This window comes from Caldithrix sp., assembly GCF_056497305.1.
This window is the reverse complement of record NZ_JBSMDE010000067.1, coordinates 57,672-98,171: the sequence shown is the minus strand read 5'-3', so window position 1 is coordinate 98,171 and position 40,500 is coordinate 57,672. Positions and strand designations below refer to the sequence as shown.

General features: G+C 46.5%; 31 protein-coding genes (1 of these 31 cut by a window edge). 27 read left to right on the top strand and 4 right to left on the bottom strand.

Annotated features, from left to right (window positions below; genetic code table 11):
* Positions 1-478: 478 nt before the first annotated feature.
* The 12 genes from ACWB0I_RS05750 (at position 479) to hemL (ending at position 13,946) form a co-directional block, all read left to right on the top strand.
* Positions 479-1,465: a CsgG/HfaB family protein gene (locus ACWB0I_RS05750; RefSeq protein WP_479387085.1), complete on the top strand. Its 987-nt coding sequence runs from the start codon at positions 479-481 to the stop codon at positions 1,463-1,465.
* A gap of 85 nt (positions 1,466-1,550) precedes the next feature.
* Positions 1,551-2,285 (top strand): class I SAM-dependent DNA methyltransferase, encoded by a 735-nt coding sequence (locus ACWB0I_RS05745; protein WP_479387084.1) that lies wholly within the window; start codon positions 1,551-1,553, stop codon positions 2,283-2,285.
* 557 nt (positions 2,286-2,842) lie between these two features.
* Complete coding sequence (locus tag ACWB0I_RS05740) at positions 2,843-3,667, top strand: cytochrome C assembly family protein (RefSeq protein WP_479387083.1); 825 nt, start codon at positions 2,843-2,845, stop codon at positions 3,665-3,667.
* A 14-nt stretch (positions 3,668-3,681) separates the two neighbouring features.
* Positions 3,682-4,959: a glutamyl-tRNA reductase gene (gene hemA, locus ACWB0I_RS05735; RefSeq protein WP_479387082.1), complete on the top strand. Its 1,278-nt coding sequence runs from the start codon at positions 3,682-3,684 to the stop codon at positions 4,957-4,959.
* Positions 4,960-4,968: 9 nt separating this feature from the next.
* Entirely contained in the window at positions 4,969-5,910 is a 942-nt protein-coding gene (gene hemC / locus ACWB0I_RS05730) for a hydroxymethylbilane synthase (protein WP_479387081.1), read from the top strand.
* Positions 5,894-6,679, top strand: coding sequence for a uroporphyrinogen-III synthase (locus tag ACWB0I_RS05725; protein ID WP_479387080.1), 786 nt, complete (start codon positions 5,894-5,896; stop codon positions 6,677-6,679). The genes hemC and ACWB0I_RS05725 overlap by 17 nt, the downstream gene beginning before the upstream one ends.
* Positions 6,666-7,715: a uroporphyrinogen decarboxylase gene (gene hemE, locus ACWB0I_RS05720; RefSeq protein WP_479387087.1), complete on the top strand. Its 1,050-nt coding sequence runs from the start codon at positions 6,666-6,668 to the stop codon at positions 7,713-7,715. Before ACWB0I_RS05725 ends, hemE begins: the two co-directional genes overlap by 14 nt.
* Positions 7,716-7,820: 105 nt before the next feature.
* Positions 7,821-9,215, top strand: a complete 1,395-nt coding sequence (hemN, locus tag ACWB0I_RS05715; RefSeq protein ID WP_479387079.1) for an oxygen-independent coproporphyrinogen III oxidase — start codon at positions 7,821-7,823, stop codon at positions 9,213-9,215.
* Between the two features lie 17 nt (positions 9,216-9,232).
* Positions 9,233-10,207, top strand: a complete 975-nt coding sequence (gene hemH / locus ACWB0I_RS05710) for a ferrochelatase (RefSeq protein WP_479387078.1) — start codon at positions 9,233-9,235, stop codon at positions 10,205-10,207.
* A 77-nt stretch (positions 10,208-10,284) separates the two neighbouring features.
* Complete coding sequence (hemG, locus tag ACWB0I_RS05705) at positions 10,285-11,646, top strand: protoporphyrinogen oxidase (RefSeq protein ID WP_479387077.1); 1,362 nt, start codon at positions 10,285-10,287, stop codon at positions 11,644-11,646.
* Positions 11,647-11,655: 9 nt separating this feature from the next.
* Positions 11,656-12,633, top strand: a complete 978-nt coding sequence (gene hemB, locus ACWB0I_RS05700; RefSeq protein WP_479387076.1) for a porphobilinogen synthase — start codon at positions 11,656-11,658, stop codon at positions 12,631-12,633.
* Positions 12,634-12,662: 29 nt separating this feature from the next.
* Positions 12,663-13,946, top strand: coding sequence for a glutamate-1-semialdehyde 2,1-aminomutase (gene hemL, locus ACWB0I_RS05695; RefSeq protein ID WP_479387075.1), 1,284 nt, complete (start codon positions 12,663-12,665; stop codon positions 13,944-13,946).
* A 54-nt stretch (positions 13,947-14,000) separates the two neighbouring features.
* Here the strand turns inward: hemL and ACWB0I_RS05690 are convergent, their stop codons facing one another.
* The 3 genes from ACWB0I_RS05690 to ACWB0I_RS05680 form a co-directional block, all read right to left on the bottom strand.
* Positions 14,001-14,420, bottom strand: a complete 420-nt coding sequence (locus ACWB0I_RS05690) for a secondary thiamine-phosphate synthase enzyme YjbQ (protein WP_479387074.1) — start codon at positions 14,418-14,420, stop codon at positions 14,001-14,003.
* 10 nt (positions 14,421-14,430) lie between these two features.
* Entirely contained in the window at positions 14,431-16,788 is a 2,358-nt protein-coding gene (locus ACWB0I_RS05685; RefSeq protein WP_479387073.1) for a glucosamine-6-phosphate deaminase, read from the bottom strand.
* 595 nt (positions 16,789-17,383) lie between these two features.
* Complete coding sequence (locus ACWB0I_RS05680) at positions 17,384-17,527, bottom strand: hypothetical protein (RefSeq protein ID WP_479387072.1); 144 nt, start codon at positions 17,525-17,527, stop codon at positions 17,384-17,386.
* 436 nt (positions 17,528-17,963) lie between these two features.
* Between ACWB0I_RS05680 and ACWB0I_RS05675 the strand changes: the two genes are divergently transcribed.
* The 11 genes from ACWB0I_RS05675 (at position 17,964) to ACWB0I_RS05625 (ending at position 33,788) form a co-directional block, all read left to right on the top strand.
* On the top strand, positions 17,964-18,233 hold the full coding sequence (locus ACWB0I_RS05675; RefSeq protein ID WP_479387071.1) for an HU family DNA-binding protein: 270 nt from the start codon (positions 17,964-17,966) through the stop codon (positions 18,231-18,233).
* A 93-nt stretch (positions 18,234-18,326) separates the two neighbouring features.
* The gene (gene dacB / locus ACWB0I_RS05670) at positions 18,327-19,808 is read left to right on the top strand and encodes a D-alanyl-D-alanine carboxypeptidase/D-alanyl-D-alanine endopeptidase (RefSeq protein WP_479387070.1); all 1,482 of its coding nucleotides are present in this window, start codon (positions 18,327-18,329) and stop codon (positions 19,806-19,808) included.
* Positions 19,809-20,141: 333 nt separating this feature from the next.
* Complete coding sequence (locus tag ACWB0I_RS05665) at positions 20,142-20,744, top strand: TetR/AcrR family transcriptional regulator (protein ID WP_479387069.1); 603 nt, start codon at positions 20,142-20,144, stop codon at positions 20,742-20,744.
* A 226-nt stretch (positions 20,745-20,970) separates the two neighbouring features.
* Positions 20,971-22,308 carry a TolC family protein gene (locus tag ACWB0I_RS05660; protein WP_479387068.1) on the top strand — a complete coding sequence of 446 codons (1,338 nt, stop codon included), beginning with the start codon at positions 20,971-20,973 and terminating at the stop codon, positions 22,306-22,308.
* 27 nt (positions 22,309-22,335) lie between these two features.
* Positions 22,336-23,445, top strand: a complete 1,110-nt coding sequence (locus tag ACWB0I_RS05655) for an efflux RND transporter periplasmic adaptor subunit (RefSeq protein ID WP_479387067.1) — start codon at positions 22,336-22,338, stop codon at positions 23,443-23,445.
* Between the two features lie 84 nt (positions 23,446-23,529).
* Entirely contained in the window at positions 23,530-26,619 is a 3,090-nt protein-coding gene (locus tag ACWB0I_RS05650) for an efflux RND transporter permease subunit (protein WP_479387066.1), read from the top strand.
* Positions 26,620-27,093: 474 nt separating this feature from the next.
* On the top strand, positions 27,094-27,723 hold the full coding sequence (locus ACWB0I_RS05645; protein WP_479387065.1) for a TetR/AcrR family transcriptional regulator: 630 nt from the start codon (positions 27,094-27,096) through the stop codon (positions 27,721-27,723).
* A gap of 60 nt (positions 27,724-27,783) precedes the next feature.
* Complete coding sequence (locus tag ACWB0I_RS05640; RefSeq protein ID WP_479387064.1) at positions 27,784-29,136, top strand: TolC family protein; 1,353 nt, start codon at positions 27,784-27,786, stop codon at positions 29,134-29,136.
* Positions 29,137-29,259: 123 nt separating this feature from the next.
* Complete coding sequence (locus tag ACWB0I_RS05635) at positions 29,260-30,315, top strand: efflux RND transporter periplasmic adaptor subunit (RefSeq protein WP_479387063.1); 1,056 nt, start codon at positions 29,260-29,262, stop codon at positions 30,313-30,315.
* Between the two features lie 12 nt (positions 30,316-30,327).
* Positions 30,328-33,435 carry an efflux RND transporter permease subunit gene (locus ACWB0I_RS05630; protein WP_479387062.1) on the top strand — a complete coding sequence of 1,036 codons (3,108 nt, stop codon included), beginning with the start codon at positions 30,328-30,330 and terminating at the stop codon, positions 33,433-33,435.
* Positions 33,436-33,494: 59 nt separating this feature from the next.
* Positions 33,495-33,788, top strand: a complete 294-nt coding sequence (locus ACWB0I_RS05625; protein WP_479387061.1) for a PG0541 family transporter-associated protein — start codon at positions 33,495-33,497, stop codon at positions 33,786-33,788.
* Positions 33,789-34,090: 302 nt separating this feature from the next.
* On the opposite strand, the gene ligA is transcribed toward ACWB0I_RS05625, so the two are convergent.
* The gene (gene ligA / locus ACWB0I_RS05620; RefSeq protein ID WP_479387060.1) at positions 34,091-36,097 is read right to left on the bottom strand and encodes an NAD-dependent DNA ligase LigA; all 2,007 of its coding nucleotides are present in this window, start codon (positions 36,095-36,097) and stop codon (positions 34,091-34,093) included.
* A 216-nt stretch (positions 36,098-36,313) separates the two neighbouring features.
* Here ligA and ACWB0I_RS05615 point away from each other — a divergent pair, with 216 nt between their 5' ends.
* The 4 genes in view from ACWB0I_RS05615 to ACWB0I_RS05600 are tightly spaced (at most 21 nt apart) and all read left to right on the top strand, a layout consistent with a single transcriptional unit that may run on beyond the window.
* Positions 36,314-36,973, top strand: coding sequence for a hypothetical protein (locus ACWB0I_RS05615; RefSeq protein ID WP_479387059.1), 660 nt, complete (start codon positions 36,314-36,316; stop codon positions 36,971-36,973).
* Positions 36,974-36,975: 2 nt separating this feature from the next.
* Entirely contained in the window at positions 36,976-37,521 is a 546-nt protein-coding gene (locus ACWB0I_RS05610) for a hypothetical protein (RefSeq protein WP_479387058.1), read from the top strand.
* 21 nt (positions 37,522-37,542) lie between these two features.
* Entirely contained in the window at positions 37,543-38,253 is a 711-nt protein-coding gene (locus ACWB0I_RS05605) for a pyridoxine 5'-phosphate synthase (RefSeq protein WP_479387057.1), read from the top strand.
* Positions 38,254-38,268: 15 nt separating this feature from the next.
* Positions 38,269-40,500, top strand: the 5' portion of a protein-coding gene (locus ACWB0I_RS05600; RefSeq protein WP_479387056.1) for a glycoside hydrolase family 2 TIM barrel-domain containing protein. 285 nt of this gene lie beyond the right edge of the window; only the first 2,232 of its 2,517 coding nucleotides appear in the window; its start codon is at positions 38,269-38,271; its stop codon lies beyond the right edge, outside the window.

Sequence of the window (40,500 nt, the reverse complement as noted above, 5' to 3'; positions counted from 1 at the left end):
CTGCAATGGCGGGACAAAACGGAGAAATCGTTGTTAGGCGTAAGGGCGAAGCATTTTCCTGAAGGTTGTTCCAATTAGCGCAACCTCTTTGTGTAAAAGTTAAAATCGCTCTTAAGAAAGACTTTTCAAAAAATGCTTCGCCCTTACAAATATCTCGAGCTGAAGCTCGAGTTACGAAAGAAGAGGGATTCAGGATCACAGGCCAGCACAGGCCCTCACAGCCTGGGCACCACTTGCCTTTTCACACAATAATTCATCACTCGTAATTCGTAATTTTTAATAAAAACTGTTCTTTTGAGCAGCCGTAGTTCTGCTTTATTTTCTGCGCTTAATTAGGTGTTACGGCTATTCTGCCTTTCCATTTTTCGGTACCTTTTTTTGCCACTAAAATTACTTGAAACAAACTTTTGGGTTTAATTAGATTTTGGTTGTAAATTCAAAAAGAAACCATCGTTTGAAACGCACAAGGAGAATTAATATGTGCATTAGTCATCGTATTCTTTCCTTCCTGGCATTTTTCATGTTATTACTGTATGTGACGGCCTGTGGTACCAAATCGGTTATGATGAAGGTGATGCGTCCGGCGGAGATTAACCTGAAACAATATGCCAAAATTGCTTTAGGCGATTTTGTTAACGCTGATGGAAAAATCGATCAGCATGCCCGTGACTTACGCGATCTGTTTACCGAACAGCTCATGGCCACCGGGCGATTCGAAGTAATTGATCGCCAGAGCCTGGGAAAAATTCTTGAAGAACAAAAACTGGCCATTTCCGGACTGGTTGACGAGCAAAGCGCTCCCCGAATCGGTAAATTGTTGGGCGTTTCTGCCTTTATTTTTGGGCGCATAACCACAGACCGCTTCAAACAGACATTGGTGCATGATGAGCCGTACAAAGACAAAAAAGGCAAGCGACATCAGTGGCATCGGCGTAAGGGCCGCTATGACCTAAACGTGTTCATTAAAATCATCGATGTACAAACCGGGAAGATCATTGCTTCCAGAGAGCTTCGCGCAAGCCAAAGCGCTAAAAAATCTGGTCTGGATAAAATTCCGCCGTCCATTGACCGCAATGCCTTGTACCGCAAGTGCTTAACGGACATTGCCAACCAATTCAGGCGCATGATCGCCCCTTTTGAAGTGACCGTAAAGGCTCAGTTCCTGGTCGATGACAAAGTGCCCGAAACCGGCCAGGCCGTGGCCATGTTTAAATCGGGAGAATGGGAAAGCGGTTTGCAATTATTGAAACAGGCCGGAGAAAAGCCGCTACCCAAGGAACAAAAGGCCAAGGTGCTTTACGATCTGGGACTGGCTCAGATGTATCTGGGACAACATGACCAGGCTATTGAAAATTTACGAAAAGCTGTGGCCTTAAAGCCCGGTGAAAAACGGTATCAGAAAGCTCTGGTAACAGCCAAAGAAGAGAAAAAAAAGGCGGAAGAATTGAAAAAACAACTGCCATAGCCGGGTAGAGGCTTCAGAAGGTGCGAAAGTCTGATTTGTAAATGATCTGCGTTGTGGTTATTTTGCCATAAAACAGAGGAAGCCCATGTACCAGCAGTTTGCCCAATATTATGACCTCATTTTTCCATTTAGAGAAAATACATTTCAGTTTTTAAGAAGCTGGTTAAACAAGCCGCCAGGCGCCATTCTTGATCTGGGCTGCGGCACAGGCAGTTATCTTGCCCGTCTGGCGCAAGAAGGATATGAAGTGGTGGGTGTTGATCTGAATGAGGCCATGCTTGAAAAGGCGCGCCAAAAATGTCCACATGGAAAATGGCTGGCCCTTGATTTAATCCATCTGGAGAAACTTAACCCATTATTAAAGAAGGAACACATGCCCGGATTTGATCTGATATTTTGCATTGGGAATGTGTTGTCTTATTTAGCGCCAGAGGAACTGAACGGCTTATTGAGTCAGGTCTTTGATTTGCTCAGGCCCGGAGGCCATTGGATTTTTCAACTGGTTAACTGGCAAAACATTTTAAAACAGAAGCATTTTCAGTTTCCGGTAACGGAAAATGCAACGCACAACATTCGCTTTTTTCGCCAGTATCTGGAACTGAACCTGGCCGGCGCCCTGTTCAAAACCAAATTAGTGAAAGAAGAGGAAACGCTGTTCGAGGAGCAGCAACGACTTTTTGCGCATACCAGCCACTCCATTAAGACCTGGCATGAACAAACCTCGTTTGAGCCGGTTGCTTTGTTTGGCGATTTTAAAAGAAACCCGTTTGTTGAGGAGCAATCGGGCGCATTAATTGGCGTGTTTAAAAAAGGGGAATAAAATCAGGGGGTCAATAACGCCCATGTAAGGGATTCTCAGCATGACATGCCGGCACGGGCCCTCCCTGATTGTCATTTCGACCGATTCGTGGAGCAAAAGCGACGTGCAGAGAGGAGAAATCATATGGCGGAATATCTTCCCCGAACGTGTCATTCCGGCCGAGCACAAGCGAGAGCCGGAATCTCTTTAATCATGTAAGGGATTCTTCTCACAAGCCCTCACCCTCTTAATACCTCTCTTCCGAAAATCGAGAGAGGGTGAAACAAAGCCCATATAAGGGATTCTCAGAATGACATGCCGGCACGGGCTTTAAGTCATAGGCACCACTTGCGCTTTCAAAAAATAATTCGTCATTCGTAATTTTTAATTAAAATATGAAGAGTTGTACGACCCGTTCTCTTTTGTGTATTGGTAACTCTGTTATGTTCTTTGTAGTCCTTTAATGAATTCCTGTTGAAATATTAGCTACCGTACATGTTCCATGCAATCGGATTTTGTTTTGAGGCATTTTCTTTTTAACTTAAAAGTTAAAATTAACGATGATTAGGGAAGTCTTTATGCGGACTTTAAGCCAGATTCTAAGTTATTTGCTGCCTGTTTTTTATTTAATTGTTTTAGGTGTGTATTACAGCATCTATTTTGGCAATGAAAGAAAATACGAAGACAAAACCCGGATCATTTTACTCGGTCTAATCATTATTCATGGCATTGAGATAGTTGTTCGCCAGATATTTCTGAAAGCCATGCCCATGTCTTCTGCCTTTGATGCCCTGTCGTTTTTAGGATTTGCCATCTTACTGGTCTATTACATTATTGAAAATACGTTTGAAAATCGGGCTTCGGGTTTTTTTATTCTGTCGTTTGCCTTTTTCCCGGTTCTCATTTCCGCATTTCAGCATGACTGGCAGGCTGAATCAAATCCCTTACTCAGCGATCCAACCTTTACGATCCACGCTTCATTGAATATCATCGGTTACACGGCTCTGGCGATTAGCGCGATTTATGCTTTACTTTATCTCATTCAGTATCGTAATATCAAGAAAAAGCGGTTCAACAAAATATTCGAACAGCTTCCTCCGCTTTCCTATCTTGAAAATATGAGCAAGCGCGCTGTGTTAATAGGCATCATCCTGATGGGCATCGGTATTTTTTTAGGACACGTCCAGACCAGACGTGCCTTTGGACAATTTTTCTATTCCGATCCTAAAGTGATCATCACCGATTTAATCTGGCTGTCTTATTTGATTATTTACCTGGCAGCACATTTCAGAAAATGGTCTGCCCGCGTTATGGCCTATTTGTCCATCACCGGCTTCATCGTGTTGTTGGCGGGGATGGCTTTTGTGCTCACGGTGGGAAGATCGTTTCATGAATTTTATTAAAATTGAAAGCAAGGATGAATACACAGATACCCTTAAGTTTAATCGGCATTTCCCATAAAACAGCAAAGGTCGAGATTCGGGAAGAATTGGCCTTTTCCAGAGAAGAACAGCAAGCGCTGCTCGAAGTCTTACCCGCAAAATTTGATTTGCGTGGTCTGATTGTACTTTCCACCTGCAACCGTACGGAAATTTACCTGAGCGGCGCGTATCACGATCAGCAACTGACCGAAATACGACGCTTTTTAAATACCTTCAAAAAAGGCGATTACTTTACCAGTGATGACTACATCTACGTTCTTAAGGGCAAAGAAGCTGTCTTTCATTTTTTCAGAGTCATTTCCAGCCTGGATTCTCAGATTTTGGGTGAACCGCAAATTACCGGTCAGGTTAAAGAGGCCTACTATTTCTCCTATGACCTCAATAAAACCGACGCTTTGTTAAATAAATTGGTCAATTACGGATTGCAGGCTGAAAAAAAGGTCAGGAGCGAAACCTTCCTTTCAGAAGGCGCAGTGTCCGTAAGCTATGCCGGCGTAGAACTGGCCCGCAAAATTTTTACCAATTTATCCGATAAAACGGCTTTGTTAATTGGCGCAGGTGAAACGGCTGAGCTGGCTGCTCAGCATTTTCTGGAAAAGGGCGTAGGGAAAATATTGATCGCCAATCGAACATTTGAAAAAGCTCAGGAACTGGCCAAACGCTTTGCCGGTGAAGCCTATGGTTTGAAAGACCTACCCGAAATCGTGCAACAGGCCGATATCGTTATCTCCGCCACCTCCAGCACCGATTTTGTGCTGACAACCGAAATGGTAGCGCCCATCCAGAGACAACGGGCCAACCGTCCTCTGTTTCTGATCGATCTGGCCATTCCGCGAGACATCGATCCGGAACTGGATGAGCTCGATTCGGTGTACCTCTACAATCTGGATGATCTCAATGAGGTGGTGCAGAGTAATTTAAACCGGAGAAAAAAGGAAATTCCAAGGGCAGAGAAGATCGTTCTCTATTATGTGCATGAATTCGTGGAATGGTTGTCGACCCATGCCTCTTCTCAAATAATTGGTAAACTTAAAAACTATTTTGAAACATTACGCAAAAGTGAGTTGCAACGTTTGAAATCCCGGCTTCCTAACGACGGTTTTGAAAATGTGGAATACTTAACCGAAAGTATTCTCAATAAAATTTTACATCAACACATTAAATTATTGAAAGCCAATCTTTCCGATGCCCAAAAATATGAGCAATATCTTGAATTTTTAGAAGCGCTTTATGAATTTGAAAAAAAATCGTAAAGGAGTACAATGCTAAATAAAGTACGCATCGGCACAAGAGGAAGTGCCCTGGCCCTATGGCAGGCCGGATTTGTAGAATCTGAGTTATGCAAACATTACCCACAGCTCGAGGTTGAGCGCGTCATCATTAAGACCCAGGGCGATCGCGATCAAAAATCATCATTGACGCGGATTGGCGGACAGGGCGTCTTTACCAAGACCATTGAAGAGGCGTTATTGCGCCATGAGATCGATGTCGCTGTGCACAGTTTAAAAGATTTACCTTCGGATATGTCTGCGGACCTGGAACTGGCGGCCATCCCGCAACGCGGTGCGGTGGAAGATGTATTGATCACCCGCGATGGCCGGACACTGGCTCAGTTGCCGCCTGGGGCCCGGATTGCCACCGGCAGCATTCGACGCCGCTGCCAGTTATTGCAAATGCGCCCGGATCTTAAAATGGAAGATTTACGGGGCAACATTGATACCCGTTTAAAAAAGTTGCAAAAACAAAATTTAGACGGTATCATCATGGCTCTGGCTGCTATTAAACGGTTGAACATTGAAGGTTTGCACATGCACATTTTTCAAAGCGAAGAAATGATCCCGGCCATCGGACAGGGCGCCATTGGCATCCAGATGCGTACAGGCGATGCAAACTTAAAAACCATGTTGCAGGCATTGAATCATCCTCCCACCTATTTTAGCGCTCTGGCCGAGCGAAGTCTGTTGAAGACCCTGGATACGGGTTGCCAGTTTCCGGTAGGGGGGTATGGACAGGTAAACCATGGCCAATTGACATTATTGGGTTTTGTGGGGAGTGAGGATGGGAAAAGCTTGATCAGAGATCGCGTTTCCGGTCCAGTGGAACAGGCGCAAGAACTTGGCGTACAATTGGCTGAACAATTGTTGCAAAAGGGCGCCAGAAAACTCCTGCAAACGTTTAGAAGTGAGAATGAGATTAAAAAATAAGCGTATTGTCGTTACACGGCAGGCGCAACAGGCACGAACATTCATTCAGGTGATTGAAAAAGAAGGCGCTCAAGCCCTGCTGTTTCCAGCCATTGCAACGGTCGCTGCCGACTCGAATGCCGCGGAGCAGGAACGCGTACTCTCAGAGCTGGATCAGTTTGACTGGTTGATTTTTACCAGTGAAAACGCGGTTAAATTCTTCATGAAACAACTGAAGAACAAAGGCTTGCAGTTGCCGGAGGTTCGAGTGGCGGCCATAGGCACAAGGACGGCGCAAATTCTTGAAGCCCGGGGGATTGCCATCCATTTGCTGCCTGATGATTTTTCGGCCAGGGGATTGCTGGATGCCTTTTCCACCCATGATTTACGGGAAGTGCGCATACTGCTGCCCACTTCTAATCTGGCACGTGAAGAGTTGGCCACTGGATTGAAACTGCATGGCGCGCGAGTTGAAAAAGTTGCCTTTTACAAAACGGTGCCCAATCCGGATTTTGACAAGGAGCAATTCCGATCTCTGCTGGCCGATAAGGCCATCGATGTCATCACCTTTTTTAGTCCGTCGGCTGTAAATTTTCTGCTGGAAATTTTAGGGGATGAAGGGTTGAATTTGTTGCAAACGAGTGAAACGCATTTAGCGGCGATTGGGCCCACAACCGCCAGAGCGATCAACATGCGCGGATTAAAAGTACACATTCGCTCCACTGTTAGTACCTCCAGGGGGATGTTGGACGCCATTGTTAATTATTACAAGGGAAATGGAAATGAGTGAAGACAATCTGTTTTTAAAAGCCATACACAAAAAAGCGGTTGAACGGACGCCTATCTGGATCATGCGTCAGGCCGGCCGCTATTTGCCAGAATATCGCGCTATTCGTGAGAAATACGATTTTTTAACGGTCTGTAAAACCCCGGAACTGGCCGCCCGGGTAACGTTGCAACCCATCGAACGGTTTGATCTGGACGCTGCCATTCTCTTTTCTGACATTCTGGTTATTCCGGAAGCCATGGGGCAGAAACTGGAATTTTTAGCAGATCACGGGCCCAAACTTTTGCCCCCTGTACGCAGCAAAGAACAGGTTGACCAGCTATTCCCTGATGGAATTGAAGAAGGCCTGCACTATGTAGCCGATGCCGTGAAGATGATCCGACAGGAGTTGCAGCCCGACAAAGCGCTCATCGGTTTTAGCGGATCGCCCTTTACTCTGGCGGTGTACATGATCGAAGGGAAAACAACCAGACATTTTAAATACATTAAGGGGCTGATGTACCGCGAGCCGGAGCTGCTGCACGCTCTTCTGGAAAAGCTGAGCGAGGCGGTGACGCGCTATCTGACCATGCAAATGGAAGCCGGCGCCCAGGCCGTTCAGATTTTTGATACCTGGGGCAGTATTTTGCCTCTGCATCTGTTTGATGAATTTTCGGCCAACTATCTTAAAAAGATCAGCCAGAATCTGACAAAACTGGGCAAGCCGGTCATCCTGTTCAGTCTGGGGGGGATGGATCACCTGGCCCATTTGTCCGGTAGTCTGGCGCAGGCTCTGGGAGTCGACTGGCAAACAGACCTGGAGCAGGCCAAGATTTTAATGCATCCGGAATATGCCTTACAGGGCAATCTAGATCCGACAGTGCTCTATGGCAGCAAGTCCGTCATCACGCGGGAAGTGGAACGCATCCTCAAAATCTTCGGCAAAGATAGCGGGCATATTTTTAATTTAGGCCACGGCATTCACCCGGACGTACCCATCGAAAACGTGGAACACCTGGTGCAGGAAGTTCGGCGGATCAGTCAGGAAATAAGGAAGTGAGGAAAAATAGAGTGCAGTCCGTTCACCAGATGAAAGCAAAGGTTGGAAAAGACCATAATGAACCATTCAACCAATTAACCTTTCAACCATTCCAGGAATCACACCATGCGTAATAAACATCAAATAAACGTCGATATCAGCCTTCTGAAGAAGTATGATCAACCGGGGCCGCGGTACACCAGCTACCCGACAGCCCCCTATTTTCAGGAAGGCCTTGAACAGGAGACCTACATTCAGCACATCAAACGCGACGATCAGGTGCGGCACGGTGAGCCGATTTCCCTGTACTTTCATCTGCCGTTCTGCGATACCCTGTGTTACTTTTGTGGCTGCAATATGATGGTTACCCACAATCGACAGAAGATTGAAACCTATGTCGATTATCTCATTAAAGAGATGGAACTACTGCGACCGCTCATTCATGCCGACCGCAAAGTCATGCAATTGCACTGGGGAGGCGGAACGCCAACCTATCTGAGCCCGGAGCAAATACGCCGTCTGGGGCAGGCCATTCACCATTTTTTTGAATTTGAAAAGCGGGCAGAGATCAGTGTAGAAATCGATCCTCGTGAATTGACCAGAGATCATATGGTGGCGCTGAAAGAGGTTGGATTTAATCGTTGTAGTATGGGCGTGCAGGATTTTAATCCACAGGTGCAAAAAACGGTTAATCGCATTCAGCCCGAAGACATTACGCGTCAAACCGTTGACTGGGCGCGTGAACTTGGCTTTCAGAGCGTCAACATTGACCTGATGTACGGCTTGCCTTTCCAGAATGTGGCCTCGTTTGAAAAGACACTGGACATTATTCTGGATATCGACCCCGATCGCCTGGCTGTGTTTAATTACGCCCATTTGCCCTCCATGATCAAGCATCAGCGGTTAATTAAAGACGAATGGCTACCCAAACCACAGGAAAAACTGGAATTACTCAAACTCAGCATCGAAAAATTAACTTCATCCGGTTACGTGTACATTGGCATGGATCATTTTGCCAAACCGGACGATGAGCTAACTCTGGCCATGAACGAGGGCACCCTCTATCGTAATTTTCAGGGCTATTCCACCCACGCCGGATTAAATCTGTTTGCCATCGGCATTACCAGCATTAGCATGCTCAGCGATCTGTATGTTCAGAATGTCAAAAAGCTGGAGCCCTACTACAACAGTCTGGATGAGGGACGTTTACCTGTTTACAAAGGCGTGGAATTGACCGAAGACGACCGGTTAAGAAGGGAAGTCATTACAGAGCTGATGTGCAATTTTCGCCTGCAAAAAGAGAAAATAGAACAAAAATACGATATCGATTTTGATGACTATTTTGCCGATGCGTTGCAGCGTTTAATTCCCATGCAGGAAGATGGCTTAATCGAATTACAGGAAAAGCGCCTGCAGGTTACCACCATGGGGCGCCTGTTAATTCGCAATATTGCCATGCAGTTCGATTACTATTTAGCGAAGCAGGAAGGCCGGAAGCCTCAGTTCTCGCGAACCGTTTAATCAAGGATGAAACGTTTATGAAGATAGCCATTCTTTTAGCCAATATGGGCGGGCCGGATTCGCTGGAGGCAGTAGAACCGTACTTATTCGAAATTTTTAAGGACCCGGATATTATTGATATCCCTTTACCGAATTTTTTACGTATCCCGCTGGTTCGTTTTTTCGCAAAAAAACGTGCCCCGGAGAGCACGGAAATTTACAAAAAATTGGGTGGAAAAACGCCTTTGCTAGAAATTACCCAGGCCCAGGCCCGCGCCTTAAAACAGCTGTTAAACGAAGAACAGCAGGCGCGCTTTGAAGTGCTGCCGGCTATGCGCTACTGGCATCCCTTTATGGAAGAGGCATGGCAAACCGCGCTGCAGGGCGGGTTCGATAAAATCGTGATTCTGAGCATGTACCCTTTTTACTCGTCCACGACCAGCGGCTCTCTGATCAATGAGACCAAACGTTTGATGAAAAAATACAACATGGATCAGAGCAGGGTGGTAATCGTCGATCGCTTTGGGCATCACCCTCTGTTTATTGAGAGCATGTTGGAACAGCTGCGTAAGTATCTTTCACAAAATGGTGAACAGGAGGAAACCCATCTGCTATTTAGCGCACACAGCATTCCCATGAAACGCATTCATGCCGGAGATCCCTATTTTGAAGAAATCAATAAGGCAGTGAAGCGCATTTGCCAGTATTTCCCGGAAGATCGCTTTAAATTCCATCTGGCTTTTCAAAGCAAGTTAGGGCCCATTCGCTGGCTGTCGCCTGCCACATCAGATAAGATTGAAGAGCTGGCCCTGCAGGGCGTAAAACGCCTTTTTGTCTTTCCCCTGGGATTTGTGGCCGATAATTCAGAAACCGTTTTCGAAATCGGTATGTTGTACAAAGACCTTGCCCTGCAAAAAGGTATCGAATCGTATGTTCGTATTGAAGCCTTAAACACTCAGCCCCTGTTCATCAAGGCTTTACAGCAAATTGTACTGGAAAAAATTGGGTTTTAGCACTCAATAAATTACCAAAAGGTAATAAGAAGGGAAAAGATGAGCAGAGGAGTCAAAAGCAAAAAGGAGAAGAAACCATGCGTGTTGCCATCATTGGCGCTGGCATTTCCGGACTTACAACGGCTTATTTCTTAAAACAAAAAGGACTGGACGTGCAGGTCTTTGACAAAAATGACTACATCGGCGGCTCAATGATTACCGAAAAACAGGATGGATTTTTAATAGACCTGGGGCCCAACAGTACCCTGGAAACTTCAGAAGTTTTACGCAATCTGATCGATCAGGTCGGTTTGTCCTCGCAAAAAGTTTATGCCAACGAATTGAGCAATAATCGTTATGTGGTGCGCGATGGCGCTCTGCACGTTTTGCCTCTTTCTCCTCCGGCTTTTCTAAAGACGCACCTTTTTTCCTGGAAGGCCAAGTTGCAACTTCTCAAAGAACCGTTTTTACCAAAGGTGCAGGCGGACGATATCTCCCTGGCTGATTATGTACGATACCGCCTGGGCGAAGAGTTTCTGGATTACGCCATTAATCCCTTTGTGGCCGGCGTTTATGCCGGTGATCCTGAGCAATTAAGCGCTCCGGCCGGTTTTCCGAAATTGTACAACCTGGAACAGAAATATGGTTCGTTTATTAAAGGCGCTATCAAAGGGAAAAAAGAGCGTAAAAAGCGTCAGGAGGTCGCCAAAGACCGGGCCAAAATGTTTTCCTTTTTAGACGGCATGCAGGTTTTCCCTCAGGCACTGGCCCGGCAATTGGGGGAGGCGATCCATTTGAATTGTGCTGTGCAGGAAGTGGTGCCTCAGGAAAAAGGGTTTAAACTGATCGTTCAGGAAGCATCGGCTCAGAAAGAGTACGTTTTTGATCAGGTGGTGATTTCGGTGCCCACTTACGCCCAGGCCCAAATGTTAAAACCTGTGTTGAAAGAGCGGGCCCGGTTGCTGGAAGAGGTGCTGTACCCGCCGGTTTCGGTTGTGTTTATGGGCTTTGAGCGTGATGCGGTGACTCATCCCCTGGACGGGTTTGGCTTTTTGCTGCCTGCCAGAGAACAAAAGCAGATTCTTGGTTCCATTTTCAGTTCCACCATTTTCCCCGGCCGTGCTCCGCAAGGCAAGGTGGCCCTTACCACCTTTGTCGGAGGAACGCGAAGTCCGGAAAACGCTTTGAAGGATGACCAGGAACTGACAGAAATGGTTCTAAAAGATCTGGATGCCTTACTTGGCCTGAAAGGGCAGCCGGTGTTAACCCGGATTGGCCGCTGGCCCCGGGCCATCCCTCAGTACACCCTGGGATACAAAAACGTTCAGGCACTGTTCGATGAAACAGAAGCGCAATTTTCCGGCCTCTTTTTTGCCGGAAACTTCCGGCGCGGAATCAGTGTTGGCGATAGCGTTCTTAGCGCGTTTGAAACATCAGAAAAAATGTTAAAAGAAAAATAAGGAGAGCGTATGTTTACCCCATACTATCGTCCCAGAAGATTAAGAAGAAATGAAAACATCCGCCGCATGGTACGGGAAACGCATCTTCGGGTTGATGATTTGATTTACCCGCTGTTTGTTACCGAAGGTCAGAACGTTAAAAATCCCATCCAATCCATGCCGGGCAATTTTCAATGGTCCATCGACTTGCTGGTAAAAGAAGTAAAAGAGGTGCAAAAGCTGGGCATTCCGGCCATTATTCTGTTCGGCATTCCGGAACACAAAGATCCTGTGGGCAGTGATGCTATGAATGACGAGGGAATCATTCAGCGCGCCGTGAAGGCTATTAAGGACGCTGTACCGGAAATGTACGTGATTACCGACGTTTGTTTCTGTGAATACACCGATCATGGCCATTGCGGCGCCGTGGTGGATGGAGATGTGGACAACGACGCCACGCTGGAAATGCTTGGCAATCAGGTTCTGACCCATGCCAGAGCCGGAGCCGACATGGTGGCACCTTCCGGAATGATGGATGGCATGGTCGGCGCCATTCGTCAGGCCCTGGATGACAACGGCTTTGAGAAAATTCCGATCATGAGTTATGCTGCCAAATACGCTTCCGCTTTTTACGGTCCGTTTCGTGATGCGGCTGAGTCGGCTCCCCAGTTTGGCGATCGGCGGACCTACCAGATGGATCCGGCTAATGGTCGGGAAGCGCTTTACGAGGTTGATCTGGACGTCAATGAGGGGGCTGACATCATCATGGTTAAGCCTGCGCTGGCATACCTGGACATCATTCGTCGTGTGCGCGATCGTATCGATTTACCGGTGGCCGCTTACAACGTAAGCGGCGAATTTTCTATGGTAAAGGCAGCGGCTCAGCAGGGCTGGATCGATGAACAACGTGTTACCCTGGAAATTTTGACGTCCATTAAACGCGCCGGCGCCGATCTGATATTAACCTACCACGCTAAAGACGCCGCCAGATGGCTGAGTGAACTTTAAAGGACAGTAACCAATTGGGAGTAATGACGATGACACGCAGTTCAGAATTGTTTCGTAAAGCGCAGGAATACTTGCCCGGCGGCGTGAATTCACCGGTTCGGGCCTTTAAAAGTGTCCATCGGGAACCATTGTTTATCGTTTCCGGGGAAGGCAGCAAAATACACGATGTCGATGGAAACGAATATATCGATTACGTAGGTTCATGGGGGCCGTTAATCCTGGGACATGCCCATCCGGAAGTGGTGGAGTACCTGCAGGCCGTGACCGAGGCCGGAACCAGTTTTGGCGCCCCTACCGAATTGGAGATTTTGATCGCTGAAAAGATTGTACAAATGGTGCCCTCGGTTGAAATGGTACGCATGGTAAATTCCGGAACCGAGGCGACCATGAGCGCCATTCGTCTGGCGCGGGGCTTTACAGGTCGTGACAAGATCATCAAATTTGAAGGTTGTTACCATGGCCATGGCGACAGTTTTTTAATCAAGGCCGGTTCCGGAGCCCTGACCTTCGGCGAACCCAATAGCCCCGGTGTACCGGCGGCTCTGGCTCAGGAGACCCTTACGGCGCGCTTCAACGATCTGGATTCGGTGGAGCAATTGTTCTCTGCCTTTAAAAACCAGATTGCCGCTGTGATTGTTGAACCCATTGCCGGAAACATGGGCGTTATTCCTCCGGCTGATGGCTTTTTACAGGGATTACGCGATCTGTGCACCCGGCATGGAGCCCTGTTGATTTTTGATGAGGTGATGACCGGTTTTCGCGTCCATCCCGGAGGGGCGCAAAGTTTGTACAATGTGCAACCCGATTTAACAACTTTAGGAAAGGTCATCGGAGGGGGCTTACCGGCCGCGGCTTACGGCGGGAAAAAGGAAATCATGCAAATGGTTTCGCCGGCCGGCCCAGTTTATCAGGCGGGTACGCTCTCCGGTAATCCGTTGGCCATGGCCGCAGGGTTGAAAACCCTCGAAATTATTTCCAGACCTGGATTCTTTGAAACGTTGAATAAACAGGCCAACTGGTTCTTTTCAGAACTGGAACACTTTATTCAAAACAAAAATTTGCCCTTAAGTCTGAACCACGTAAATTCCATGGGCTGCCTCTTTTTCAAGGAAGGCGGTGTCTCTAATTTTGATGAGGCCACACAATCGGATACGGAACTGTTTGCGCGTTATTTTGGCCAGATGCTGGATAAAGGCATCTACCTGGCCCCTTCTCAGTTTGAAGCCATGTTTATTTCAGCAGCCCATTCTGCCCAAGATTTACAAAACACCTTGCATGCCGGGCGCGAGGTACTGGAAGACCTGTTTAATTAATACGCCGTTCCTCTTCCGTCTGCAAACGGCTTAGATTGCATTGGGGAGTAAGGTTTACTCCCCAATTATCTTTACCAGGACGCGCTTGCGGCGACGCCCGTCAAATTCGCCATAAAAAATCTGTTCCCAGGGGCCAAAGTCGAGCTTTCCGTCGGTGATAGCGACTACGACTTCCCGGCCCATGATCTGTCGCTTCAGGTGAGCGTCGCCATTGTCTTCGCCGGTGCGGTTATGCCGGTAATGAGAAATCGGTTCATGTGGCGCCAGTTTTTCCAACCAGTCGTCGTAATCCTGCAGCAGGCCCGATTCGTCGTCATTAATGTACACGCTGGCCGTGATGTGCATGGCGTTCACCAGACATAGTCCTTCTTTAATACCGGATTCTCTGACACAAGCTTCCACCTGTGGTGTGATATTAATGTAAGCACGGCGCTGCGGAGTATTAAACCACAATTCTTTTCTGTACGATTTCATGATCAACTCCTTAAATATTTTCAGTGGTCTTTCTTAACTCTCTGGCGTGTTGATGGAACTCGTCGAGGGTCATGATTTTCAGGTACACAAAACCGCGTGTGGAACGGATGCGTGAATCTTCGTTTTGATAAAAGAAGTCACGCCCCAACAACGTTTTCATGTACTGATATTGTTCAACCTGGATTTTTTGCGCCAGTCCGGAAAAGGGTCCGTCGTATTCGTAGCTGGGGAACGAGGCATCTTTTTGAGAGCCAAAGGCGTTCAAAAAGGCGTGATCTAAAATGGCCCGCGTATTGTGAGTGACAGGTACGTACAGATTGGCTTCGCTGGGGTGGAACCGGTACCAGACGTTGCGATAGCCCCAAACTTTAATATCCGTTCGGCCGCTTTCCTGGGTGTACATTTTCAAAGCTTCCGAAACCGCCTGCAACACCTTGTAGTGCGTGTCGGGCCCGCTTCCTTCAGGGTCAAAGGCAACCGTCACCACGGTCGGTTTGATTCTTCTTAAATTTTCAAGAATCGGCGTCACGTCACGTTCAATGGTTGGTTCTTCGGTAAAGATATCCCCTTTGTAAAATCCCAGCCTGGAGTGAATGACCGATTCACAGGTAAAGCCAAAATAGCCCCACAGGATATCCGCTTCCCATTCTCTGACCATGCCTTTCAGTTGCTGAATATAGGACAGATCCTTTTTACCCGGGTACTGGGTACGGAAATAGTTGGCCAGTTCGTTGATTCGGTTTTTCAGATTATCGATAGAATCTTCTTCAAAAATTTCTACCAGATCGCGTAAAAGGCGGCGGGCAGTTCCTTCGTTCATGGCGTCCTGATCGTTGGCGGCCAGGCCATCGAGGTATTGAAAAACGTCACGGTTGCGGAATTCCATATTGCCTGGGTCGAAGTAATTTTCCTGAAACAATACCTGAAATTCCGGCCGATGGAAGAACGATTGTGTGGTTTCTAAAAGATTAAGCATATAACGATTGGTGACGGCGTTGAATCCACTGGTCAGGTAATTGAAGTAGTGCGTATTGGTCGATTCCCGCATCAGGCGCACCACATAGGGCAGGTAGCCTAACATGATGTCGTCATGATGGGGTGCCGTGTGTAAAATCACCTGATTTTTTGGAATTTGTAGAGCCTGATTAATAAATTTCCGGTAATCTGCTTCGATCATGGCCGGGAACTGAAGAGCCCGCTCTGCAAAGCGCTCCAGAAGTAATTTGGAAGACCGAATTGACTGAAAATCGCGTTTGTTCAAATCCTGTAACTTTTTTTGTTTGGCCAGAGCCAGGTCGGTAATGATCTGGTAGATGTTTTGTTTGTTTATTTCTTTAGCCTCTTTTAACTCCAGGTACCGGCGTTCGGTCAGTAATTTGGCCGCGCCTCTGGTTAAATAGAAACGGGCGTTTGGTAAATCGTGCAGGGCAGAGGCCGGTACCAGATTGGACTTTTCGGATTGAATGGCATCTTTAACCACTTTGGCTTTGGCTTCGCCGGCGGCAATGATGATGGCTGTGGTGTTGGGATTGTAGGTAATGGTTTGCAGGCCAATGGTAATAACCAGACGGTTGCGCGAAATTTCGATGCCTCCCAAATCCGAGGCTGCGGCAGCCTGGGTTTCATAATTGGTGCTGGTCAGGCGCGTGGTGGAATAGTGATTCGATCCCCGAACATTAAAACCGATGTGCCCATCAGGGCCAATGCCGCCTAAAAAGAAACCAATGCCGCCCAATTCTCGGATTTTCGATTCATAATCTGTACAAAATTGATCCACGGCCCGCAAAACTTCTTGTTGCCTCTTCTGCAGGGCATCTTTGGGATAAGAGAATCGCAGACTTAAATCCACGATATGATTGGGCCAGATCTCGTCCAGTGTTTCATGGGCTTTCAGGCCAATGGCATTGGGATTAATGAGCAGCGCCTTTTGCGGATCGAGGCCGAAACCGCGAATGTAAAACTTATTAACGTAGTAGTAAAAGCTATTGTGTTGCGTGGAATTGATGGGATAAAATTCGTCGATCTGAATGAAATAGAAGCTGCGCATGTCCGGTTTATGAGCCGGATCGAGACCATTATCGCCGAGGATTTTCTGTACGTTTTTATTGTTCCAGTTATTCAGCAGATATTGAACCCATTTGATGAAGTGTTCCGGTGTTTTGCCGGTAGGCAAAGAAATGGTAGAGCCTTCATTGTTCTGGGCCCATTCGATAAAACGCAGGGCGGTGAAGCGTCCTAATTCCGGGAAATTGTCCACCACAATGGTGCCAATTTTTTCGATCGGAGAATAAACTAACTTCCGTTGCGTTTTTTGCAACATCAATTCTTCAACACGCGACCTGGAGACGATTTTTTGTTTTTTAGCCATATTTAAAATACCCCTTGGTTTTTCTTGAATAATTAAATGGCAAATCTAATAAATATTTCAAAAATTTACAATTTTATTCAGGGGCACAAAAAAGTAGAACTGGAGTGGGCAGGAAAGAGGGTTTAAACCCGATCGAGCTGCCTATGGGCTAACGATTTAGAAAGGTGTTTTTGGCTTTGCTGAGCGTGGAAAATAGCAAACTACCTAAGGCAGCACAGCCGCAACCTTTTAAAAAAAACTGCAGAGGGCGCCCGTCATGCTGCCGGGCAGGCCCGTCTGGCCACCGGTTGGAATCCCGATTTTCGGGGACAGGCAAAAGAGCAATTTTAATTAAAAATTTAAAATTACGAATTACGAATTATTTTGTGAAAGGGCGAATTGTGCCCAGGCGCTGAAGGCCTGTGCCGACATGTCAATCTGAAAATCCCTTACATGGGCTTTGTTTCCCCCTATCCCGATTTTCGGAAGAGGGGATTATGGGGATGAATGCTTGTGAGAAGAATCCCTTACGTGATTGAAGAGATTCCGGCTCTCGCTTGTGCTCGGCTGGAATGACACCTTTGGGGAAGATACCTGGCCATAAGATTCTTCCACTCTACAAGTCGCTTTCGCTCCGCGTATCGGTCGAAATGACAATCAGTGAGGCTTCGTGCAGAGCGTCATTCCAAATACCGATCTTTGGGGACAGGCCCGTCTGGACGGCTATCCAGCCGGACAGGCCATTTAACAAATCAACCATTTAACCATTCAACGTTTTTAGTTCCTCAAACAGATTAAAAATTTTCGCATCCCGCTGTGGCGGAATTATTTCTTTTGAGGTAAGTATTCTAAAAAAACCGGAAAAGGTAATGAGTCCATGAGGTAGAAAGTACAAAGGCTTTTATTACGTGGAAGAGTCTTTGAAGCCGTTTATTTTTTAAGGTGGAGGACCGGGTTAAAATTATTTCATTTCCTATTTCTTTAAAAATAATATTAAATTAGCTAACCAGTCATGTTAACAAACAGGGCATGTTAATGGTGGACATTGAAAAATGAGGGCTAAAACCGCTAAAAATCCGGATTAAGTGAAGAGAAAAAATTAAAAAAGACTTGATTTTATTGAATAATCTATGGAAATTAGCATACAATTAAAGAGAACCTGTATCAAGTTTTAATTTAGTAGGAGGACTAAGAATATGAACAAACAAGAACTCGTTACCAAAATTGCACAGGATGCTAACCTGACCAAAAGACAGGCTGAGGATGCTGTAAATGCATTTGTTAATGCTGTAAAAGAGAGTTTAGCAAATGGGGAAGCTGTTTCTTTAGTCGGCTTCGGTACTTTTGCTGTATCCGAAAGAGCTGCCCGTAAAGGCCGTAATCCACAGACCGGTGCTGAAATCCAAATTCCGGCACGTAAGGTTCCTGTATTCCGCGCTGGCAAAGGTTTGAAAGAAGCTCTGTAATTTTCTTTACAACAGACATTTAAAAAAGGCGAAAACTCAGGTTTTCGCCTTTTTTTTGTACCACGTTTAATCGTAAAAGAAAAGGAATGGTAAATGCGCACATGGATGATCCTTTCTGTTTTATGGTTTACTTTTTTCTTAACTCATTGCACCCCGAGTGTCCTGCGTTCCCATCGCGCTAAACAAATTCCACAGTTAAAAGAACAAATCCAGTACTTGCTGGATGATCCCACTCTTAAGAATGCTCATATCGGGCTCTATGTGGCCTCACTAAAGAATGATCAAGTGCTATACGCTCAAAACGCTTTTAAATTGATGATTCCTGCTTCGAACATGAAATTGTTTACCACCGCTACTGCTCTGGTGAAATTAGGCCCTGAATTTCGGTTTAAAACTACGGTAGCCTATTCCGGCTCTATTGAGGACAGTACCTTGCATGGCGATCTGGTGATCAAAGGCTCAGGCGATCCGTCTTTCTCCGGACGCTTTTACGAGGGAGACCGCTTGGCCGTTTTTAAACAATGGGCCGATTCCCTGAAGGCCAAAGGAATTAAAAATATTGCAGGTCGACTGATTGGCGATGAACATTTTTTTAAAGATCCTAAATTAGGCGAGGGCTGGAACTGGGATGATGAACCATTCTGGTATTCGGCAAAGATTTCTGCTTTAGCTCTCAATGATAATTGTGTGGATGTGGCTGTCAGTCCGGATTCGCTGGCTGGAAATCCGGTACATGTAACCCTGTGGCCGGCTTACGAAAAAATGGAAATTTTGAATAGAGCCACCACGGTCGATTCTCCGGGTGTTTCAGAATTGAACATTTCCCGTCTGCAAGGTCGAAACATTATGGTTGTCGAAGGCAGGCTCTCCAGAGACGCAGACACGGTGTGGGAGTCGATTACGGTTGAAAATCCCGGACAATTTTTTCTGGATGTATTGCAGCAGACTTTAAAAGATCAGGGGATTACGATTTCCACTCCGACCTGTCTGCTTTCCTCAAAAGAAAGACTTCCTGCTGACTCATTGAAACCATTGTTTACCTTTCTGTCGGCCCCGCTTTCGGAGCTGATAAAAGTGGTAAACAAACCCAGTCACAATTTTTACGCGGAACAATTGCTCAAAACCTTAGGCGGATTATTTAAGAATGAAGGCTCGTTTGAAGCGGGCGCGCAGGTGGTCCGGGAATTTTTAAATTCGATCGGGGTAGCTAATGAACACTTTCTCAATGTGGATGGATCCGGGCTTTCCCGGAAAAATTTTGTGGCGCCCATAGCCACGGCTACCTTACTGCGTTACATGTACCACCATCCCTATTTTAAATACTTTTTAGACTCGTTGCCCATTGCTGGTGTGGATGGTACCTTAAAGAACAGGATGGTTGGAACTCCGGCTCAGGGCAGGGTTTTTGCTAAAACCGGCTATGTTCGGCACATGCGCGCTTTGTCGGGTTACACAGGTCTTGATGGCGGAAATCCGCTCCTTTTTGTAATGATGTTTAATAACTATTCTGTCCCAACGGCAAAGGTGAATTTAATTCAGGACAGAATCGCTGTTCTACTCAGTTCACTCCATTAGTAAAAATGCCAAAGGATGCTCCACAGAAGACCAGACAATTCCCGTGGAGCATCTTTCTTTTGCTGTAATAGAATCCTAGCACTTTGGGGCTGTAAAAAAAATAATTCAGTTTTACCCTGAGTACGCATATTCCCCTTTACCTTATTCCGAATAAGAAAAATTTCTTGCAAATAATGAATTAAAAGCCTGAAACCCTCTTAGAGGCATTACAAAGATTCTTTGATGAGTCAGGTAAGGTATTCCGAAATTATTAAAAAAATTTGCAGAGAGAGAAGAATGTGTTTATATTTACCTACCGGTAGGTATAAAAGTAAAAGTTTAAAAGGAGAATCTGTGTCTAAACGTGGAACCGACACCAAAGGGCGCATATTTCAGGCTGCTGCTGAGTTGTTCGCCCAATATGGCTTCGAACGCGTTTCCATCCGCCAAATTTGCGAAGCCGTGGGGGTTCAAAAGCCGACGCTCTATTACTATTTTAAAGATAAAGAGACATTGATTCTGGAAATGGTACGCTATGCCCATGAACTGATTGTTAAGCATCGGAAAATGTTTATTGATCCCCACGAAAATTTTCTGGACAAAATGTGGGGCTTGCTTTTAGGACGCAAATATTTTGTAGAGCATTATCCTCACTATTTCCGATTTAATGCTATGATCCATCTGTTTTCGACTCCTGAAAGAGTTAAACAGGAAATGCTGAATTTAATGTTACCCTTGCTGGCAGATTTTAACGATTGGTTAATCTTAGGTCAACAGCAGGGTTACATTGCAGAAGATGAAGACCTCGAAGTGCTCATGCAGACCATTTTAGGCACACTGAACCAATTGAGTATTCGCCGATTCTTCTTTCTGGATGAGCAGGCTTTTTCTGAGGGAAATTTAAAACGCCTATTTGACTTCTGGAAAAAACATTTATTTGTTGTTCCTGAAAGTTGAAAAATACTTGACACAAATGTCTCAAAGGCGGGTACTTAAACTTAATTTGTTGAAGCCTCTCATAAATGTTTTGAGCGGATAGGAAACCAACCGAGTGAGGAGGGGCATCTGAAATGGAGTAGAGAGGGAGTTCGACTTTCACGTGGATGATTTTTTCAATCAGTGATTTAAAAGCCTTAAGCGTTTAATGAACAGGCTATGTAGCGGTTAAGGCAGGAGGTAAAACATGAAGAGGACATTAATATTTTTTTTAATGCTGTCTATGATCAGCGTTCCGGGTAAGGCCGGGGAAATCATCACCCTAAGCTGGGATCAGGTGCTGGAATTAGGGATTAAGCAGAATCTGGAGTTGAAAATTCTGAAACAGGATTTGAAAAATCAGAAAGTGAATGTTTACAAAGCGTTTAGCGATTTTTTGCCAACGATTAACTACAGTTTTCAGGCAATTAATAATGTGGAATTGCCTGTACTGGTTTTCATGGGCAATCGTTTCCGCATTGGAACGAAATACAATTTTTCTCATGTTCTACAGTTGCAATATCCTCTTTTTTTAGGAGGCGCCAGGCTGGCCAATGTCAGCATCCAGCGTCATGCCCAAAAATCATTATTACAATTGTTGAAAGGGAAAGAAGAGGCCGTGGTTTTGCAGGCCATTGAGAGTTATTATCAAATCATGCTGTCCAGAGACCTTTTAGAGGTCAACGAACGGGCCAGGCAGGCGGCTCAGGCCAATTTTGAACAGGTGGAAAAATTTTACCAGGCTGGAACGGCTTCCGAGCTGGACTATTTAAGGGCCAAAGCCCGCCTCTCCCAAACCATTCCTTCGGTAACCTCGGCGCGTAATGCTTTAAAAATGAGTCAGGAGAATCTGAAATTTATTTTGAATCTGGCGGATGATGATTCCATTGTTGTTCTGGACAGTCTGCTGATTCGCGATTTTTTAGGAGATTTGAAAGAGAAGACGGTGGAGGAATTACAGGCTCTGGCTTTGTCTAACCGGGCCGATCTCAAACAATTGGAGCATCAGAAACAAATTGAACAAAAGCAAAAATGGCTTGCCGGATCCCGTTTTGTGCCGCAAGTCGTTTTGACGGCCAATCTTCAACATCAGGCTTTTCTGGAAGATGTCCATGTTACAGCAAAAGATTACACGCGTTCCAAATCTGCCGGGGTGGCTTTACAATGGCCATTGTTTGAAGGGGCAAAGAGAGTACTGGAGCTTCAGCAGGCCTATATTCAAACAAAAAAAATAGAATTGCAGCAAGAGCAGCTCAAGCGAGCCATTTTGCTGGATGTCAGGAATAGCCTGGACCGATTTTGGGAAGCCAGGCAAAACTTGCAAAGTTTGGAAGCCGCCTATCAGGAGGCCAGAGAGACATTACGCCTGGCAAATTTAACCTACCGGGAGGGCGTGAGCACACAGGTGGAAGTATTAAATGCCCAGACGGCATTTACCAATGCAGAAGCCCGCTACAGAAAAGGCGTTTTTGATTACAATGTTTCACAGCTCAATTTGCTTAAAGCGCTGGGCAAACTCAATACTTTATGGGCTAAACAAAGGTAAAAAAGAATAAACTTAGGAGATAGAGCAATGCGCATTTTGCGGTTTATTTTATTGTTAAGCTTACTACTTGGTATGGCCTGCCAGAAAGGGGAGGTTCAGCAGGAAGAACGCTCCATTCCGGTCAACGTTTTAGTTCTAAAACCAAATTCAATTCAATCCACGGTGGAGATTACCGGCAATCTTGAAGCGCTGAACGATGCTTTAGTGATTAGTAAAGTAAGTGAAGAGTTAAAACAAATTGTCAGGCCGGTTGGCAGTGCGGTTAAGACGGGAGAGGTTATTGTCAAATTGGATGATAGTATGTTGTTACAGGCTAAAAAGCAGGCCCAGGCCGCTCTCAGTTCAGCCCGGGCGCGTTATCAAAATGTTAAACAAGATTTTGAACGGTATCAGCGGCTTTACGAACAAAAAGCCATCAGTTTGCAGCAATGGCAAAAAATGAAAACGAACATGCAGGAAGTTCAGGCCGCTCTGGATCAGGCACAAGCCGCTGTGGCCCAGGCTAACGAGCAGTTTGAGAACAGCCGGATTAAAGCCCCATTTGATGGCGTAGTAGGCAGTATTTTTTTTGATGTGGGACAACTGGTTCCTGTGGGCCAGCCGGTGGTAAAAATCATTAATCCCAAATTGATGAAAGCCAAACTCTACGTGCCGGACCAATATTTTCAAAAGATTCAAAAAGGGCAAAGCGTACTGGCCCGTTTTCCGGCTTTAGGTAGTCGTGAGTTTTCCGGTCGTATTGTAAAAATAGACCCGGCCATCGATCCTATGAGCCGTACCTTTACCGTAGAGGTTCAGATTCCCAATGAGGAGCAGCTACTAACGTCAGGATTGTATGGCTTGTTCAAAATTATTCTTGCGGTGCATGAAAACGTGGTGGTCATTCCGGACAACGCGGTTATTTCCCAGACCAGGGTGCAAGTGGATCCGGAAAGCGGGAAACCCAGCGCCAGGCGTCAGTATTTTGCCTTTGTCATCGATCAGGGGCGGGCCAAATTGACCAAAATTGAACAGGGGCTGAGCAGCGGCGATTTTCTGGAAATAACTCAGGGGTTGAGTTTTGGCGATTCTCTAATTGTAGTAGGCCAGAGATTGTTAAAAGAGGGCCAAAAGGTGAAAGTCGTAGAGGCTTACTAAATTGGTGGTGAAAGTCATAGGCGCTTCGGGCCTTTTGCGGTGTGAAGGCAAAAACAGTTTTTCAACATTTAGGGCGAGGTAAAAATGAAGTTAGTTGAATTCTCTATTCGTAAACGCGTCACCTTGAGCATGATCTATTTGATCATTGTGGGATTTGCCTTGTTTTCATTTTCTCAGTTAAAAATAGATTTGTTTCCAGATATCGATTTTCCGGTGGTGGGCATTATTACACAATATTCTGGCGTGGGGCCAGAAGACATGGAAAATCTGGTTGCCCGTCCCATTGAAGAGGCGGTTTCGGCAACAAAAAATGTAAAAAAGGTGACATCGCAGGTGAGCCAGGGGGTGTGCATTACCCTGCTCGAATTTGACTGGGGTACCGACATTGATCAGGCGGAAAACGATGTACGCAAGCGGATTGATCTGGTGCGTGATTATTTACCGGATGAAGCCAGCGAGCCGTTGACCTTTGCTTTTGATCCTTCCATGATGCCGATTAATTTTATTCTGATTAATTCGCCCACCATGGGCCCGGCCGAGCTCCGACAGTTAGGCGAAGATCGGATTGAACCGTTGTTGGAACGTGTGGAAGGCGTGGCCTCGGTTGAAACGCAAGGTGGATTGCAGCGACAAATCAATATTAAGCTGGATCCCGTCCGATTGGCTGCCCATTCCTTGTCGCCGGTCGATGTAACGCGGGCCATTCGGGCGGCGGGTGGTCTTTTTCCGGCCGGAAGTATCGAAACCAGCACGACCAATTTTAATCTGCATATTGCCAGCGAATTTAGTTCGATTGAGCAACTCAAGAAAGTGGTTTTGAAGTACGAGAAGGGGATTCCCCTATTGCTGCAGGATGTGGCGCAAGTAGAAGACGGATTCAAAGAATTACGCAGCGATGTACGCGTAAATTACAATCAGGGTGTGTACATGCGCGTTTTTAAACAGTCCGATGCCAATACGGTGCAAGCCTGTCGCAATGTTAAAAAGGCGATCAAAGAGATTAAAGACCTCTTACCCCGCGATGTGGAATTGAAAATTGTGTACGACCAATCGGAGTACATTTTGCGCTCGGTTGGTAATTTAGGCAACACAGCTATTCTGGCCTTTTTTATTGCTTTTGCCGTGATTTATTTCTTTTTACGTAACTTACGTGGAAGTATCATCATGGGATTGGCCATTCCTATTTCGGTCGTAGCCACCTTTGCGGTGATGATGCTGGCGCAATTGACGCTTAACATTATCTCCATGGCCGGGCTGGCGCTGGCCATAGGTATGTTGGTGGACAATTCAATTGTGGTTCTGGAGAACATTTATCGCCACCGCGAATTGGGCGATGACCGGCCCACGGCAGCCCATTCCGGCGCTTCGGAAGTGGGAATGGCCATTACCGCTTCTACGCTAACCACAATCGGGGTCTTTTTGCCGGTGTTGTTTGTGCCTGGCATTGCGGGGGAATTATTTAATGACATGGTGGTTACGATTACCTTCAGTCTATTTGCCTCACTGGTCATCGCTTTAACGCTGGTGCCCATGCTAAGCGCCAGAATTTTAAAAACCGAAGCCGAAATGTCCAGGGGGCGATTGGCCAGGTTCAAGCAACGCGTGGGAAAGTTTTTAGATAATCTGACTATCCGGTATGGCAAAGTGCTGAACTGGTCTTTACACCATAAGACGGTTGTGCTGGGGGGTACAACCTTGCTGTTTTTAGCATCATTGGTGTTGATTCTATTCATCGGGGGCGAATTTTTGCCTAAATCGGATCAGGGATTTATTGCTCTGACCGTCCAACGAGAAAAAGGGACTCCCTTGGATCAGACGCGAAAAACGGTATTGCAACTGGAGCAGATTGTTAAAGATGAATTTCCTGAAGCCAGCGATGTCCTGGCCATTTTTGGCGCCGGTGAAGGGATTTTTGCGCTGTTTGGAGGTTCAGGTAGTGAGGCCATCAATTTCAGGGTACGGTTGACTCCCATGGAGGAGCGCAAGCGTTCGCAAATGGAGATTGAAGATGCCTTTAGAAAACGGCTGGATCAAATACCTGGGATTACCTACCAGTTTATTCAGCAGGGAATGATTTCCACGGAGCGCGCCGTGGAAGTCAAGATTTTTGGGCACGATCTGGCTCAGGCCAAGCAGTATGCCAAACGTCTTAAAAAGAAGATGGAACAAATTGAAGGGCTGGTCGATATTGACATCAACATGAAAGAGGGCGGACGGGAGTTGCGCATTGTGCCGGATGTGGATCGGCTGAATGATTTGAAATTATCGCCCTTTCTGGTTGCAGATATGATTTCGACGGCCATTCAGGGGAAGGTGGCTGCGCGTTACCGTGAAGCCGGCGATGAATATGATATTGTGGTTCAGTTAGATAAACCTTACAGGCAGAGCAGGGATGCCTTAAAGCATTTGCTGATTCCGACACTGAGCGGAAAGATGATTCCTCTGGAACAGGTGGCGCACATTGTGGAAGATGACGCGCCTTCTACGATCTATCGTGAAAATCAGGAGCGGTTCGTTTCGGTGGGTTGTGACCTTTCTGGCATTGATCTCTCTTCTGCGGTACGCAAAATTAAAGCCGCTATTGAGACGTTGCACATTCCTGGGGAATTTCAGGTAGTAATTGGAGGAACAGCCGAAGACCAACAGGAATCGTTTTTTTACCTGACCATTGCCTTTTTTGCGGCCATTTTACTGGTGTACATGATCATGGCATCTCAGTTCGAGTCGCTGATGGACCCGTTCATCATCATGTTTACCGTGCCTCTTTCGGTCATTGGTGTTTTATGGGCGCTGTTCATTACCGGTACCACCTTAAGCGTAATGGCTCTGGTGGGCATTGTCATGTTGGTGGGCATTGTGGTTAACAATGGTATTGTTTTGGTAGATTACATCAATCAATTGCGGGCACAGGGGAAAGACCTTTACCAGGCCGTTGAGGAGGGGGGACGTGTGCGCATGCGTCCCGTACTGATGACGGCGTTAACGACTATTTTAGGTATGGTGCCTCTGGCCCTGGAATTGGGCAGTGGCTCGGAAAACTGGTCGCCATTGGCCCGAGCAGTAATCGGTGGGTTAACAACCAGCACCTTGCTGACCTTGCTTATTGTGCCGATTCTGTACGTTATTTTTGAACAGGTGGGAGAAAAAATTCGCGCCTGGTGGCAAAAGGTGTGAACAGAAGAAAAGGGATATCACGGGCTTGATTGAAAAATAGTGGACGGGTATTTGTGCTTGAAGGAGCTTTATTCAATTGTTTCTTTATGTGTCTTTCAAAAGGACAGACGTTTAAGGGTGTGAATAGAAATTTTGAAAACGAGCCTTCATTTCTTGGCCCGTTTCCTGCATAATGAGGGAGTATTCTAATTCAAAGAGTCTGTATGATTTGTGGCTTTTTTAAGTGCTCTGCGACTCATTTGAGCTATCCTCTCATTTCCTTACACCTCTTCTGTGCCTGAGCAGTCCGCATAAACCGTGCATGACCGGCGTCTATTTTGTGGATGTACAGACAGGTTAACGCGATTCTGGCTATCTCCTACTAACTCAGTCAGGGAGAGAGTTTCTCAAAAAAAATGTTTGACAAAATCAGTTGTTGTCATTAAATTCGACTATTCTGATAAAATGTTAGAAAATAAGATTGGTAGGTAAAAAATGCAGGCTGCAAAACAATCGCATTGGGATAGCAAAAAAGTTCAAATCTTAAAAGTGTCGCAACAAATATTTGCCCGCTACGGCTATTTTAAAACCACCATGGATGATATCGCTCAGGCCATGGGCATGAAAAAAGGTTCACTCTACTATTACTACAAGAGTAAGGAAGATATTCTTAAAGATGTGGTGCACTACGAAAGCGAACAGTTTTTAAATACTTTACAAAATGAAATAAGCGCGCTGAAAACGCCTCAGGAGAAAATTTTACGGTTTTTGCAATTCCGATCCAAAGAGTTCATGCAACGGATGAATCTGCACCAGATCAGTATTCAGGCCTTTTTAGATGCGGCATCTATTATTTCCGAAATGTATCATGAATGCCTTGAAAAGGAAATCGAGCTGCTGGCTGCGGTCATTCAGCAAGGCATAGATCAGGGCGTTTTCGTGGCTGTCGATGCCGGAAGGGTAGCCAGGAGTTTGTTGACCTATGCCGAGGCCGTTAAATTTCGGGAATTTCACAAAAATAAAAATATTTTTACTTCTGAGATCGATTATTCCTTGATTGAAGAAGAGATTTTGTTTACCGCTCAAATCATCATTGACGGTATTTCAAAGCCGACAAAACGCTGAGATGATCAGCAAAAAGTACTTAACCGTTAATAAAATTAATCAGATAAAGGAGCCCAAACGATGAGGTACCGATTGATTCTGCTCATGGTCTTTTTCCTCACGCCCCTATTGAGTTTTTCGCAGGAAAGTTCTCCCCTGCAGCTCACCCTGGACAAGGCCATCACCATCGCTTTACAACAAAATCGTGATATTAAGGTGGCCGGGCTGGAAGTGAAGAAGGCACACCAACAGGTGCGGGAGAGCTATGGTAATTTACTACCTTCTCTGGATGTCAGCGGTCAATACACGCGCAATATTAAAAAACCGGTTATCTTTTTGCCTCCCGGCACGCCCTTTGGCCCGCCCGGCGGAGGACCAACGATACTGGAAATTGGCTACAACAATTCCTACACCGGAACCATCTCTGCAACGTTACCCATTTTTTTAAAGCAAATTTACAGCGGATTAAAACTGGCCAGACAAAATCTGTTACTCTCCCGCGAATCGTACCGCGAGAGCAAAATTAACACCGTGACCAATGTTAAAAAGGCTTTTTACGGGGTGTTACTAGCCCGTGATCTACGCGACTTTATGCGCATGAGTCTAAAAGATGCGGAAGATAATCTGGAAAATGTGCGTAAAATGCACGCACAGGGGCTGGTAGCCGATTACGATCTGCTCAAGGCAGAGGTGCAGATCGAGAATCTCAGGCCTAACGTCATGCAGGCGGAAGACAATTACAAATTGGCCCTTGACGGTCTTAAAATAGTCATGGGTTTAAATGCGGAACAGGAAATTCAGGTGAGCGGCAAACTGCGTTATGACGAGCATTTGTCGCTCCCTACTCTGCAAGAAGCGCTCACTGAACTCCTGGCCCACAATGCCACACTACGCAAACTCTATTTACAGACCAAACTAACCAAAACCAGTGTGGAGCTGGCTAAAGCGGAATTTTATCCCAGCCTGGTGGCTTTTGGCAATTATCAGTACCAGACTCAGGCCAATGATTTTAAATTTGCCGATTATTTTTGGGTGAAAACCAGCATGGTCGGTTTACAATTGCAGATTCCGTTATTCAAAGGGTTGGCGCGTGTGGCCAGAGTACAGCAGGCTGAACTGACGCACAGGCAGGTTGTGGAGCAGCAAAGCGGTGTAGCCGAAGCCATTAAAACCCAATTGCGCAGCGTTCTGTACCGAATGGCTCAGGCCAAAAAACGCGTCCAGGTACAGGAAAAATCCATTGCTCAGGCCCAAAAAGGGTACCAGATTGCCCTTTCCCGCTACAAAAATGGATTGAGTACTCAGCTAGAAGTGAACGACGCCGAAGTAGCCTTAACCCAGGCGCGTTTTAATTACGCCAAGGCCGTTTACGATTTTTTAGTCGCCTCGGCAGATTTTGATCAACTGGTGGGCAGGCTGGATGCAGACCTTTAAACTGGCGTTTTTTACCCGGCCGCTGGAATTTTTTGCGTGGTCTTACTTACAGTGGGACGCTCGGGATGTCGGCTCGACCGATCTGTTTGGAATGGTAATTTTTAAAAACATCTGGAGGTTAAAATGAAAAATAGATTTGCTTTACCCATAATTCTCCTGTTTATCGCAGGCGCGTTGTTGTTCAACTCCTGCGCAAAAGAAAAACAGGCGCTTCAAAGCACAAAAGAAATTCCTGTGGAGGTGGCCACCGTTCAACGACACACCATGGAGTGGGAGTTGCAGTTCACCGGAAGCGTTGAGCCCTGGCAAAAGACCAACCTGGGAGCGCAGATGCCCGGCATTGTAAAAAAAATCTACGTAGAACCAGGGGATGCCGTGAAAAAAGGTCAGCTTCTTGTGCAGATGGATGATGCACAATTGACCCAGGCCAGGGTACAGTTTGAACTGGCCAAACAGGATTTTGAACGCATGCAACCTTTGCTGGAAGAAGGTTCCATTTCTCCCAGTCAATTTGACAAAATAAAGGGCGCCTACCAGGCAGCCAAAGCTGGTTATGAACTTACGCTGGCTAATACGCAAATCCGTGCGCCTTTTGATGGGATGGTTACTACCAAATGGATTAACGAAGGGGAAGTTTTCCAACTGATGCCCGGAGCAGCCGGCTCGCCCGCTATTTTAACAGTCATGCAATTTGATCTGCTTAAAATTTCGATTCATATCCCTGAAAGCGACATTTCTTCCGTTGTTTTGGGACAGGCGGCCACCATTCAAAGCGATGTCATTCCCGGGCAGATATTTAAGGGAAAGGTTACGCGAATTGATCCGGCCATCGATCCTTTGACTCGTACTTTTGGAGCTGAAATCCGCGTAGCCAATCCGCAACGCCAGTTAAGACCAGGCATGTTCTGTAGCGTGCGCCTTGATCTGGGAACCCGGGTGGTTCTGGCAGTGCCCCGCGCTGCTTTAATCCGTCAGGTTGGCACCAGCCATTACTACGCCTTTGTGGTTGAAAATAACGTAGCCAGACGCCGCGATCTGAAATTAGGCCAGCGTTTTGATGATCTGTTTGAAATTAAGAGCGGTCTTCGGGCCGGAGAAGCCCTGGTCATTGAAGGTCAGTACCTGCTGAAAGATGGCCTGCCTGTCAAAGTCACAGCACCAAGCGGAACACAGCAGTAAGGAGATATGAGCATGAACCTTCCAAAACTCTTTGTTGATCGACCGATAACTACCATAATGGTGTTTCTGGGAATCCTGGCCATAGGTCTGGTTTCGCTGGCCAAATTGCCCATCGATCTATTTCCGGAGATAGAAAATCCGGTAATCAGCATCATCACCCAATACCCGGGAGCCAGCGCAAAGGACGTGGAAACCAATGTCACCAAAAAAATCGAGGGCTCATTAAGTACAGTCAATAAATTGGATGAAATCACTTCCACATCCATTGACAACGTTTCAGTGATTCAGTGCAAGTTCAAGTGGGGTACCAATTTGGACGAAGCGGCCAATGACATCAGAAATTTACTGGAAATGGCCAAACGGGAGTTGCCCGAAGATGCCGATACGCCCATTCTGTTTAAATTTGGCAGCAACATGTTCCCTGTTCTGATTTACGGGGTTTCGGCCGATGAAAGTTACAATGGCCTGGACAAGTTGATCGACAAAAAAATAGCCGATCCGTTGAAACGCCTGCCGGGTGTAGGCACCGTAATGGTCATGGGCGGGCCCATTCGTCAGGTGCGCCTGGAGATCGATCCCCAGCGTCTGGAGGCTTACCACCTGTCTATTGAGCAGATCGCCGGAGTGCTGGCTGCCGAAAATGTGACCATGCCTGTGGGCGACATTAAAATGGGGCGACTGGATTACAATCTGCGTGTCCCAGGCGAATTTTCTGATTCCAGACAGATCGGCGATGTGGTAATTGCCTCCCGCATGGGAAGGCCGGTTTACCTTAGAGAGGTAGCCACCATTCAGGACACACTGAAAGAGCGCACCATCGAAACGCGACTTCTGGGCGGTAAAGGCATGATTTTAATTGTAATGAAACAATCCGGCGCCAATACCGTGATTGTGGCCAACCGCGTGCGTCACAAACTACCCGATTTGCAAAAACGCCTGCCAGCCGATGTAAAACTACACATGGTGCTCGATTCTTCTGATTTTATCCTCAACTCCATTCGCAATCTGGCTGAGGCGGTGCTACTGGGCGGATTGTTTGTGATTTTAGTCATCCTTGTCTTTTTAAGAGAGTGGCGAGGTACCATTGTTGTCGCTTTAACCATCCCCTTTTCTTTGATAGTGGCCTTCATCTACCTTTTCCTGACCGGAGAGACCATCAACATCATTACGCTTTCGTCCCTTAGCATTGCGGTCGGCATGGTGGTTGATGATGCCATCGTTATTTTAGAGAATATTACGCGCCATATCGAAATGGGTGCGCGTCCCCGCGAGGCTGCCGTTTTTGGTTCCAATGAGGTGGGACTGGCAGTGGTCGCTTCCACCCTGTCGATTGTGGCCGTGTTTCTGCCCCTGGCCTTTCTGTCCGGCATTGCCGGCGTTTTCTTTCACATTCTGGGTCTATTGGTTACTGTAATGATCATAACATCCCTGTTTGCTGCGCTTTCGCTGGTGCCCATGTTGTCTTCCAAACTGTTCAAAAGACAGATTGGTAAAAAGGAATTTAAAGGCACGCTGGGCAAAGTCTATCAGGTGAGCGAAAAGTGGTTTCTGGCTCTGGAAAACTGGTATCAGAATGTTCTGAAATGGGCCTTAATCCACCGCAAAACGGTCGTTGGCCTGGCCCTGATTATTTTTGCGGCTTCGATGTTTCTCTTCAAATTTGTGGGCACAGAATTTATGCCTCAAAGCGATGACGGATCGCTGCAAATAAATGTGGAATTACAGCCGGCCGTAAAATTGGAACGCACCAGAGAATATGCCCGAATGATTGAAGACATTGTCAAAAAAGAAGCGCCGGAATTACGCTATTACAGCGTTCAGGCCGGTGTAAACGACCAGGGCTTTTCTTCGATTATGATGGGCCAGAAAGAAGGGTCCAATATTTTCCTGATGCGCTTACGCTTTGGCAGCCGGAATAGCAGAAAACGAACCACATTTGAAATAGCTGATTCGCTGCGCAAGCGCATTGCTCAAATTCCGGGAATTATCAATTTTAGCATCAGCGCCGCAGGAGCAGGCTCCTTTTTAATGGGCGCCACAGGCAAACAGCTGCAGGTCGATATCATCGGCTATGATTTGCAAAAGACCACCGCTCTGGCCCGCCAGGTGGAAGGCCTGTTAAAATCCATTCCCGGCGCGGTGGATGTAGCCGTGGATCGGGGGCGGGAGCGCCCTGAGCTGGAAATCGTTCCGGATCGGGAGAAGCTGGCCCCCCTTGGTTTGAACACAGCCATGGTAGCCAACGCCATCCGCCATTGCATCTATGGAATGGTGGCCACCAAATATCGGGAAGAAGGCGAAGAATACGATGTGTTCATCCGCTACAAGCCAGCATTTCGGAAATCCATAGCCGCCGTGCAAAATATTTCCATACCCACCATGACCGGCAAGATGGTCAAGGTAAAAGACATTGCCACCATTCGCGAAGTACTCTATCCGCCGGAGATCAAACGCAAAAACCAGGAACGGGTGGTAACCGTTGGCGCCAATATTTCAGGCCGCGCTTTGGGCGATGTCACAGCCGAACTGAAAAGTAAAATAGCCCAACTCAAAATTCCAGAAGGCGTAGAGCTGGAATATTCAGGTCAGGTAGAACAACAGAGCGAATCTTTTAGCGACCTGGGCCTGTTTTTGATCCTCAGCATCTTTCTGGTTTACATGATTATGGCTTCGCAGTTTGAATCCCTGTTGGATCCGTTTGTCATCATGTTTTCTTTACCTTTTGCCCTGGTTGGTGTGGCCTGGGGCCTGTTCCTCACCGGCACGCCGCTGTCGGCAATCGCTTTTCTGGCCATCATCATGTTGATGGGCATTGTGGTCAAAAATGCCATTGTGCTGGTAGACTACACCAATATTTTACGCGCGCGGGAATATGAATTGCACGAGGCCATTGTAACAGCCGGCGGCAACCGCTTGCGCCCTGTGCTGATGACAGCCATTACTACCATCCTGGGCATGTTGCCCCTGGCTATCAGCAGCGGAGAAGGCTCAGAGATGTGGCAGCCTCTGGGGATTTCCATCATCTTTGGCCTGGGCATATCCACGGTTGTAACGCTCGTGCTGGTTCCGGTTATCTATTCACTTTTTGAGACAAAATTCAAAGCAGCCGAGTGGGAATAAAATACAAACGGGTCATCTGGCGGATGGCCCGTTTAAATTCAGAAACAGAGAGGTACAAAATGAAGGCAGTGATGATCGTTTACAATCAAAGCATTAGCGACGAGGTGTACGAGATTTTAGAACGATTGAACATAAAAGGTTTTACACGCTGGTTAAATGTTCATGGTAGAGGTTCTGAAACAGGCGATCCACACTATGGCACGCACATCTGGCCCTCTTTGAATGCGGTTATTCTCACGGTTGTTGAAGATAATCTTGTACAGCCCATTCTGGATCATGTTAAAAAAGTGAATGAAATGGCAGAAGAAGAAGGCGTCCGCGCTTTTGTCTGGAACATCGAACAGGCGATTTGATTCTGGCCGGATCAAGTTTTCCAGCGCCTGGTTGAACGATTTAAGAAAACAAAGCTGGAACCTTTAATTTTCCAACAAGAGGCCACCTGCAAGGCAAAATTCGAAGTTCGAACTCCAAAATTTTTATAAAACGGCACGTTAGGCCTGGAAGGTGAAAATCCGATCTGCTGTGTCATCGCAACCTGTCGGAATGGCGAGGCTTTTCTTTCAATGACGACGGGAAATATCCGCACCGTTTTCCCACAGGCCGCGAACGCCTATGAGCACTGCAGCCAGGTCCAGCTGCGCTTCGGCAGCAAATACTAGGCTTTGCCGATCATCTTTAAAAAAGTGTTCTCATCGATGATGGGAATACCCAATTCCTGGGCTTTTCGGAACTTGGAACCCGGATCTTCGCCGGCCAGAACAAAATCGGTTTTACGCGACACGGACGAGCTGACTTTTCCCCCGTATTTTTCGATTAGCGTTTTCGCTTCGTCCCGTTTTAGGTGGGGTAGGGTTCCGGTCAGTACAAATGTTTTTCCTGTTAAAAGTTGTTCTGCCTCCTCTTTTTCGGCTTCCATTTCCGTATGCACGCCGGCCTCGATCAGGCGTTGCAATATCCGCTGATTTTGTTCATTTTTAAAGTAGCGTACAATGCTCTCGGCCATTTTTTGGCCAACGCCATCGATTTGCTCCAGCTCTTCCTTACTGGCCTGCTGCAAGGCTTGCAGCGATTTGAAATGCCGGGCCAGAATTTTAGCGGCATTGGCCCCGATGTAAGGAATGCCCAGTGCAAAGATTAAACGATCCAGTGGCTGGCGTTTGCTTTTCTCAATGGCCTGCATCAGATTTTGTGCGCTCTTCTGGCCCATGCGTTCCAGACTGGCCACTTCTTCCTGTTGGAGCTGGTAAATATCGGCAATGTCTTTGACCAAGCCCTTATCCACCAGCATTTCCACCAGGGCCGTCCCCAGGCCTTCGATGTCCATGGCCCCGCGGCTGGCAAAATGTTCGATGCTGCGCTTAATTTGCGCCGGGCAGGAGATATTGGGACAACGGATGGCTACCTCTCCTTCTAACTGCACCAGTTCCGTGCCGCACACCGGACAGGTTTGAGGAATACGCGGTGGTTCGGAATGGGCAGGCCGTCTTTTAAGATCAACGCCCACCACTTTGGGGATGATGTCCCCCCCTTTTTCAATAAAGACCCAGTCTCCTTCACGAATATCTTTACGCCGGATTTCATCGACGTTGTGCAGGGTAGCGCGGGAAACCGTTGTACCAGCTAATTGTACCGGCTGTAACTCGGCCACAGGCGTTACAATGCCGGTGCGTCCCACCTGCCAGGTGATCTTTTGCAGCAATGTTTCGGCCTGCTCGGCTTTAAATTTGTAGGCAATGGCCCAGCGCGGACTCTTGGCCGTGGTGCCCAATCGGGCCTGCTGGTCTAAACGGTTGACCTTGACCACCACGCCGTCTATTTCGTAAGGCAGACTGTGGCGTTTGCTCTCCCATTCCTGAAAAAAATCGAAGACCTCTTGCAGAGTGGCGCACAAACGAAAATGGGGATTGACCGGAAAGCCTAGAGCCTGCAGCATTTTTAAGTTCTCGAAATGCGTGTCTTTGACAAAGCCGGGTACTTCGGAATCGATGTAATAGGCAAACAGACTCAAGCCGCGTTTAGCAACCAGCCTCGGGTCCTGCAACTTGAGCGAACCGGCGGCAGCATTTCGCGGATTGGCGAACACGGCTTCCCCCTGCTCTTCACGCTCGGCATTCAAACGCTGAAAAGCCTCTTTGGACATGTAAATTTCACCCCGGACTTCAAACGACTCCGCCACGTTTTGCTGGGTACGCACACGCAGAGGAATGGCCCGAATCGTACGCAAATTGGGCGTAATATCATCGCCCTGCAAACCATCCCCGCGAGTCACTCCGCGCACAAACCGCCCGTTTTCGTACAGCAGACTGATAGCCACGCCATCGATTTTTAGCTCGGCCACATATTCCACTTTTTCCCCGGGCAAGGCCTGGCGTACGCGCTGGTTAAATTCACGGAATTCCATTTCACTGTACGTATTGGAAAGCGAGAGCATGGGCTTACGATGCGCAACAGTGGGAAATTCTTTAATGGGCTCGCCGCTGACCCTTTGGGTGGGCGAATCGGGCGTGATGAGCTCCGGATGTTTCTTCTCCAGAGTCTCCAATTCTTTCATGAGCTGGTCGTATTCGTAATCACTGATGGAAGGCTGAGCCAGAACGTAATATTCATAATCATATTTATTGATGAGCTTACGCAGCTCCTCAATGCGCTGTTTAACGTCCACGGTATCCCTCCTCTAATCGAATAGTGCTGGTAATTCTGTACAAATTACCACTTTTTTCTGAAGCGTTTTTCTCTTTTTTAAAAGTCGCCGAATTCAGACCGTTTCAATTTATTTTGATTTAAAATATTTAACAAATTTATTTTACAGGACATCCATTTGATTTTAGGCTATTTTATCCTTAATTTTTCCCATTAATTGGAATCAGGTTAAAGTTAGATGTTACAAATATTTACTAAATATTCAATATGGCTGGTAGGTCTCGTTTTGTTGAGCTGCACCAATCCCTTTACCACACGCGAGAATCAGGTTGAAAAACCGGGCAGCAGCGGTCCCGGCCAGAGCGGTGTGTATGATCCGGCTGTAACGCCGGAGCTGGTGTTTGTTAATCTCAAAAAGGCGTTGCAGGAAAAAAATGTGGCAGAATACATGAAATGTTTCGTGCCCCAAATTTTGTTGGGGCAACCCCATGGTTTTTTGTTCATTCCCGAGCAGCACTTTGCCAATGAGTTCGCCCGACAGCCCTGGACGCTCAATGACGAAGAGAACTATTTTATCCAATTGGTTCAATCCCAAAAAAGCGGCTACCCAAAAATTGACCTCTCCCTGGGTGATGGACAGGAAATTCCTTTAAATCCTATTACACCAACTTCGGTGAACGATTCTCTGGAGACGGGTAGCATTAAATACAATTTAAAGATCGCCTTTTCGCTGGATTCCAGTAAAACGTACAGTGGCTTGCTGCAATTTCGTTTATTTCGATCTACTACACCTCCGGAGGTCTGGTACATCTATTTCTGGCAGGACAACGCCCTGAATAAAAATTACGAAGGAACCTGGACCAATCTTAAGTTGTACTACCGGAAAAAGGCCATTTAATAATGAAACGCTGGTCCATCATCTCAGTCATCACTTTTTTTGTACTGATTCTTTTTCATGCCTGCGAAAACCCTTTCGCGCCGGCTTTAAAACAATCTTTTGAAGGCTCCAGTTTGATTGTAACGGATCAGAAAACTCCGGAAGAGGTGCTGATCAATTTTAAGTACGCTTACAACTTTAAGGATTCGCTGGTTTACGCCGATCTTTTAGACAGCAGTTTTCTGTTCATTTCCAAAAACTTTGCCACAGAACCGGTTACCGACCTGACCTGGGGCCGGGATGTGGACATTAAAACCACGGTAGGCATGTTTCGTCACTTTCAGACCTTGAATCTGACCTGGGAGGGAACGGTTTACGGACGCTTTCTAAATCAGGAAAGAACATTGAAAGAAATTAAAAAAGTTTTTAGTTTAGTGATCGATGGCGGACGTGAAATTCCAACCATACGGGGGGAAGCACTTTTTGTTTTTAAGAAAAAAATTCTTTCGCAAAATGATACGACCGGCATCTGGCGCATTATTCGCTGGGAAGACCTGTCATCGTTCTAATTACACACAGGAGGTTTAACCATGCACCGATTAGCCGTTGAGGTAGATCCGATTGCTTTTGTTCGCAACAGCTTTAAAGACAAATACCCCGATCCCATTCAAGCCGTGGTTCTGGCCGAATTAGGAGGCGCCGAAAGTATTGTGGCCTATTTACACGACGACCAGAAGACCGTTAAAGAGACCGACATCGTCCTGTTGAAACACATCGTTAAAACCTACCTTAACGTGCGCTGTAATTTAACCGAAGAAAATGTTCGTAAACTTTTGCGCATTAAGCCGGACATGATCACTTTTGTAGCCCCCGGCGATTTGAATGATATTACTCCTCATCCCCTTAACGTGGACATGTACCCCACCCAGCTACAGGATTTTATTGTGGAACTGCGAACCAATGGCATTCTGTGCTCGGTTCTCATTGAACCCAACGTCGAGCAGGTCAAGTTGGCCGGCAAACTGGAATTCGATTATGTTGAACTGGATGCTTCCGGCCTGGCTCACGCAGAAGACATGGATGCGGAAATCGCCCTGTTACAAGAGCTGGACAATCTGGCCGTGGCAGCCAACAAGCTGGGCATGGGCGTAAACATCAGCGGGCACATTGGCTTCGAGAATATCCGTGACATCACCAAAATGGAAAATATTGAAGACATCATTGTGGGCAAACCCCTCTTCAGCAAGGCGCTGGCCATTGGTTTTGAACAGGCTGTTCGGGATTTGATCGCTTTAATGTAAAAAGGATTTTTGTCAATGAATGTTAAGAGCTTGCTTTTCAGTTTGTTGCTGATCGGATTGCTATTGGCCCAGAGTCCGGTACACTACACCTGGCCCGATATCAATGCCATCTCCGGCACGGAGGCCTCAACGATGACACGCCATCTTCTAAAAAACTGGAAATTGCAGGTTGGTCAAAACGGCCCACGACAGGTTGAGCTACCCTTATTACTGAAAACGAACAAACAGCTCATCTTTACCACCACTTTCCATCTGCCACAGAATTTATCCCCGCAGGCCGAGCTAAACCTTGTCTCTCAAAATATTCACGGCGCCTGCTACTTTTACATTAACAATCACCTGTTAGGCGTTTCGCCTAACAGCCTCAATCCCTGGCGTTTAAAAATACCCGAAGAATATTTTAACCAGGATTCCGTTCTAAACATCACCTTGAAAATCAAACCCGTACAGTCGGCAGACGCCGGGTTTCCCAATATCGTTTATGTCCTTTCTGAAGAGCACTTTCTTGGTCCGGGCGCAGCCGTCTATCTGGAAGTGACACAAAAGCCAACCATCATTCTCAAAAAGTTGAATTTACTTGATCGGGACAATCAATTTCTTTTGCATTACCAATACCAGATAGAAACTTCCAGCCCCATCCAGAGCTTTAAAATTGAAGAGTCGCTTAGACGATTATCCGACGAGCAAACCTTTTTTAAAAAACAGCGCTTTTCGCGGGAAACCAGGACTGCCACGCTTTTGTTAGAAGGCACTGTTCCTCTGGCTCCCTCCAATCTCTGGACGACCAAAGAACCTCGGTTGTTAACATTTTCCGTGCAAGGCCAGGTAAGTACCAAACAGGGTAAACGGTCTTTTACCTTCAGGCAAAAATTTGGGGCCCGAACCTTTAAAATCCAGAAACAAAAATTTTATTTAAACAACCAGCCATTTCAGGTGCGCGGTATTACGCTTCATCTTTCGCCGGAAATCTTTAAAGGACGCCATTATTTGCAGTCCTTAACGGAGATGTTGAGTTTTGTAAAAAAATTACAGTTTAATGCCATTCGTTTATCGCACTATTTACCGGATCGGGCCCTGTTGAGTCTGTGTGATTCTTTGGGAATCCTGGTTTTTGCTGAATTTCCAATCTGGCGTTTTCCAAAAGAATTTTTTGCCGAAAACTATTTATTGGAAGCCGGCAAACATATTTGTCAGCAAATCCGACCCTTTTATTTGTCCCATCCTTCACTGGCAGCCATTGGTTTAGGACAGGAAATTCCGCTCCACCTGCCCAGCGCCCAAAAATTTATTTTCATTTTAAATGGTAAGCTAAAAGAAAATTTACACGTCTTAACCTATATTTCGCCCATTCCCGGTTTTCCTTTTCCTCCGGAGAGTGTTTCCAATTTTTACCTGTACGATCGCTACCAACCGGTTCACTTTCTGGAAGAAGAGGCAAACCAGCCATCTTTTGCCCTGTTTGGCAAAATTGGTTTGTTAACTTCTGATCTGTTAAAGAAAAATAACGCCGATGAATCGCACCAGATCAATCGCAGCCTGCTCATTAAAAATGAGATTTTTAAAGCTTTAAAAGACTTTCAACCCAACGGCGGTTTTGTGGAATGTTTGCACGACTGGTTTACCGAATACCCCAATGATTTTGGAATCGACGGCCAGCCGGGTCGGATGGTTCCGCATGGCTTTTTGAATGTTCACGGAGAAGCAAAAAGTTGGGTCAAATTACTGGGCAACCCCTGGCAAACAGATGATGCCACTCTACTACAGGATTTGCAGGATCAAAAACCACGCACCAACTTCTTTTCTTTGTTAATGACCTTTAGCGTCATCCTGTTTTTCGCCATCTATCGCCGGGCGCCCCGACTGCGTGAAAATTTCTGGCGCTCTTTGCGCCATTCCTATGGTTTTTTTGTGGACTTGCGAGAAAGACGCATCATCCCCCTGTTCAACTCCATTACCATCGCCCTGATTATTTCCATGGTTGCCTCTGTATTTCTGGCCTCTCAAATCTATTTTTTCCACAAATCCTTGTGGCTCCAGGAGATCATGGCCATTTTTCTGATTCCATTAGGCGTGTTTGAACACTATTTACAATTGAGTCAAAATAAAATCCTGATCACGCTCTTTTTTCTGGTTCTGTTTACAATCGTGCCTTTTGCCGGCGCTTTCCTTCTTAAAATTTTGGCCTGGGCTAATCGGGCGAAAATCCGTTTTCGTCAGGGCCTGGCTACCATTTCCTGGGCCGGCGCA

Coding starts and splice junctions, on each gene's coding strand:
- ACWB0I_RS05625 (WP_479387061.1), top strand. CDS start 33,495: ATGAAGGCAGTGATGATCGTTTACAATCAAAGCATTAGCGACGAGGTG.
- ACWB0I_RS05615 (WP_479387059.1), top strand. CDS start 36,314: ATGTTACAAATATTTACTAAATATTCAATATGGCTGGTAGGTCTCGTT.
- ACWB0I_RS05630 (WP_479387062.1), top strand. CDS start 30,328: ATGAACCTTCCAAAACTCTTTGTTGATCGACCGATAACTACCATAATG.
- hemA (WP_479387082.1), top strand. CDS start 3,682: ATGAATACACAGATACCCTTAAGTTTAATCGGCATTTCCCATAAAACA.
- ACWB0I_RS05685 (WP_479387073.1), bottom strand. CDS start 16,788: ATGGCTAAAAAACAAAAAATCGTCTCCAGGTCGCGTGTTGAAGAATTG.
- ACWB0I_RS05740 (WP_479387083.1), top strand. CDS start 2,843: ATGCGGACTTTAAGCCAGATTCTAAGTTATTTGCTGCCTGTTTTTTAT.
- ACWB0I_RS05640 (WP_479387064.1), top strand. CDS start 27,784: ATGAGGTACCGATTGATTCTGCTCATGGTCTTTTTCCTCACGCCCCTA.
- hemE (WP_479387087.1), top strand. CDS start 6,666: ATGGAAATGAGTGAAGACAATCTGTTTTTAAAAGCCATACACAAAAAA.
- ACWB0I_RS05655 (WP_479387067.1), top strand. CDS start 22,336: ATGCGCATTTTGCGGTTTATTTTATTGTTAAGCTTACTACTTGGTATG.
- ACWB0I_RS05750 (WP_479387085.1), top strand. CDS start 479: ATGTGCATTAGTCATCGTATTCTTTCCTTCCTGGCATTTTTCATGTTA.
- ACWB0I_RS05660 (WP_479387068.1), top strand. CDS start 20,971: ATGAAGAGGACATTAATATTTTTTTTAATGCTGTCTATGATCAGCGTT.
- ACWB0I_RS05650 (WP_479387066.1), top strand. CDS start 23,530: ATGAAGTTAGTTGAATTCTCTATTCGTAAACGCGTCACCTTGAGCATG.
- ACWB0I_RS05645 (WP_479387065.1), top strand. CDS start 27,094: ATGCAGGCTGCAAAACAATCGCATTGGGATAGCAAAAAAGTTCAAATC.
- ACWB0I_RS05680 (WP_479387072.1), bottom strand. CDS start 17,527: ATGGTTGATTTGTTAAATGGCCTGTCCGGCTGGATAGCCGTCCAGACG.
- hemG (WP_479387077.1), top strand. CDS start 10,285: ATGCGTGTTGCCATCATTGGCGCTGGCATTTCCGGACTTACAACGGCT.
- hemB (WP_479387076.1), top strand. CDS start 11,656: ATGTTTACCCCATACTATCGTCCCAGAAGATTAAGAAGAAATGAAAAC.
- ACWB0I_RS05690 (WP_479387074.1), bottom strand. CDS start 14,420: ATGAAATCGTACAGAAAAGAATTGTGGTTTAATACTCCGCAGCGCCGT.
- ACWB0I_RS05745 (WP_479387084.1), top strand. CDS start 1,551: ATGTACCAGCAGTTTGCCCAATATTATGACCTCATTTTTCCATTTAGA.
- hemL (WP_479387075.1), top strand. CDS start 12,663: ATGACACGCAGTTCAGAATTGTTTCGTAAAGCGCAGGAATACTTGCCC.
- hemC (WP_479387081.1), top strand. CDS start 4,969: ATGCTAAATAAAGTACGCATCGGCACAAGAGGAAGTGCCCTGGCCCTA.
- dacB (WP_479387070.1), top strand. CDS start 18,327: ATGCGCACATGGATGATCCTTTCTGTTTTATGGTTTACTTTTTTCTTA.
- ACWB0I_RS05635 (WP_479387063.1), top strand. CDS start 29,260: ATGAAAAATAGATTTGCTTTACCCATAATTCTCCTGTTTATCGCAGGC.
- ACWB0I_RS05725 (WP_479387080.1), top strand. CDS start 5,894: ATGAGATTAAAAAATAAGCGTATTGTCGTTACACGGCAGGCGCAACAG.
- hemH (WP_479387078.1), top strand. CDS start 9,233: ATGAAGATAGCCATTCTTTTAGCCAATATGGGCGGGCCGGATTCGCTG.
- hemN (WP_479387079.1), top strand. CDS start 7,821: ATGCGTAATAAACATCAAATAAACGTCGATATCAGCCTTCTGAAGAAG.
- ACWB0I_RS05675 (WP_479387071.1), top strand. CDS start 17,964: ATGAACAAACAAGAACTCGTTACCAAAATTGCACAGGATGCTAACCTG.
- ACWB0I_RS05610 (WP_479387058.1), top strand. CDS start 36,976: ATGAAACGCTGGTCCATCATCTCAGTCATCACTTTTTTTGTACTGATT.
- ACWB0I_RS05605 (WP_479387057.1), top strand. CDS start 37,543: ATGCACCGATTAGCCGTTGAGGTAGATCCGATTGCTTTTGTTCGCAAC.